Origin of the sequence: Pseudokineococcus sp. 1T1Z-3 (assembly GCF_037482365.1) — a bacterium.
Taxonomy (GTDB): Bacteria; Actinomycetota; Actinomycetes; order Actinomycetales; family Quadrisphaeraceae; genus Pseudokineococcus.
Genome location: NZ_JBBHZF010000012.1, coordinates 100,805 through 157,437, shown reverse-complemented (window position 1 = coordinate 157,437; position 56,633 = coordinate 100,805). Strand labels below are relative to the sequence as shown.

The window sequence follows — 56,633 nt, the reverse complement described above, 5'->3', positions numbered from 1 at the left end:
GGCCGCGCCGTCCTGGACGAGCTCGCGCAGCAGGTCGACGAGCGCCGCCCAGGTCACGGCGTCCTGGCCGAAGGTCGGCTCGTCCAGGACGACGACGCGAGGACCCGTCGCGAGCGCCGTCGCCACGGACAGGCGCCGCTTCTCGCCCCCGGAGAGCGTGTAGGGGTGGGCGCGTGCGAGCGCGGCCAGGCCGAGACGCTCCAGCAGCTCCTCGACGCGAGCACGTACCGCAGGCTCGGGCAGGCCGAGCCGGCGCGGGCCGTGGGCCAGCTCGTCGGCGACCGAGGAGGTGAGCAGCTGGTGCTCGGGGTCCTGGAACACCGTGCCGACCCGGCGCAGCAGCTCGCGCGAGCGCCACCGCCACGGGGCGGGGCCGAGGCCTGCGGCCAGCGCCGGCGCGGCCACCACGCCACCGCCGACCGGCTCGAGCAGCCCGGCGACGGTCAGGGCGAGGGTCGTCTTCCCGGCGCCGTTCGCGCCGGTCAGGGCGGTCGTCGAGGCGGCGGGCAGGTCGAGGTCTGCCGAGCGCACGGCGACGGGACCGCCGGGCCGCGCGCACGCCAGCGCCCGCGCGGACAGCAGCGGCGTACCCGCGGCGGGGGGCTGCCACGGCCTCGCCGCCGGTGCGCGGCGGTACCGCTGCGGCACCCAGATCCCGCGCGCGGACAGGGCCTCCCCGGAGGCCGCGAGCACCACCTCCGGCGGCCCGTCGGCGACCACGGCGGTCCCGTCGGCGGGCCGGCCCAGCACGACGACCCGGTCCACCACGTCCGCCCACACCGCCACGCGGTGCTCGACGACGACGAGCGTCGCCCCCGTGCGCGTGACCGCGGCCGTGACGGCGTCGCGCACCTCCAGCACCCCGTCCGGGTCGAGGTTGGCCGTCGGCTCGTCGAGCAGCAGCATCCCCGGCGCCATCGCGAGGGCCCCCGCGAGGGCGAGCCGCTGCTTCTGCCCGCCCGAGAGCGCCGCGGTGGGGTGTCGCAGCGGCAGGTCGAGGCCCACGACGTCGAGCGCCTCGCGGACCCGGCGCCAGATCTCCTCCGGTGGCACGGCGAGGTTCTCGCACCCGAAGGCCACGTCGTCGCCCACGCGGGAGAGGACCACCTGGCTCTCCGGGTCCTGCAGGACGAGGCCGGCCCGGGCCGCCCGTTCGGACGCCGGCCGGCCCGCGACGAGCAGCTCCCCCTCCTCCTCGCCGTCGGCGTCCGCGCCCGTCAGCAGCCCCGCGAGCGCCGCCAGGACCGTCGACTTGCCCGAGCCCGAGGCGCCGAGCAGCAGGACCCGCTCACCGGCCGCCACGTCGAGGTCGAGGCCGCGGACGACGTGCGCCCGGCGCCCGCCGTGCCGCCACCCCCAGCCGCGGGCCCGGACGGCCGCCGCGGGCGGCGCGCTCAGACCCTCGTCCCGGACCGGCCCGCGGCGACGCCCGAGAGGGCACCGGTGCGCGCGAGCGCGCGGACCACGACGTGGCCCAGCGCCCCGGCGAGCAGGGCCCCGGAGACGACGGACAGGACGAGGTAGACCACCTTCCAGCCGGCCTCCCAGCCGGGGTAGTAGAAGGTCGTGTCCATGAGGCCCGGGGAGACGCCGGCCACGGCCCCGGCGAGCACCGCCGCCCCGAGCCCCCAGCGGCGGTAGCGCAGCGCCGCGAGGCCGAGCTCGGCCGCGACGCCCTGCGCGAGCCCCCAGAGGAGGACGGGGGCGCCCCACTGCGTCCCGATGAGCATCGAGACGAGCGCGGCGAGGACCTCGGCGAACAGCGCCGCCCCCGGCTTGCGGATGATGAGCGCCCCGAGCAGCGCGGGCAGCAGGTAGCCGCCGTTGAGCAGCGCCGACAGCGGCGGGAAGAGACTCAACGGCGCGCCGAGCGTGCTCGACGAGGCGCCCCAGGCCCACAGGGCCACGCCGGCGGCGACGCCGACGACGGAGCAGACGACGATGTCGACCACGCGCCAGCTGCTGGTGCGGGGCGCGCCGCTCGTGGTGGTGCGTGCGGTGGTGCTCATGGTGGTGCTCCTCCCGTGCGGTGCACGAGGGGTCCGCCGCCCGACCACCCCGGCCCACGCCAGGCGTGGTCGAGGGTGGGCAGGCGGCGGCGAGTCCCGACTCCCTCCGCCGGTGCTAACCGGTTCAGGTTCGAGGGTCTGCGGCGTCCGCCGCACTCTCAGCGCCGGTCGGCGCTCCCCTGTCGTCCGCGCGGGACTGTAGCGCGCCGCCGGCCCTGGCCCTAGCGCTGCGCCGTCGCGACCGCCGTCGCGAGCACCTCGACGTGCACGACGCCGAGGGCGCGCCCGTGGGCCGCCGTGACGACGAGCGGGGCGAAGCGGTCCGCGGCGGGGCGGGCCATGGCGCGGGCCAGGGCCCGCCGGGGGTCGGTGTCGGGAGACAGGGTGGTCACCGGGTGCCACCACGGGGTGCTGTCCGGCTGGAGGGCGCGCACCGCGACGGGCCGGTCGTGCCCGTCGAGCTCCAGCCCGCCCGGCTCGGCGTCCACGACGAGCGGGCCGAGCCCGCGGCGACGCAGCGGGGACGCGAGCTCGCGGACCACCCCCAGGTCCGGCGTCGGCCACGCCGGGGCCGGGCGGCCGAGCAGGAAGCCCTGCACCAGCGGGACGCAGAGGCGGCGGGCCGCTCGCAGCTGCTCGGAGGTCTCCACCCCCTCCAGGCACACCCACGCGTCGAGGGTGCCGGCGAGCTCGCCGACCGCCCGCACGGTCGCCTCGGCGGCCGGGTCGGTGCCGAGGCGGGCCACCAGCCCCCGGTCGACCTTGACCACCGACGGGCGCACCTCGAGCATCCGCGAGAGACCCGACCACCCCGCGCCGACGTCGTCGAGCGCGACGGTGCCGCCGGCGTCCCGCACGGCGGCGAGCCCCTCGAAGACCGCCCTGGAGTCCTCCGGCCATGCCCCCTCGAGCACCTCGACGACGACCCCGCCGAGGTCCCCCCAGCTCTCCAGCTCCTCGAGGACCTCCGGGTCCGCCAGCGCCCTGGGGTCCACGTTGACGGACAGGAACGTGTCGGGGGGCAGGTCGGGTCGCAGCCGGCGGGCGCCGCGCAGGGCGAGCACGTGGAGGGCGCCCAGGGCGTCCGGGTCGGTCGCCGCGGCGAAGAGCTCGTGCGGGCCGGTGGCCAGCCGCTCGTGCGGGCGGGCGAGGACCTCGTAGCCGGCCACGACGGCCTTCTCCAGGTCGACGAGGGGCTGGACGGCGCAGCCGAGGAGGTCGGGGTCGGCGAGCACGGAGGTCACGGCGGCAGCCGCGGGAACCCCTCGCCACGGCGTCGGCGCCTCGTGCGGGAGGGCCTCCGCCGGCAGCGAGACGGCGGCTGTCACCGCTCCCGCACCTGCGCCCGCACCTGCTCCGAGGCGGCCTCGTCGAGCTGCAGGCCGTGGTCGCGCAGGGCGTGCTGCTCGACCACGGCCAGGATCTCAGCCTCCGTGGCGCCGTCGACCTCGACCGAGCACCCGGGCACCACGTCGCCGCAGCGGAAGACCTTCACGCTCTCGCCTCTCCTGCCGCCCACCCGCGGTGGACGACGAACACCGGGGCCCCTCGGGGAGCCGAGGGACAGCAGACCAGCTCGTACGCGCACCTCGCACCGTGTGCACGATCGTGACGCTTCGTGGACCATTTGACCACTCACCGTCCGTCCGGTGGACCCTGCGTGAGAGAAGTCACCACGTCGAGAGCCGGAGCCCCGCCGCCCGGCACTGCTCCGGCCCGGCTCGCCGGCGGTGGCCCCGACCCGGGCTTGCCGCTCGCCCGAGGCGGCGGGAGGCTGGCGGCCATGGGGAACACGCTCTACAAGCTGCTCGGGACCGGCGGCGCCGTCGCGGCCGGCGTCCTCGCCAACAAGCTCCTCGCCGTCGCCTGGCGCAAGGCTCGGGGGGACGTCCCGACCAACCCCGAGTCGGACGAGACGTCGTGGGCCGAGGCGATCACCTGGGCCCTGGTGTCGGGTGCCACCATCGGCGTGGCGCGCCTCGCCTGGCGCAAGAACGCGGCCGACTACTACCGCAAGAGCACGGGCCACCTGCCAGCCGCGGCCCAGGGCTCCTGACCGCATGGTCCTGCGCTCCCTGCGCGGCACCGACGGCGGACCGGCACCTGCCGTGAAGGTCGTCGCGGTGCTGCTCGTGCTCCTGCTCGTCGGCGCCCTCTCCCCGACGCTCGTGCCCCTCCTGCGCTCGGTGCTCGACGCCATCACCTGAGGTCGGAGCCCTGCGCGCCGGGCTCCGGCGTCCCGGCCACGGTGCACCCGTCGGGCAGCCCGCCCTCCGGGGGTGTGCGCCCCTCGAGCTGGCTCAGCTCGTCGACGAGCAGGAGGTCCTGGCGCACCTTGCCGGTGCGGTAGGCCGCCCGGCCGATCATGTGCGCCGCCACCGGCGCCGTGACGAGCTGCAGGACGACGACGAGTACGACGACCCCGACCACGACGGGCGTGCGCAGGGCGAGGGCGACGCCGACGGCGACCAGCACGATGCCGAGGGCCTGCGGCTTGGCCGCCGCGTGCAGGCGCGTGAGCACGTCGGGCAGCCGCAGCACGCCCAGGGCGGCGACCAGGGCCAGCGCCACGCCGAGCCCGAGGCAGACCACCGCGAGGACGTCGGCGACGCGCGCGGCCACCTCGGCGGCGCTCACCGGGAGTCCTTGGCCGCGAAGCGCGCCACGGACACCGACCCGACGAAGCCCACGAGCGCCAGGACGACGAGGATGGGCAGCGTCGAGGCGTCGCGGGCGGCGACGGCGTGCACGCCGAACGCCGCCACCAGGACGATCACGAGCGCGTCGAGGGCGACGACGCGGTCGAGCACCGTCGGTCCCACGATCGCGCGGAAGAGCACGCACACCGAGGCGAGCAGCAGCGCCCCGCCCGCCAGCAGCGCCAGGACGGCGCCTGCCCCGCCCAGCTCCAGACCCGTCACAGGCTGCTCCTCTCCTCGTCCCCGCGGGCGGTCCGGCCGGCCCGCCGTCCCCTCGTGACGACCCGTCGGCGCACGGGCGGGCGCGGGTGCCGGCCGTGGCCGCTCGCGTCACCCGCCTCGACGTCGGCGATCTCGGCCTCGACGCCGAAGGCCCGGACCACGCGCTCCTCGACCGCGAGGACGGCGCCCCGCTCGCGCTCGACCGCGGCGAGGTCGGGCGTGTCGATGCAGTGCACGAACAGGCTGTGCGTGCCGGGGCGGACCTCGACGACCACGCTGCCGGGCACCAGCGACACCAGCTCGGCGGTCGCCGTCAGGTGGGTGAGGCTCGCGGTCCGCAGGTGCACCTCGACGACCGAGCTGACCGGGGTCCGGCGCGAGAGCACGAGCCCGGCGACCTGCAGCGAGGCACCCACGATGTCGACCACGAAGGTCCCCACCAGCCGCGCCACCGCGCGCGGACGCACGGCGCCCGGGAAGCGCAGCGCCGGCTGGGGGAAGACGAGGACGACGAGCAGGCCGAGGCCGGCCCCCGCGAGGACGTTCGCGACGGAGAGGTCGCCCCACAGGAGCACCCAGACCAGCGCCGTCCACACCAGCACCGGCCACTGGACGACGGCGTGGTGCGCGCGGCTCACGGCGGCGCCTCCGACGTCCCGGCCTCCCCCGCCGGCCCCGGGGTCACCGCCTGCGCGGCCTCCCCGCCGAGGACGCTGACGACGTACGGGCGGCGCTCGAGCAGCTCGGCCGCCGCGCCGTCGGCCACGGCCAGCAGCGGCCCGGCCAGGAAGGTCAGCGACACCCCGAGGGCGACGAGCGCGGCGGTCGGCGCGACCATCCCGGCGGGCAGGTGGCGCACGTCGACGGAGACGTGCTCGGGCTCCACGGGCGAGCCGGTGATCGCGCCGGCGACCATGCCGTCCTCCTCCTCCTGCACCTCCCCGGCGCTGCGCTCGCGCGGGCCCGCGGTGCCCCGGGCCCGCTCGGCGGCGGCCGCGCGCACGCTGACCGCGCCGACGGCCGTCACCGCCGTGGACTCGGCCGGCACCTCCTCCTCGCGGGCGCGGGCGTCGACCTCCCGGCCGACGGTCGCCGGGCGGCTCCAGAACGCCCGGTTCCACGCCTTCGCGACGGCGTAGAGCGTGAGCAGGCTCGTCAGGACGCTCGCGCCGACGAGCACGAGCGGCAGCCAGCCGCCGTCCTGGACCCCCGCCTGCACGAGCCCGACCTTGCCGAGGAAGCCCGACAGCGGAGGGATGCCGGCCAGGTTCATCGCCGGCACGAAGAAGAGCACGCCCAGCAGCGGCGAGAGCGCGGCCATGCCGCCGAGGCGGTCCATCGACGTGGTCCCCCCGCGTCGCTCGACGAGGCCCGTGACGAGGAACAGCGTCGTCTGCACGGTGATGTGGTGGACGACGTAGAAGATCGCCGCGCCGAGCCCCAGCGGGGTGGCCAGAGCGACGCCCAGGAGCATGAAGCCGATGTGGCTGACGAGGGTGAAGGACAGCAGCCGCTTGATGTCGCTCTGCGCCACGGCGCCCAAGATGCCGACGAGCATCGTCGCGAGCGCCACGACCATGAGCAGGTCGTCGAGCCGGCCGCCGGGGAACAGCAGCGTCTGGGTGCGGATGATGGCGTAGACGCCGACCTTCGTCAGCAGGCCCGCGAAGACGGCGGTGACGGGCGCGGGCGCCGTCGGGTAGGAGTCCGGCAGCCACGCCGAGAGGGGGAAGACGGCGGCCTTGATGCCGAAGGCGACGAGCAGGGCCAGCTGCAGCGCCAGGCGCACGTCGTCAGGCAGCGCGTCCAGGCGCTCCGGCAGCTGGGCCATGTTGGCCGTGCCGGTGGCGGCGTAGACGAGCCCGATGGCGACGAGGAAGACCACCGAGCTGGCGATGCTCACGACGACGTACGTCGAGCCGGCGCGGATGCGCTCGCTCGTGCCGCCGAGGGTGATGAGGACGAAGCTCGCCGTCAGCAGCATCTCGAAGCCGACGTAGAGGTTGAACAGGTCCCCGGACAGGAAGGCGTTGGAGACGCCGGCGGACAGCACGAGGTAGGTGGGGTGGAAGATCGCGACCGGGGCGGCGTCGTCCCCGTCCGCGGCCCCCTGGGCCACCGAGTAGACGAGCACCGCCAGGGTGACGGCGCTGGAGATGCTCAGCATGAGCGTCGCGAGCTGGTCGGCGACCAGGGAGATCCCGGCCGTCGAGGGCCAGCCGCCGACCGTGACGACGAGCGTGCCGACGTCCTGGACGGCCACGAGCATCGCCACCGCCGCGGCGAGCACGAGCGTCAGCGCCGTGACGCTGACGACGGCCTGCGCCCGGCGGTGCCGGGCCAGGGCCAGCGCGAGGCCGGCCGCGGCCAGCGGCACGAGGACGGGCAGCGGCACGAGGGTCGGCCACTCCAGCACCGTGCCCTGGGTCGCGCGCAGACCCGGGCCGACGTCGCCGTCGAAGGCCAGGACCCCTGGGGCCAGGACGCCGGCGGCCAGCGCCGCCGGCGACAGCGCCACGACGCTCACCGCCACCCCCCCGTCTGCCGCTCGCGCCGGGCCCGGAGCCGGTCGGCACGGGTCTGCGGCTGCGCCCCCCGCGGCCGGCCGTCCGGCTCGCCGTCGGCGGGGCCCTGGGCGGCGTGGGCGCGGGCGTCCTCGGAGCGGTACTCCAGCGGGGAGTCGGTGTCCTCGGGGTCGTAGCTGCCGGAGGTCTGGTCCCGCGAGGCGCGGGCGACGATGAGGCGGTCCTCGACGTCGTCCTGCACCTCGTCGTGGCCGTGCAGCTGCCAGCTGCGGTAGGCCATGGCCAGCAGGAAGGCCGTGATGCCGAGCGTGATGACGAGGGCCGTGAGCACCATCGCCTGCGGCAGCGGGTCGCTCATCTGCGCCTGCGGCGTCACGCCGACGAGCGCCGGGCCGCCCGCGCGGCCGCTGGCCACGAGAAAGAGCACGTTGACGCCGTTGCTGACGAGGATGAAGCCGACGAGCACGCGCGTGAGGCTGCGCTCCAGCAGCAGGTAGACGCCCGTCGCGACCATGACGAACATCGCGCCGACGAGCGCCAGCGCGGGGCTCACCGGGCACCTCCGGCCGGGGCCGCGCCTGCCGGCTCGCCGGAGGTGTCCGGCTCCGGCGGGGAGGCGGCGGGCGGCGAGGTCGCGGCCTGCGGCCGGGCGCCGGAGAGGGAGAGCTCGGGGTCGACCCGCGGGTCCTGCGCGGCCTCCCGCTCGATCTGGGCGTCGATGCCGCCGCCGAGGCTGCGCAGGATGTCGAGGGTGAGCCCGATGACGAGCAGGTAGACGCCCAGGTCGAAGAAGAGCGCCGTCACGAGGTGCATGGTCCCGATGACGGGGATCGGGATGTCGAGGACGGCGCTCTGCAGGGGCGTGTAGCCGAGCAGCGCTGCGGCGAGGCCCACGCCGGCGGACAGGAAGAGGCCCGAGCCCAGTAGGACGCCCGCGGGCACGGGGGCCGCCCGGTCCAGCTCGCGGCGACCGCCCGAGAGATACCGGACCATGAGCGCGAGCCCGGCCACGAGGCCGCCGGCGAAGCCGCCCCCGGGCTGGTTGTGGCCGGCGAAGACCAGGTACAGCGAGAACAGCACGACGGTCGAGAACGTCAGCCGGGTGACGGTCTCGAAGATGACCGAGCGGCGCTCGGCGGGCACGTCGACGACGGGGCGCCCCGACGCCGTGGCCCGTGCCGCCGCGGACCCTGCCGTCGTGGGCCCTGCCGTCGTCGACCGGGACGCCGCGGCGGCGTCGCCCGAGGCGGCCGCGGCCTCCTCCTGCCCGGCGGCGAAGGAGCTCGCGGACAGGGTGCGGCGCTCGGCCCGCGCGTCCTGCAGCGCGGCGCCGACGGCGTCCTCGGGGTCGTCGGGGTCGACCTCCTCCTCGTGCGGGTCGAGGTGGCCGAAGCGGCGGCCGAGGAAGACGAGGCTGGCCACGCCCGTCGCGGCCACCAGCATGACCGAGAGCTCGCCGACGGTGTCCCAGGCCCGGATGTCGACGAGGATGACGTTGACGACGTTCGAGCCCCCGCCCTCCTCGTAGGCCAGGCCCGGGTAGGGCGCCGACACGGGCGTCGCCGTCCGGGCCGCGGCGGCGACGAGCGCGGCCGCCGACATCGTGCCGGCCACGCCCACGCCGAGCGCGATGCGCAGGTAGCGGCTGCGGCGCAGGGGCCGGTCGGAGAAGTACGGCGGCAGCCGCCGCAGCACGAGGACGAAGACGACGAGGCTCACGGTCTCGACGAGCACCTGCGTCAGGGCCAGGTCGGGGGCGCCGTGCAGGGCGAACAGCAGCGCCGTGCCGTAGCCGGTGACGCCCAGGAGCACCGCGGCGCGCAGCCGCCGCCGGCTGCGCGCCGTCTCGACCGCGGCGAGCGCCAGCACGACGGCGATCGCCGCCTGCCCCGGGGAGTCCCACCAGCGGACTCGCACGTCCCACGGCGCCGCGAGCACCGCGAGCAGGCCGGGACCGACGACGAAGGCGACGAGGATGGTCGCGAGGTAGGCCGGCAGGGAACCGCGCTGGGTGGCGCCGGTCGTCTCCACGGCGAGACGCTCGACGCCGCGGACGAGACGGCCGTACCCCCGCTCGCTGCTGACGAGGGTCGGGGCGGCCCGCTGCAGCCGGACGACCGGCTCGCGGAGGGCGAAGAGCACGGCGCCGACGACGAGGGTGAGCACGCTGAGGCCGAACGCCGGCGTCAGCCCGTACCAGGGGCGCAGGTAGACCTCGGGCTCGGCGCCCAGGGAGCGCGCGTAGGGCTCCAGCAGCGCCTGCCACGGGCCGGTGAGCGCGAGCCCGACGACCAGCCCGCCGAGCCCCAGCGCGGCCGGGACGGCGGAGAGCAGGACGCCGGGGGTGTGGACGGGCGTGGCCTCCAGCCCCTTGCCGGCGAAGGCGCCCCAGCAGAAGCGGATCGTGTAGCCGGCCGTGAGGCAGGACCCGGCGACGACGGCGACGAGCGGTGCCACCTGCCCGCCCTCGAGCATCGCGTCGAAGGCGGACTCCTTGGCGGCGAAGCCGGCCATCGGCGTCACCCCGGCCATGGAGAGCGCCGCGAGCAGCGCCGCGGCCGTGACGACCGGCATCGACCGGGGCAGCCCGGAGAGCTGGCGCAGGTCCCGGGTCCCGGTGGCGTGGTCGATGGCGCCGACGGAGAGGAAGAGCGTCGACTTGAACAGCGCGTGGGCGCACACGAGCGCGAGGCCGGCCAGGGCGCCGTCGGGCCCGCCGAGGCCGACGACGACGGTCATGAAGCCGAGCTGGCTCACGGTGCCGTGCGCGAGCAGCAGCTTGAGGTCGTGCTGGCGCAGCGCCCGCCAGCCGCCGACGAGCATCGTCACGCCGCCGAGCCCGAGCACGAGCGGCGCCCAGGCCGGGGAGTCGGCGAAGCCCGGCGCCAGGCGGGCGACGAGGTAGACGCCGGCCTTGACCATCGCGGCGGCGTGCAGGAAGGCGCTGACCGGCGTCGGTGCGGCCATGGCGCTCGGCAGCCACAGGGAGAAGGGCCAGATGGCCGACTTGGACAGGGCGCCGACGAGCACGAGGACGAGGCCCGTCGTCACGGCTGCGCCCGAGGAGCCCGTGGTCGCGAAGGCCTCGACGAGGCCGGAGAGCCGGTAGGTGCCCGCCGCCTCGGCGAGGACGACGAGCCCGACGAGCATCGCCAGCCCGCCGAACGTCGTCACGACGAGCGCGCGCATGGCCGCGAGGCGGCTGCTGCGCTGCTCGGTGAGGTGGCCGACCAGCAGGTAGGAGAAGACGGTCGTCAGCTCCCACATGACGTAGAGCACGAGGACGTCGTCGGCCAGGACGAGCCCGAGCATCGCCCCCGCGAAGGCGACGAGGACGCCGGCGAAACGGCCGAGACCCGGCTCGTCGTCGGGGAAGTAGGCGGCGCAGTAGAGCAGGACGAGTGCGCCGACGCCCGTGACGAGCAGCGCGAGGACGAGGGAGAGGCCGTCGAGGCGGAAGGCCAGCTCCAGGTCCAGCACCGGCACCCAGGGCAGCGACGTCAGCAGCTCACCGCCCCCGCCGGGGCCCACCACCACGCCGGCCTGGAGTGCGAGCCAGCCGAGCGAGGCCGCGGGCACGAGGGCCAGCAGGGGGAAGGCGCGGCGTCCGAGCAGGCGGACGAGGGTCGGGGCGAGGAGGGCCGCGAGGAGGTGGGCGCCGAGCAGGAGCGTCATCCGGGCACCCGGCCTCTCGCGGTCGGTGGGGAGCGCGGCCTCGGGCCGCGCGCCCTAGCGGTGCTGCGGGCGGGGGTCCGCCCGCCGGCCGGGACCTCGGGGCGCCGTCTGGCAGACGCTGCCCCGACCCGTCGGCCGACGCCGTCGAGTCTAAGCGGGGGGTCTGACGGCGGGGTGCGCTCAGCCGGCGAAGGGCGGCACGGCGAGCCCCCGCACGCCGGGGCGGACGTGGAAGAGCGCGCCGGCGAGCGGCTCCTCGTCCTCGTCGAGGTCCTCCCCCGACGTCGTGATGAAGAGGTCGGCGAGCTCGGGCCCGCCGAACGCGCACGCCGTCACCTGCCCGACGCCGACCTCGACGACGGCGAGCAGCTCGCCGTCGGGAGAGATCCGCTGGACGGCCGAGCCGCCGAACAGGGCCGCCCAGACGCACCCCTCCTCGTCGACGGCCAGCCCGTCGGGGCCGCCCCTCTCATCCGGCGTCTCGCGGACGGCCGTCCGCTCGACGACCTCCCCGTCGTCGTCGACGACGAGCCGCCACAGCACCTGCGTGGGCGTGTCGTGGTAGTAGGCGAAGGCGCCACCGGGTTCCCACCCGAGCCCGTTGGAGATGGTCAGGTCGGTGAGAACGACGGAGACGGAGTGGTCCTCGTCGAGGCGGTAGAGCGAGGCGGCGCCCTCGCGCTGGTCGTAGGCCATCGAGCCGGCGTAGAAGCGGCCGCGGGGGTCGCAGGCGCCCTCGTTGAAGCGGACGGTCGGGTCGTCCCAGACGTCGGGCAGCCGCCGCGGGGGCGTGCGGCCGAGCTCGCCGTCCTCCAGCAGCGCGAAGCAGCGCTCGAGGGCCATGACGAGGCCACCGCCGGCGCGGGGCCGCACGCAGGCCAGGACGTCGCCGAGGTGGTGGCGCTCGACGGCTCCCTCGGCCGCGGGCTCGCCGTCCCAGCCCGTGGGGAGGGTCCAGGACAGCAGGTCGCCGTGGAGCATGTCGACCCACCGGACGGCGCCGGCGGCCTGGTCCCAGACCGGGCCCTCGCCGTGGTAGCACAGCGGCGCCGTCACCTGCTCGGCCTGCAGCCGCAGCCCGACCGCCGGCTGGGCCGGGTCTGGTGACCCGGCCTCGACGGTCTGCGGCGCGGGTCCGGGGCGGGGGCCGGCCTGCGGGGTCTCGGGGCGGCGGCTGGTGTCCATGGGGAGGGAGTCTGGCCCCGGGGGACGTCCACGTCACGGGTCGGCGGGCGCCTCTGGGGCAGCGGCGGGAAAGGGGGTGCCAGGGGTGCGGAGCCGGGACAGGCCTTGCTGCGACCTCTGCTGGGCGTGGGTGCGGACGGTCTCGTCGGGGTCGTCAGCCAGCGTCTCGACGACCCAGCGCGGGACGTCGCCGTGGTTGAGGGCGGTCCAGCGGACGTCGGCACTGCGGTCCTGGGCCTCACGCAGCCACTGCTCGCGGCTCTTCCTCCACCCCCGTAGGCCCGAGCTCCACGACACCCACGCCCGGACCTCTCCGTTGCGGTCCGCCCGCAAGACCTCCAGGTCGGTCTCCTCGAGCCGTCGGTTGAGGGCGCACGCCTTTCGAGCTCGGAGGTGGGCGTCCGCCATGAGGCGGGTGAGGAGGTCTCGGTGCTGGGTGTGCTCGGCGATGCACACGCGGACCTGCCAGCGCGGGTCCTCGGTGAGGAGTGCTTGTACGTCACGCGGAAGCGTCGACGCCTCCGTCTTCTCGGCCTCACCACCGGCCACGACCTCGCGCACCCGCCAGTCCGGGGACGCGGCGAGAGCTCGGACCGTGCCGTGCGCCCTGCTCCTGCCTGTGGCGGCCGCGGCCAGACGGACTACCGGCGCAGCGTCGCCGGCGAGGGCGAGCAAGGTCTGGTCGTCCGCGTGCGGGTTGCCGGCCACCTCCACCCGCACCCGTGCACTTCTGTGCTGCGCCAGCTCGGAGAGTCCTGCACTCGATGTACCTCCTCGCGCCTCAGAGATGTCATCGGTGACAGACATGACCCTCTTCGAGGTGTTCGGCTCACGGGCATAGCCAGCACGGGGCGAGCGAGCCTCTAAGCCCGCCTAAGTGGCGCCGGAGGGCAGCGCCGGCGCGAGAAGCCTCCAAGCCACGTTCATCTCGAATGAATAGAGTGAGATACTCTTTGCGCCAAGCAGCACGCCACTAGAAGATGTCAAACTGATCACGCGCGCAAACGACTACACCGGCACGTAGGGCCGTCCGCACCACCGGCCCCCTCAGTTCGACTATCGGGCCGTCCCCCTCGCCCTCGACAGCACCAGAATCGTCGGCGGAGACGATGATCAGTCGCACCCCACCCACAGGAGAAAAACCCTGCAGGTCGAATGCCCACTCGCCTCGCTCGGCCAGGGCTGCGGCCATCCGCTGAGCAGTATCGTAGGCATCCTTCTCACGGAAGGGGGCATTCCCCTGCGTCCTCGGCGCCACTTCCTCGAAGGTCCAACGCGCAAGGACGGTGACCAGCCCCTCGCCAGCAGTATCCTCATCTAAAGAGTCGTCGTCGTCGCACTCGTCAACATCGCCCTCGTGGTCCATGATGTCGACACCACTATGCTGGGACGCGAGTCCTTTCCACCGCTCCAAGGCGTGAAACATCTCACCAGACGCGTCAAAGGCCCTAGCCACGTCAGTCACTGACTCGGTGAGACCGAGAAGGGTGTCTGTAAAAGCAGCGATGTGCTCCAGCAAGTGAGCACTTCCCGCTCTCAGAGCTGCGCCGCTCTCGACAGAAAGCGTCGGCAAGTACTCCTCAGACTCCACTTCGCGGTCGGCATCGCCGCGCTGCTCACCCATCGGGAACACTCCTACCCACCTCACTCAACGTCAGAGACCAGGCCGGATCCGCTAGACGCATCTCCGCTCACCGGCCGCCACTCATTGCCGTCTCCCATGGGCTCGTCGAGGTAGCACCACAGGAAGGCGGCGTCAGGGTGCCGTTGGAATACCGCCATCATCTCCTTATCGTTGTCGCGGTACGCGGTGGCCCGACTCAAAGGCGGCGCGCCAGCTCCGCGCAATTTGCGTCGCGCTTCTTGCCGACTCACCGCCCGCACTGCGAGGCGCACGAGCAACCCCCTCGGCGAATGCTCGACATTGAATATGCAGTAGTAGTCACTGGCGACGGGCACCGCAACTCCTCTCGCGTGATGAATTGCCTTGCTTCACTCTCGTTGGTTCTCCCCCACTTGGCTCGCACCGTGACCGCAATATGAGCTCGATCGCCATACTTGCCAGTTCTTACGTCTGACAGACCCTCCCTCCATCCCTGGCACCTCATCGTGCGAGCATGACGTTGCGCCTGTCCGCGGATGTCCGAAAGATAGTCACCGCAAGTCCTGGTCGGGACGCCTTGATTGCTGATGCATCTTCCGTTGCCGCCGTGGCCCTGGCCGAGCCGCGGCCACCCCGTGCGTAAGTAGTTGCCCGCGAGCCTCTCGGCATGCCGATACCTCCGGATCTCATCGGGCCCGAGCCACCCATGTCGAAGCGCATCCGCGACATGGCGCACCCGTCGAGGTCAAATACGTTGACGGGGTCATTAGGGTGGTTGCAAGAACACTCATCTCCCCGGCGACCGGATCGGTCGAGGTGAAGCGTCTGGTGGTGGGGTTGCAGAGGCGGGCGCCCATGAGGGTGAGGCCGGTGGTGGTGACGGCGCGCTGCTTGGCGCCGAGCCAGCTGTAGTTCGGGGCGGTGACGGGGGCGCCGGTGGTGCGGGTGCCGTACTCGGTGCACGTCGACCAGTCGGTGATGCCGGGGGCTGGGCTGTGCAGGTCGGGCAGGGGGGCGGTGGTGGCGATGTCGCCGTGGAGGTTGGCCAGGGTGAGGGAGTCCTGGGGGCCGTCGGGGGTGGTGGTGGGTGGCGGACAGGTCGCCGCCGAGGGATTTTAGGTAGCGGGTGGTGGTCGTGGTGGTCCCGCCGCCGGGCTTCGAGGCGGTGTCGAGGGTCCAGGTGGGGTTGTCGTCCGGGGAGCCGAAGTGCCGGGCGATCGTCGCCGTCTCGGTGGTGCCACCGGTGGTCGTGGTGGTGGTGTCGGTGGCACGGCGTCCGGCGGCGTCGTCACCGAAGGCGGTGGATGCCGAGGCCTGGGTGATGGTGGTGATGACGTCGGTGCGGTCATGGCCCAGGGTGATGGGCCCGACGCAGGGGTCGCCCTTGCGGCCACCATTCTTGTATAATGCTTTCCTGACCCAGACCGCAGATACGAAGAAGCGATGTGACATTTCGGGTTGCCTAGGTTTCGCCGCCTAGCGCCAGAAGAGATTAACAAAGGCTAGACTTAGGTATGCCCCCCATAGCAGGAAGAGGGTGACCTCGTACCACTCTGGTCGCCGCCACGTCACGGAGACAGCACTTTTCGCCCCTCCGTCTCCACTGGAATGCGCCGCCTCGTCGAGGTTTGCGTCGAGTCGACGAGCAAGGCGGCCTTGCGTCTTCTGGTTGAAGCGTTCGCAGCCCCAAGCCCTCCAGGAGCGTCCATCCGTTGCCCTGATCCGCAAGTACGTCCCGGACTCGAAGTCTAGGTCCTCCACCGACCCTAACGGAAGTTTTATATCCCGCAACGGATTCCTAATTATCACTTCTTCTGGCCATACTTCAACGCAAGGCCGCACACCGACTGCTAAGACGAGCTGCGAGAAGGCGACGAACCACAGCACTTGTGGGACCATGTCGAGATACGAGACGCCAGTATATGCGACTCCTTCGGGGGGGAAAACTGAGCCAGTCCAAGCCGACAACCAAGGCGAATGCGCCGGTGCTACCGAAGACACTCAGTGCCGCATTGATGTGGTTTCGGGTTGTACGGGGACGCCCCTCGTCTGAAGCGCCGGAGCCTTGGCGATACGCATCGCAGCCGCCAGGGATGTCATCACTTCTCCCATCTCCTTCCACGAAGACTTATCCCCCTCCAGTCAACAGCACCCGTAGGCAACATCTGCTTTGTAGCAGGTCCAACGGCACGACGTACTAGTTCTCTGTCCCCGCCAGCCATGCCCGCGCATGCCGTGGCAGATCTCGGACAAGCGTCGCCTCGGCGTAAAGGAACGCGACTTGAGGCCAGCTGGTGCTGGCCGTGGCGGTGGCGCCAGGGGCCGGGCATGCGTCTCCGGTCCACCGCACGGACGAAAAGCCCCCTGGAAGTCGGGGTCCGCAGCGGCTCACACATGAAGGGTCAGCCAAGATTTGCGTACAGCAAGCCATGGTGAGGACAACAGAAGCCCGACACTAGGCCCCGACGGTGCCGATGCTCAGCGCCAGAACGTAGTAGACACCGAGTGATACGTAGATCACTACTTTATACCATGCAGGCCGCCGCAGTCTTTTCTCTACGGGAGTCGGCCCTTCCGCGTCCGTGTCGAGGAAGAAGGACGGCAGCAACTCACACTCCCGCGGCGCCCCCTCGAAAGTCCATTGCTCTAGTCCGAAGGCATAGAGGGAGCGGTCTGTCGTCACAACTTTCACGTACCCCAGAAGTCCATCCTTGACACCGACGTACGCCGCACGGGGCACCGTGTGGTCGAAGATCAAGTTTCGCAAGATGAGCCTGTCCTCGAAGACGTCGACTCTCGGCCGCGCACCCAAGGTGACAAAGATGAGAGGCAGGATCCCAATAGGACCAGCATAGTCACGGAAGGCCATCCAGGGAGTCTCATTAGGAAAGTCCGGATCGATCGACCACAGATGGGCGATGTCAGATCCGATGAGCATCGCGGTCAGCCCGAATCCTCCGACTAGTCCGCCCCACCGATTGAGGGGACGCGTCAAGACTACTGGTCTTCGAGATCCACGGATCCCGTGTGCTTCGTCAGTCACTGCTGGTCACCGCCTTCGTCGCAGCCGCTCGTGCTCCATGAAGAGCCGAGCAATCCTTGGAGACGCCCGGGTGCTTTCATCGATCACCGCCGCCTGTTCTTGCGCCAATCAAAATGGCCGTTGGCGGCGTAGTGCCCCGTAGAGCACAGGCTGTACGTCCTGTCGACACTCTCGTAGCGGCGGACGTACCTTCTCTCAAAAGACGCGCTCCTAGGATGCAGCTCGCTTCCGCAGTTGTGCTTTCCCATGCCCGGGACGCCCCTTGGCGCCCTCTCCACTCGCCAGTTCCTCAGCGCCTTGCTGCCGTACCTCAGAAGCTTGCCACCCCCACAGAAGGCACCCCAGCCATGTCCAGGTAGCCACTCCTGTCACCGTGGCGGACCTTATAGATTCCGCGCACCCAGTGATGTAGCCGCCTCCACTCCGTCCGCAGCAGCGCAAATGACTAGCCGAAGAACTTCCTCCGCAACTCGAGCAGCAAAGTGTCCTTTGGAGCGTCATAGGCATGATTACTCACCCCATAACGGCCTAAAGCGTCCAGAATCATTTGCCGGAAGGTCGCGCCTTCGGTAGTACGACTCAATTCTAGTTGCCCAGAGGTGTACGAGGCGGCGAAGGAGTCCCCTCCCGCGTCGTAGATGCCGAGGATGTCTGACGTATCGCCTTCAAGGAGAGAATCGAGCTCGCTTGCCGACCGACAGAAGTAGGCGCAGTGTGCGTCGTCGAAGAGCACGACTGGCCACCGCACTGTCACCAGATTATTTCTTGCCGGGGGCCGGTGCCGCCTCCTTCCAATCACCTCGCCGCCACCCCCTTCTGGTAATTTGGTGCTGACGGTGATCAAAACGTCGGCGGGGCTGGTTGTGGGTTCGATGGCCGTGAATGCCGAAAGGGTGCTTTGTCACGCCCGCCGAGATCACCATCGCGGCCGTCCGCCCGACCAACCCTTGCCAGGCCACCCGCCGCGCGCCACCGATCGACCCGATCGCCCACAGACCACATGGCGCACAACGACTCTCACGTAGCCGGCACTCAGGTGACCGGACAGCGCGAAGCATGATCGTCGCGCCCTCCGCCCGTCCGCGGAGTTGCCACTCCGTGACTGATCTGTGACCTGACGCTCAGGATCCAGATCCGGACGGCACCGACGACGCCTCGGCGGACTCGCGCCGCCGGAGGCGTTGCTCCGCCGACAGGGGCATGCCGGCCAGGCTCAGGGATGGTCAGCGCCGCCCGGAGCGTTGCCTCAGGCATGCGCGACCCTGCTGAGCTCCTGGAGGTCCTGGAGACCTCCGACCTGACCCCCGGCGACGCCCCCGTCCTTGTCCACGCCCTGCGCGGCTTCGTCGACGCCGGCTCGGCCGGCTCCCTCGTCGTCCGCACGCTGCTGGGCGAGCTGGAGCACGAGCCCGTCGCGCGCTTCGACGCCGACCAGCTCGTCGACTACCGGGACCGGCGCCCGCGCATGACCTTCCGCACCGACCGCTTCGACGCCGTCGCGATGCCCGAGATCGTCGTCCACGCCGTCCGCGACCGGCAGGGCAAGGCCTTCCTCGTGCTCTCCGGGCCCGAGCCCGACCTGCAGTGGGAGCGCTTCACGGCCGCCGTCAAGCTGCTCGCCGAGCGCTTCGGCGTCCGCATGGCCGTCGGTCTGCACGGCGTGCCGTGGGCGGCGCCGCACACCCGTCCCGTCGGGCTGACGCCGCACGCCAGCGACCGCTCGCTCATCGCCGGGCGCCCGCGCTGGATCGGCGAGGTGGAGGTGCCAGGGCACGTCGGGGCCCTGCTGGAGCAGCGCCTCGGCCAGGCGGGCCTGCCGACCGTCGGCTTCACCGCGCACGTGCCGCACTACCTCTCCCAGGCCGACTTCCCGCCCGCCGCGGTGGTGCTGCTGGAAGCCCTCGGCGAGACGGCGGGGCTGGACCTGCCCTCGGGCTCGCTGCCCGAGGCCGGGCGGACCGTGCTCGCCGAGGTCGACCGCCAGGTCGCCGGCGACGAGGAGACGCGCAGCGCCGTCGTCGCCATGGAGCACGCCTACGACGCGACCCTCGCCGGGCGCGCCCTGGAGGGCCCGCAGCTGCCCTCGCCGTCACTGCCCGAGGACGAGATGCCCGACGGCGACGAGCTCGCCGCCGACCTCGAGGCCTACCTACGCGGGCTCGACGCCTCCGGCGACGAGCGGGACCGCCCGTGGGGGCCCGTGCGCGAGACCGGGCCAACGACGGTCGTGGACGGCTCCGCCGACGAGGCCGAGGGGTCGAGCTCTGCGACCGAGCAGCCGGAGGGCGGGCCGGACGACGACGAGACGCCGCCGCAACCGGCCTGACGTCGTCGGCCCCTCGTCCGGGGACACTCAGCCGTGCTCCCGCGCTCGCGCGCGCGGCCGAGCGATCCCCCCGGTGACCGGGCACTCGGGTCGATGACGTGCCCGGCGCGGGGTAGGAAGCAGCGGTGAGCCACCCCTCGTCGTCCAGCAGCCCGGCCGGGTCGTCGTCGGCGCCGGGAGCTGGGCCCGTGGACCGCGTGCCCGCGCCGCTGCTCATGGCCGTCTCCATCGGCAGCGTGCAGTTCGGCAGCGCCTTCGCGAGCACGCTCTTCCCCTCGCTCGGCGCCCCTGGCGTGGTGCTGCTGCGGCTGCTGCTGGCCGGCGCCCTGCTCGCGGTGCTGCTGCGCCCGCGGGTGCACACGTGGTCGGCGGCGGCCCTCGGCGGCTGCGCGCTGCTCGGCGTCGCGATGGCCGGCATGAACGGGCTGTTCTACCTCTCCCTCGACCGGCTGCCGCTCGGCGTCGCCGTCTCGGTCGAGCTGCTCGGGCCGCTCGTGCTCTCGCTCGTGCAGGCGCGGCGGGCGCAGGACCTGCTGTGGTCCGGCCTCGCGCTGGCCGGCGTCGTGCTGCTGGGCGTGCGGGCGCTGGGTGACGGCGCCGACCTCGACCCGGTGGGGCTCGTGCTCGCCGCCTCGGCGGGGGCCTGCTGGGCCGGCTACATCCTCGCGAGCGCCCGGGTGGGCCGGCAGGTCCCCGGCACCGGCGGTCTCGCCGTGTCGCTGCTGGTCGGCGCGGTGCTCGTGGCGCCGTTCGGGCTGGGCGGCGCGCTCGTCGTGGTCGAGCGGCCGGGCCTCCTGCTCGTGGCGCTGGCCGTCGCCGTCCTGTCCTCGGTGGTGCCCTACGGCGCCGACATCGCGGCCCTGCGGCGCCTGCCGACCCGTGTCTTCGGGGTGCTCATGAGCCTGCAGCCGCTCGCGGCGGCCTTCGCGGGCCTCGTCGTGCTGCGGCAGGGGCTGGCCCCTGTCGAGCTCGTGGCGCTCGGGCTCGTCAGCGCCGCGAGCGCCGGCGTCGCGCTGAGCCGGCGCCGGGGCGACGTCACGCCCGCCCGTCCGGAGGACGTGTCGCGCACCACCTCCCGCAGAGGGCGCGGACGACGTCGCGCTCGTCTACGCTGACCAGGTAGTCAAGCGTTCACACATCTCGGCGCCCGGTGCGGGCGTCGCCCAGCACGCAGGAGGACCCATGGCCGAGACCAAGGTCGCGATCGTCTACTACTCGATGACGGGCACCGTCGACACGATGGCCCGCCGCCTCGCGGCGACCGCCGAAGGCCTGGGCGCCGAGGTGCGCCTGCGCGCCGTCGGCCGCGAGGACGCCGCCGGGGCTCCTGGCTCCGACGAGCGCCCGCAGGAGCCGACGGCCGACGACGTCGTCTGGGCCGACGTCGTCCTGCTCGGGACGCCGACGCGCTTCGGCAACGTGTCCGGCCGGCTCAAGACCTTCCTCGACACCCTCGGCGGCCCGTGGTCGCAGGGCCAGCTGGCGGACAAGGTCTACGCGGGCTTCACCTCCTCCCAGACGCTGCACGGCGGCCAGGAGGCGACGCTGCTCAACCTCTACACGACCATCCACCACTTCGGCGGCATCGTCGTGAGCCCCGGCTACACCGACGGCAGCAAGTTCGTCGACGGCAACCCCTACGGCGTCGGCCACGTCACCGGCGGCGGCAACGACGCACCCGTCGAGGACGTCACGAACACCGCCCTCGACCACCTGGTCACCCGGGCCGTCACGGTGAGCCGGCGCCTGACGAGCTGCGCACCACTGACGTCCCGCTCCGCTGATTCCGGGACGAGCCAGGAGCCGGCGGGGCACAGTGACCCCATGACCACCACGGCGCCCCCCACCCCCCGCGCGTCCGACCGCACGGAGACCAGCCTCCTGGGCGTCGTGGCGACCACCGCGGTCGCCCTCGTGGCGGGCCTGCTGTACGGGAGCGGGCTCTTCACCAGCGACATGTCCTTCCAGGACGGAGGAGGCTGGGCCGGCCTTGGGGTGCTGCTCGCAGTAGCGATGCTCCAGCTCGTGCCCATCGGAGGGATGGGCGCCGTCGTCATGCTCGTCCGACGGCGGCTCACGCTCGGGACGCCGGTGCTGGCCGTCGGCGTCGTCGTGCTGCTCGTGCTGGTGCTCACGATGCTCGCCGGCTTCGTCACGAGCGAGTCCTCGACGGCGGCGCTGCTCTTCGTGTTCCTGCCGTTCTACCTCGCGGCCGTCGTGCTGCTCACGCTCGGGCTCGCCGCCGGGTTGCACGCGCTCCGGCGACGCCGCCTGGGCGCCGCGTCCTGACCTGGCGCCGACCGGGGACGTGCAGCAGGGTGCTCAGCGCCTGATCACCCTGCTGCGCGTCCCCGGTCGGCGGGTCAGATCCAGATGGCCGGGTCGACGTCGTCCTCGGCCGCCGCGGCGGGGGCACGCTCGACGACGCGACCCGGGACGCCGACGACGACAGCACCCGCCGGCACGTCCTTGACGACGACGGCGTTGGCCCCCACCTGAGCACCCGCGCCCACGGTGATGGCGCCGAGGATCCGGGCGCCCGCCCCGACGGTCACGCCGTCGCCGAGCGTGGGGTGGCGCTTGCCCCGCTCGAGGCTGCGACCGCCGAGATTCACGCCGTTGTACATCATCACGTCGTCGCCGACCTCGGCCGTCTCGCCGATGACGACACCCATGCCGTGGTCGATGAAGAAGCGGCGGCCGATCTGCGCGCCGGGGTGGATCTCGACCCCCGTGACGGCCCGCGAGAGGTGAGAGAGGACGCGCGCCGCGAGCTTGCCGCCGGGCCGGCGCCACAGGCCGTGGCTGAGCCGGTGCACCCAGACGGCGTGCAGCCCCGGATAGGCGAGGAGCACCTCGGCCCGCCCCCGCGAGGCGGGGTCACGTCGCGCCGCCGTCTCCAGGTCCTCCCGCAGCCGGGTGCGCCAGCCGAGCGCCGCGCCGCTGGCGAGCGGGACGGACGCCGGGTCGGGCGCGACCCCCGCCGCGGTGGCCCTGCGGTGCTCGGCCGTCGTGCTCACGCTCGTCGTCACTCCATGAGGTCGCTGTAGAGGATCGTGGAGAGGTAGCGCTCGCCGAAGGACGGCACGATGACCACCACCGTCTTCCCCTCCATCTCGGGCCGCTGCGCGACCTGCACCGCGGCGAACAACGCCGAGCCCGAGGAGATGCCCGCGAGGATGCCCTCCTCGGCGGCGGCCCGACGGGCCCAGGTGACGGAGGTGTCGGCGTCGACGTCGACCACCTCGTCGTAGACGTCGGTGTCGAGGATCTCCGGCACGAAGTTGGCCCCGATCCCCTGGATCTTGTGGGGGCCGGGCTGGCCGCCGTTGAGGATCGGCGACTCGGCCGGCTCGACGCCGACGACCCGCAGGTCGGGGTTGTACTTCTTCAGCACCTGGCCGATCCCCGTGATGGTGCCGCCCGTGCCGATGCCGGCGACGACGGCGTCCACCTGGCCGTCCGTGTCCTCCCAGATCTCCTCGGCCGTCGTCGTCCGGTGGATCTCGGGGTTCGCCGCGTTGGCGAACTGGCGCGCCAGCACCGACCCCTCGGCGGAGGCCAGCTCCTCGGCCTTGGCGACCGCCCCGCGCATGCCCTCGCTGCCGGGGGTGAGCACCAGCTCGGCGCCGTAGGCGCGCAGCAGGGCGCGGCGCTCCCTGGACATCGTCTCGGGCATGGCGAGGGTGACCTGGTAGCCGCGGGCCGCGCCCGTCATCGCCAGGGCGATACCGGTGTTGCCGCTCGTCGCCTCGACGATGCGCCCGCCGGGCTTGAGCTCACCGGACTGCTCGGCGGCGTCGACCATGGCGACGCCGATGCGGTCCTTGACGCTGCTGGAGGGGTTGTAGAACTCCAGCTTGGCGACGACGCTCCCGCCCGCCCCGTCGGTGATCCGGTTGAGCCGCACGAGCGGGGTGCGCCCCACGAGCTTCGTCACGTCGTCGTAGATGGGCACGGGTCCTGCTCCTCAGGTCTTCGGCTGCACCGTGCCCTCGCGGGCGCGGTCTTCGGCTGCTGCCCGGCCCTCAATCGCGCCGAGGTGCCGGCCGACGAGCGTGCCAGACAATCCCGACCGGGACACTCGCCGTCGCCTCGGCACAACCCTGACCCGAGGCCCCGTGCTCCCCCACGGGCCGGCCGTCTCACGAGCTGGGACGCCGCCGGTGGCGGGGCGCAGGGGAACAGACCGGCGCGGCGGGCTGCTGTCCCGGACGAGCTGGTCACGCCGAGGTCACGACCTCGGTCACCGACCGGCGCACCACTGCAGCAGAGGCGAAGGAGAAGCACGGTGGCTGTTCCCACGATCACGCTGAACAACGGTGTCGCGATCCCCCAGCTCGGGTTCGGGGTGTTCCAGATCGAGCCGGAGAACACCGAGAAGGCCGTGCTGGAGGCGTTATCCGCCGGCTACCGCCACATCGACACGGCGCAGATGTACGGCAACGAGAAGCAGGTGGGCGAGGCGCTGGCCTCCAGCGACCTGCAGCGCTCGGACGTCTTCGTCACGAGCAAGCTGAACAACGGCTTCCACCGCCCCGACGACGCCCGCCGCGCGATGGACCAGACGCTGGCCGACCTCGGCACCGACCACGTGGACCTCTTCCTCGTCCACTGGCCGCTGCCCACGCGCTACGACGGCGACTACGTCTCGACGTGGAAGGTCATGGAGGAGTTCGCCGCCGACGGGCGGGCCCGCAGCGTCGGCGTCTCCAACTTCCAGGTCGACCACCTCGAGCGCCTCGCGAAGGAGTGCGACGTGGTGCCGGCGGTCAACCAGGTCGAGGTGCACCCGTACTTCACCAACGAGGCCGTCCGCGCCTACGGCAGCGAGCACGGCATCGCGACCGAGGCCTGGTCCCCCATCGCCCAGGGGGGCGTGCTGAAGGACGAGGTCATCACCGAGATCGCCGACCGCGTCGGCAAGTCCACCGCGCAGGTGACCCTGGCGTGGCACATCGCCCGCGGCGACATCATCTTCCCCAAGTCGGTGACGCCCGAGCGGGTGCGGGCCAACTTCGACATCTTCGACGTCGGCCTCACGGCCGAGGACGTCGAGCGCATCACCGCGCTGGACAAGGGCGAGGACGGGCGCACCGGCCCCCACCCCGACACCTTCGACATGATCCCCGGCTGACCAGCTCCGTGCAGGACCCGCTCGACCGGGTGGGCCCGTGCTGACCGGCGGGGACGGCGACGCGCTCGGCGTCGTCGTCCCCGCCGGTGGCGGCTCCAGGCGCCTGCGGCGCGACAAGCTGGCCGAGGACCTCGGCGGTCGCGACGTGCTCAGCCGCACCCTCGACGGCGTGCGGCAGGTGGCGCCCCGCTCGCCCGTCGTCGTCGTCGGACCGCCCGGCCGGGCCGCCCAGCTGGCCGCCGCCGGGCACGCCGACGTGACGGTGGTGCGCGAGGAGCCTGCCGGCGCGGGGCCGGCTGCCGCCGTGCTCGCGGGCGTCCGCGCCCTCGTCGGCGCGCCTGGGCTCGTCGGCGTCGTCCCCGGCGACGCCCCCTGGGCGGCGGCCGCCCTGCCGTCGCTGCGCACCGCCGTCCGGGACGGCGTCGTCGCCGCCGTGGCGCTGGCGCCGGACGGCCGCCGGCAGCACCTGGTGCTCGCCGCGCGGGCGCAGCACCTGGTACGGCTCGACCCGGCCGACCTCGTCGACGCGCCGGCGCGCGCGCTGCTCCAGTCGCTGGCGGCCCACCAGGTGGTGGAGGTCCCGGTCGCGGCGAGCGCGCTCCTCGACGTCGACGACGACGCCGGGCTGGCCGCCGCGCGGCGCCTCCTCGACGGCGTCAGCGCCACCACCGACGAGCCGACCGGTGCCTGACCCCTGCCATCCGACCTCTGACCGGGACACAATCCGGACATGCCCCCGCCCGTGGCGCAACGCAGCCCTCCGAGGCCCACCCCGGCGCCGTCCCCGAGCCGCAGCACGAGCCGGGGCACACCGCTCGTCATGGCCCCCCGCCGGGTGCTCCTGCTCGCCGGCGCCGCCCTGCTGCTGGTGCTCACCGCAGGCGCCGTCGCGGTGTCGGCCCCGCCCTGGCTCGCCCTCGCGGCGACGGCCGCCCCCACCACCGTGGCGCTCCTCTCCGTCGCCGTCCTCGTGCGGCGGGCCCGCCGTCCCCCCGAGCGCCCGCTGTGGGGGGTGGCGGCCGGCGCCGTCGCGGCGCTGACCCTCGTGTGCCTGCCCGGCCTCTCGCCGTCCCTGACGTCCGGGCGGGCGGCGACCACGACGACGGGGCTGGTGCTCGGGCTCGCCGCCCTCGTCGTCGCGCAGAAGCTGCTGCTGGCCGTGCGCCTGCGACCGACCGGGCTCTACGGGCACGCGGACCTCCTGGGCGGTGGCCTGTCCGGGCTCGCCCTCGTCTGGATGCTCTTCCTCGAGCCCGTGCGCACCGCCCTCGGCTGGTCCGCCCCGGCGACGGCCCTGCTGCTGCTGCCGCTGGCGATGGCGATGCTGTCCGCGTCCTTCGTGGTCGTCAGCACGAGCGTCAGCGGGGGCTGGCGCGACGCCCGCGTCCAGGTGGTCGTCGCCTCATCCCTCGTCATGCTGGTCTCGACGAGCGTGGTGGCCGCCACCATGGTCGCCGGGCTCGCGCTGGTCGACCTGCGGGTCCTGCTCAGCACGAGCGCCGCCGTCGTGGCCGTGCTGCTCGCCCTGGCCTCGGCCCTGCCGCGGCCGACGGCCGTGGTCCGGCGCGAGGAGGGCCAGCGCGTCGCCGTCATCGCACCGGTCGCCGTGACCCTCACCGGCACCGGCATCCTCCTTCTCGCGCAGGTGATCGACGTGCCGCTCGCCGCGTCGGTGGCCGCCGCCGCGGGCGTCGTCGTGACGCTGGGCAAGGTGGTGCTGCTGCTGAGCACCATCACCGCCTACCGGGACGCACGCCAGGACGCCGTCACCGACGAGCTCACCCAGCTGGGCAACCGCCGGGTGCTGGGCGACCACCTCGACCGCTCGCTCGTGGAGCCGACGTCCGTCCTCCTCGTCGACCTCGACCGCTTCAAGGCCCTCAACGACACCCGCGGGCACGCGCTCGGCGACGCGGTGCTGCGCAAGGTCGCCGGCCGCCTCGTCGCGGTCACCGGCTCCGGCAGCGGCCTCGTGCGCATCGGCGGCGACGAGTTCGCCGTCTGGCTCGCGGGGGACTCCGAGGTCGAGGCGCTGGAATCCGCCCGCCTCGTGCACCACGCCCTGGTCCTGCCCTACGAGGTCGACGGCACCGTCGTGGAGCTCGGCGCGAGCATCGGCGTCAGCACGAGCCCGGCGCAGGGGCCCGGCGGGCACCCGCTGCTGCACCGCGCCGACGCCGCCATGTACGTCGCCAAGCGCGACGGCGGTGGCGTGGCCCTGCACCGGGACGACCACGCTCCCCCGCGGGACGACCGACTCCCCAAGGACCACGGGCCTCTCCTGTAGGCCACCGGGCGAGGGCTGCCTCTCGCCCGCCGTGACCTCCGGCGGTACCACCGTCGGTGCTGCGTGCCATCGTGGCCGCGTGCGAGCGGTCGTGGTCACGCAGCCCGGAGGGGTCGACGCCCTGCGCGTCGCCGACGTGCCCGAGCCCGTGCCCGGCCCCGGCGAGGTGCTCCTCGACGTCGCCGCCGCCGGGGTCAACCGGGCCGACCTCCTGCAGCGGCAGGGGCACTACCCGCCGCCGCCCGGGGAGAGCCAGACGCTCGGGCTGGAGTGCTCGGGCGTCGTCACGGCGCTCGGTGACGGCGTCACGGGCTGGGCCGTCGGGGAGGAGGTCTGCGCCCTGCTCGCGGGCGGCGGGTACGCCGAGCGGGTCGTCGTCCCCGCCGGCCAGCTGCTGCCGGTGCCGCGCGGGGTGGGTCTCGTCGACGCCGCGGCACTGCCCGAGGTGGCGTGCACGGTCTGGTCCACCGTCTTCGAGGCCGCCGGGCTGCGCGCCGGCGAGCTGCTGCTCGTGCACGGCGGCAGCAGCGGTGTCGGCACCTTCGCCGTCCAGCTGGCCCGGGCGCGGGGCGCGCGCGTCGCCGTCACGGCCCGATCGGCGCGCAAGCTCGCGGCCTGCCGCGACCTCGGCGCGGAGATCCTCGTCGACCACACGAGGCAGGACTTCGTGGCGGCGGTGAAGGAGGCCACCGACGGGCGCGGGGCGGACGTCGTCCTCGACGTCGTGGGCGCGAAGTACCTGCGGCGCAACGTGTCCGTCCTGGCCACGGGTGGTCGTCTGGCCATCATCGGGATGCTGGGCGGCCGCACGGGCGAGCTGGACGTCGGCGCGCTGCTCGCCGCACGGGGAACCGTCCTCGCCACGTCGCTGCGGGCGCGGCCCCGGGCCGAGAAGGCAGCGGTCGTGGCGGCGGTCCGCCAGCACGTGTGGCCCCTCGTCGAGCAGGGGCGCGTGCGCCCCGTCGTCCACGCCCGGCTGCCGATGGACGACGTCGTCCGGGCGCACGAGACGCTCGAGGAGTCCTCGCACATCGGCAAGGTGCTGCTGCAGCCCGGGGGCGCGGGGCCCAGCCGCCGGTCGCCAGGCGTCGGCAGCACCGTCGAGGACCAGCGGACAGGAGAGGGTGCATGAGCGAGGCAGCGGACAGGGGCGAGCAGCGGCGCCAGGTCGTCGTCGTGACGCCGCAGGGCATGGGCGCGGCGGCGGCCGACGACGGGCCGCCGGCTCCCACCGAGCAGGTCGAGCGGCCCGACAAGGTGATGCGGATCGGCAGCATGGTCCGCCAGCTGCTGGAGGAGGTCCGCGGCGCACCGCTGGACGAGCAGGGCCGGGCGCGGCTGGCCGAGGTGCACCGGCGCTCGCTGGTCGAGCTGGAGGACGGTCTCGCCCCCGACCTCGTCCAGGAGCTGCGCCGCATCTCCTTGCCCTTCTCCGACGAGGCGCCGAGCGAGGCCGAGCTGCGCGTCGCCCAGGCCCAGCTGGTCGGCTGGCTGGAGGGTCTCTTCCACGGCATCCAGACCGCCGTGCTCGCCCAGCAGATGGCCGCCCGCGCCCAGCTCGACCAGATGCGTCGGGCGCTGCCCGGTGGCCCGGGGGCCGGGGGCCACGGCGGTCCGCACGGGTCGGCGCAGGCAGGTCAGCAGCCGGGGCAGGCGCACCCGGGGGCCGTGCCGCCCGGCTCCGCCGGCACCGGTCAATACCTGTAGGCGTGGCCGCCGCCGACCGTACGCCGCGACGCCCGCTGCTCGAGCGGCTCGTCCCCGGCCTGGCCCGGCGGCGGGACGAGCGCCGCCTGGAGCAAGCCCTGGGGGACGGGGTCTGGCGCCGGGCGCACGACCGTGTCCGGCGGTCCGTGGACCGCTACCACCAGGTGCTCGAGGGCATCGCCGCCGACGCGGCCCCGGGCGGCGACGACGTCGTCTTGGCGTTGGAGCGCACGGCCGGTGAGCTCGTCGCCGTGCTGGACCGGGTGGCCGCGCTGTGCGTCGCGGCGCAGCGGGTGGCGCCCAGCGCGGGTCTCGACGTCGTCCGCGTCCCGGCGTCGGCGGGCCTGCCGGACGAGCTGCACCGGCGGCTCTCGCGCGTCGGCACGTCGGTCGCCACCGCGGCGGAGGCCGCGACGATGACGCGGGTGAGCCTGCGCGGCGGGGAGGTCGCCGTCGCGGCCGACCGTGCTGCCGCCGCCGGTCGTGCGGCCGACCTGGCACGGCGCCACCTCGGCGACGGCTGAGCCGGACGCCGGGACCGGTCGGCGACGGCTCGGCCCTCCACCGCCCTCACCAGGGCGGGACGGCGACGAGCCGCCCGGCCGGCCTCAGCGCGGCGGGTCGTCGTCGCGGGTCACGTACTCCCGGCCGGGCTCGCCGTGGCGGCGGTAGCCGTCGCCGACGTCCTCGTTCGGCATCCCCGTCTTGCGGCGCACGTCGTCAGGGAGGTTGCGGTGGTCGGCGGGGCCGTAGAAGAAGGTGAACAAGCCGAGGACCCGGTCGCGCAGCCGCGTCGAGGTGGCCGGCTTGGGGGGCCCCTGCCCGTCGTCCTTGCGCCGCGAGCCGTCGGGCCTCTGCGCTGCACCGTCTGCTGCCATGGCTGCCCTCCCTCGAGCACGTGCGTACCGCGCCGTCGTCGGCGCAGCCGGCGGGGGCAGGGCCGACCGGACAAGTGCACCACCGCACGGCCTCTGGCGCGACGCGGCGAGGCCGCCGGTCACCCGGCGAGCAGCCCCTCGACGACGCGCGCGACGCCGTCGTCCGCGCACGCCGGCGCGACGTCGGTCGCCGCGGCGAGGGCCTCCGGGTGGCCACCGGCCATCGCGTAGCCACGCCCGGCCCACCGCAGCATCTCCACGTCGTTGGGCATGTCGCCGAAGGCGACGACGTCCTCGCGCGCCACCCCGAGCGACGCCGCGAGCGCAGCCAGCGTCGCCGCCTTGCTCACCCCGCGGGCGCTGACCTCGACCATCGGGCTCTCCGGGCCGGAGTGGGTGGGGTGCACGAGGCCGTCCAGCTCGGCGCGGGCGACGTCGAGCAGCTCCTGCGGCGTCCCCCGCTCACGGCGCACGAGCAGCTTCAGGACGACCGGGTCGGGGTCGAGCAGCTCGTCCAGCTCCCCGACGACGACCTCGCGCCCGCCGTCGTGACGGACGAGGTACCCCGGCTCGCGACGGAAGCCCGCCGACGTCTCGACCGCGACGGCGAGCCCGTCGAGGCGGCGACGCAGCCGCGCGACGGCCTCGAGGACGTCCGCCGCCGCGATGCCCTGCGCGGAGATCACCACTCGCCGTCCGGCGTCGTAGAGGACGGCACCGTTGGCGCAGATCGCCGTCCCCGTGTGCCCCGTCTGCTCCACGACCGGGTCGACCCACGCCACGGGGCGGCCGGTGACGAAGACCAGCCCCACCCCGGCGGCCCGGCAGGCCGCGATCGTCGCCAGCGTCCGCGGGGAGGCCACACCGCCCGGCGCGAGCAGGGTGCCGTCGAGGTCGCTCGCGACGAGCCGGACCCGGCCAGAGGGCGTCGGGGCGGGCGCACGCCCACCGGGCACCTCGGAGGTGCCCGCCGCCGTCGCCATGCCGCTCATCCTGCCGTGCCCCGCGCCGGCCCCGTCCTGGTGCCCGCACCCGTCCCTGGCCCCGTCCCCCCTCTGGCTCCCGGATGCGTCCGACCGACCCGCGCCGCAGGCTGCAGGGTGTGACCAAGACCACCCAGAACACCTTCCGCAACCCCGTCGACGCCTACGCGCAGCCGTCCTTCCCCGAGCAGGACCAGAGCGCGCCCGGCCTCGCCCAGGACATGTCCCCGACGCCGGACCACGGCGAGGACACCTACGTCGGCTCCGGCCGCCTCGCCGACCTCGTCGCCGTCGTCACGGGCGCCGACTCCGGCATCGGCCGCGCCGCCGCCATCGCCTACGCCCGCGAGGGCGCCGACGTCGTCCTGTCCTACCTGCCCTCGGAGGAGGAGGACGCCCAGCAGGTCGTCGCGCTCGTCGAGGCCGCCGGCCGCAAGGCCCTGGCGGTGCCCGGCGACCTCTCCCAGGAGGCCGCCAACCTCGAGCTCGTCGACAAGGCCGTCGAGGCCTTCGGGCGCATCGACGTCCTCGCCGTCGTCGCCGGCAAGCAGACGGCGGTCGAGGACATCGCCGACCTCACGACCGAGCAGTTCGACGAGACCTTCCGCACCAACGTCCACGGGCTCTTCTGGGTCGTGAAGGCCGCGCTGCCGCACATGCGCCCGGGCGCCAGCATCATCACGACGTCGTCCGTGCAGGCCTACCAGCCCTCGCCGTCGCTGCTGGACTACGCCCCGACGAAGTCGGCCATCAACACCTTCAGCAAGGCGCTCGCCCAGCAGCTCGCGCCGAAGGGCATCCGCGTCAACGTCGTGGCCCCGGGGCCCTTCTGGACGGCGCTGCAGGTCTCCGGCGGCCAGCCGCCGCAGGCGCGCCCGGAGTTCGGCGGGCAGGCCCCGCTCGCCCGTCCCGGCCAGCCGGCGGAGCTCGCCGCCACCTACGTGCACCTGGCGGCGCCCGAGTCCAGCTACACGACCGGCGCGACCATCTCGGTCACAGGCGGCATGCCCACCCCCTGAGCCTGGCCCACCCGCGAGGCCCCGACGTCCGCGGACGTCGGGCCTCGCGGGTCTGCAGGGCCAGCGGCAGGGCTCAGCCGGCGACGGCGCCGGCCTGGCCCGCGGCGAGGTCGCGGCCGTAGACGTCGAGCAGCCCGTTGGTGTCACCGGTCACCAGGGGCAGCACCGTGCCGACGAGCACCCGGTGGGCGTCCAGCACGAGGACGGCGCCGTACTCCGCCGGCGAGACGGCGCCGGCCCGGGCGGGTGCCACCGCGCCGTCCGCCCGGGAGGTCACGAGCCGGAGCTCCCCGGTGCCCAGGTCTCGGCGGTAGTGGTCGGTGTGCTTGTTGGTGTCGGCTGGGAGCAGGGCGGCCGCCGTCGAGACGAAGCCGTACCGGCCGGTCGGGTCCAGCCCCAGCTGGTGCTCCCACGCCGCGACCTGCCCGGTGCCGAGCGGTGCGAGCGCCCCGGTGAGCAGGTCCTTTCGGTAGGCCAGCCCCGTCGACCCGCTGGTCCTCGGCGCCGCCGGCCGGGCCGCGCTGCTGAAGGCGACGTACCGGCCGTCGTCGCTGACGGCCACGTCACCGGTGTCCCGGAACACCGAAACCTCGACCGGCGTGGTCGCACCCGGTGGCGTCATCGTCGAGGCGACGACCAGGCCGCCACCCCGCAGGTCCTTGCGCAGCAGCACCAGCGGCCGTCCCGACGCCTGGGCGGGGAAGAGCGCCCAGCGCCCGTCCGGGGTGATCTCCAGCGCGGGGCCCGTCGCCCTCCACGGCGTCTCGGCGCCGCCCTCGGCGACCGACACCCGGGTCACCGCGCCCGTGCCCATGTCCTTGGCGAAGACGTCGGCCGCCCCGTTGCGGTCCCCGGGCACGAGGTCTGCGCGCTCGGAGAGAAAGAGGACGGTCCGGCCGTCGGCGCTCAGCGCGAGACCGGGGCTGCGGGCGTAGACCGAGGAACCGGTCGGCAGGGACACGCCGGCGACGGTCCGGGAGACCGCGCCCGAGGCCGGGACGCTGACGAGCTCCCACGCCCCCGTCGTCAGGTCGAGCCGGTAGGCGTCCAGCAGGGAGTTCGTGTCGGCCGGCACGAGCCGCGCCGTCGTGGACAGGACGAGGTGGCGCCCGTCCGCGCTGATCTCCACCGCGCTGGCGTTCGTCGAGTCGGTCGAGGTCGAGCGCCACGACGCGGGCAGAGGGGCGACCCGGCGGCTGGTCCCGGCGACCCTGTCGACCAGGTACAGCTCGGCGGCGGCGTTGGTGTCCTCGGGGTCGAGCCGCGCGGGCGTGCTGACGACGACCCAGCGTCCGTCCCGGGTCGCCGCGAGCCCGGCACCCGTCGCCGTGCCGGAGCCGGTGGCGGGGGGCGCCGTCGGCGCGAAGGGCGGCGGGCCGAGCGGGCCGGGCGTGACCCGCACCGAGACCCCGGCCGACACCTGGCCCACCGCGTCGACGGCGACGACGACCAGCTCGACCTCCGCGCCTGGCTCCAGCCCGCTGACGAGGACGCGGTTGGCGTCGGCGCCCCCGGCGGGCGCCACGGCGACGACCTGGCCGTCGCGCACCACGCGGTGCTCGACGACGTCGTCCTCCGGCGCGCTCGCCCAGGTGACCTCCGCGGCCCCTGGGCGGGCGGAGGCGGCGACGCTGGTGGGGGCCCAGGGGACGTCGTCGCGCGGGACGCCGCCGACGGCGGCGTGGGGGGCGGAGACGTTGCCCGCCGCGTCCACGGCCAGGACGGTGACGTCGTAGCGGCGTCCCCCGGTCAGGCCCGTCAGCCGCAGCGACGTCGACCCGGCGCCGACGTCGCCGGCCGGGGCGCCGTCGAGCAGCACCCGGTAGCGGGCGGCGTCGTCGACGCCCTCCCACGTGACCTGCAGCCCCCGGTCCAGCGCGGTGACGGCCGTGCCCGTCACGACGGCGGGCGGCGTCCGGTCGACCGGGACCACGTCGACGGGCGCAGAGGCCGGTGAGGCGTTGCCGTGCCCGTCGACGGCCACGAGGGCGTAGGTGTAGGTGCGTCCCACCTGCAGACCTGTCGCCGTCCACGCGGTCGTGCCCGCCGGCAGCGAGGCGACGAGCTGGCCGTCCTGCAGGACGCGGACGACGGCGAGGTCGGCATCGGGACCCGGGTCCCACGTGAGAGTGGCGCTCTCGTCACCGGGCGTGGCGACCAGGCCGGTGGGCACCGCGGGCGCCGTCAGGTCCGTCGGGGTGGCCGAGACCGCCGGCGAGGGCTGCGAGGCGTTGCCGCGTGCGTCGACCGCGACGAGGGCGTAGGCGTAGGCCTGGTCGTTGACGAGGCCGGTGTCGGTGAAGCTCGTGCGCTCGGGCGGCAGGGACGTGACCTGCCGGCCGTCGCGCAGCACGCGGGTGGAGACCCGGTCGGTGTCGGCGGTCGCGTCCCACGTCAGGGCGACCCTCGCGTCGCCGCGAGCGGCGGCGAGCCCGGTCGGCACCGGCGGTGGGGTGAGGTCGCGCGGCGTGCCCTGGACGCCCGAGGAGCGTGCGGACTCGTTGCCGTTCCGGTCCCGTGCGCTCACCTGGACCGTGTAGCTGCGGTCGTTGACGAGCCCCTCCAGCCGGGCGGAGGTCGTCCCGGCGGCGACGGTCCTGACCAGCGCGCCGTCCAGGTGCACGCGGTAGTCCCGCAGGTCGTTGTCCCGCACGGCGCCCCAGCGCACGTCGAGGGCACCGTCGGCCGTGGTCACCGTCACGTCGGCCGGGACAGCCGGGGGGGTGCGGTCGAAGATCCCGCCGAGGACCAGCTCGACCTGCAGCGGCGCGGGCGCCACCGCGGTGCCCGTCCCCGCTGCGCCGCCGGCGGGCACCGACGCGAACGCCGCCGTCACGACGGCGACGACCGCCGCGGCGACGAGCGAGCCGCGGCCGGTGGGTCGAGCTGGGGCGCTCACGCCTCCCTCGTCGGTCGGCGAGCCGGCGACGGCACCCTCGCCGGGACCGGATCACCCGGTCGGCGCACGGGCTCCCGCGCCGTCCCGCCCCCGGGAACGGCTCGAAGACGCCCCCGAGAGGCACCCCGAGACGACTCAGGACCGGCTCGGCGGGGCCACGTCGCCGGCTCAGCGGGGCAGCGACTCCAGCACGGTGACGACGCCGTCCTCGAGCACCGTGCCGGTCACCTCGTCGGCCGCCTGCTGGACCTCGGCGGGCGCCTGGCCCATCGCCACGCCGCGGGCGGCCCAGGCGAGCATCTCCAGGTCGTTGCGCCCGTCCCCGACGGCCAGCGTGTGCGCGGCGTCGACGCCGAGCCGCTGCCGGACCACCTCCAGCGCGCTGGCCTTGCTGACGCCGTCGGGAGCCAGGTCGAGCCACGCCGACCAGCCGACCGAGTAGTTGACGCCCTTCATGCCCACCCGGGCGGTGATCTCCAGGAAGTCCTCGGGCGTGTGGTCGGGGCTGCGGACGACGACGCGGCAGGCCGGCGCGGACAGCAGCTCCTCGAAGCTCACGTGCTCGATGCGGCCGGTCAGCTCGCCCTCGGGGAAGGGTCCGGCGACCCTGAAGCCGACGCCGACGTCCTCGACGGCGAAGGCCGCCGTCGGCAGGTCGCGCACCAGCAGACGCAGCACCGGCCCGGGGTCAAAGCGGACGACGTCGGTCACCTCGTGCCCGCCGGGCAGCTGCGGGTCCACCTGCACCGTGACGGCACCGTTGCTGCAGACCATGGGGGCGACGTAGGGCTTGACGCTCGCGTCTTCGGGCCCGTCGGGGGCGGTGAGGCCGAGCCACCCGAGGACGGGCGCGGCGCTGTCGAGAGAGCGCCCCGTCGCGATGACGACGTGGTGGCCGGCCGCGACGACGGCGTGCACGGCGTCACGGACGGCAGGGGTCAACACCTCGTCGTGGTCGACGAGCGTGCCGTCGACGTCGAGAGCCACGAGCCAACGCATGCCCGTGACAGTACGGGGACGCCCGACACGGCGCGGGTGCCGACCGGGTGACGGGCGCGGGGCGAGCGGTCAGCCGTCCGGTGGCGCGCGGGCGACAGCCGAGCGGCCGTCGAGCCGCCGCTCGGCATCCACCTGATCGACACCGGCCCGACCGCGGGCGTCCACCGGGGGCCGATGGGGTCTGGCCATGCCTCCTCTCCGGTCCGTCGCCGCCCTCGCCACCGCCCTGGGGACGACCGCCATGGCCGCGCCGCTGGGCGTCGCCGCGCTCGCGCCGTCGGCTGCCGGCACCACGGCGAGCCCCGCGACCGCCGGTGCCGCCGCCGGCCAGCTCGGCCCGGTCGCCGCGGACGTGGTCGCGGACGACGCCGCGCTCCGGCTGTCGGTGCTGGGGCGCTACTCCAGCGGCAGCTTCGGGCAGTCGGCCGCCGAGATCGTCACGCACGACCCGGGCTCGCAGCGGGTCTTCGTCGTCAACGCGCTGAACAACCGCCTCGACGTCCTCGATGCGTCCGACCCCAGCGCACCGGTGCTGGCCACGACGGTGGCCTTCGACGAGGGCGAGGTGCCGAACTCGGTGGACGTGCGCGCCGACGGGCTGCTCGCCGTCGCCGTCGAGGCGCCCGTCAAGACCGACCGCGGCCGGCTCGTGCTGCTCGACGGGCGCGCCGAGCAGCCCGAGGAGCTGCGGTCGGTGCGCGTCGGCGCGCTGCCCGACATGGTCACGTGGACCCCGGACGGGCGGAAGGCGCTGGTCGCCAACGAGGGCGAGCCGGCCGCGCCCGGTGACGACGGCGTCGAGGACGCCCCCGAGGTGCCCGGGTACGCGGCCGACCCGGTGGGCTCGGTGAGCGTCGTCACGGTCGTCGCCCGCGGTGGCGACCTCGACCGGCTGCGGGTGCGCAGCCGCACCGCCGGCTTCGAGCGCTTCGAGCCTCGCCGGGAGGCGCTGGTCGCCGCAGGCCTGCGGCTGACCGGGCCCGACGAGCGCTCCCGCACGCTGGCCCGCAACCTGGAGCCGGAGTACGTCACCGTCGCCGAGGACGGCCGGACGGCGTGGGTCTCGTTGCAGGAGAACAACGCCCTGGCCGAGGTGGACCTCGTGCGCGACCAGGTCCGGGCGATCCTGCCGCTCGACCGGGTCGACCACTCGGTCCCCGGGCAGGGCATCGACCCCTCCGACCGGGACGGCGTCGCGGACGTCCGCACCGTGCCGGTGACGGGGATCGAGATGCCCGACTCGATCGCCTCGTACACGGCCGCGGACGGCGAGACCTACGTCGTCACGGCCAACGAGGGCGACGCCCGCGCCTGGGGCGACGAGGACACCTGGCGCGAGACCGGCGGGTTCTTCGACGAGGTCCGCGGCAACGACCTGGGCGAGGACGGTTTCCCGCCGGTGTGCGCGAGCTCCCCCGCCGCCGACCTCATGGGCAACCGGGACCTGGGCCGCCTCGTCGTCAGCTGGCCCGACGGGCTGTCCGCCGACGGCTCGTGCGTGCAGGACGTGCACGCCTTCGGCGCCCGCTCGATATCGGTCGTGGACACGACGGGAGCGACGGTGTGGAGCTCGGGGTCCAGCTTCGAGGACCTCACCGCAGCGGCGCTGCCCGATGTCTTCAACAGCAACCACGAGGAGGTGGCCTTCGACAACCGCAGCGACAACAAGGGCCCCGAGCCCGAGGGCGTCACGGTCGAGCAGGTGACGACGGCGTCCGGGGAGGAGCGCACGTACTCCTTCACCGGCTTCGAGCGGGTCGGCGGGGTGGTCGTGCACGACGTGACGGACCCCCGCGACGTCCGCTTCGTGCAGTACCTCAACCCGCGGGACTTCTCCGTGGACACCGCGGTGGACGACGACGGCAATCCGCCCGAGGGCTGGGAGGCCGCCGGCGACCTCGGCCCCGAGGGCCTCGCCTTCGTCGCCGCGCAGGACAGCCCGCTGCCCGGGGTGCCGCTGCTCGTCGTCGGCAACGAGGTCAGCGGCACGACGACCTTCTTCCGGGTCGACACGCTGGGCTGAGACCTCGTCGGCTCGTCGCGGGGCTCCCGACGGGCCGCGACGCCCGACACGGTGCTTGCCTCGTGCGACCCGGTGCTGCGGAAGGCGGCCCTGGGCGTCTGCGGTGGCCGGCTCAGCCCCGGCGCGCGTTGTAGACGGTGGCGCCGCTCGCGTCGACGGCGACGCGGTAGGCCCGGAAGGTGTCGAGGGCCTCCTCGCGGAGGACGTCCTGGACGACGTCGACGCCCCGCGCGCGGAGCTGCTCGGCCCAGTCCTCGCGCATCGGGCCCTCGTCGAAGGTCGTCAGCTCCTCCAGCTCGGGTCCGTCCCCGGCGACGACGAGGGCCCGGACGCCCGACCACAGCGTGGCGCCGTAGCACTGCACGCAGGGACGCCAGTTGACGACGAGCTCGTGGGCGGGCATCGCCGGCGCCCCCAGGTCCCAGGTGCCCACCGCCTGCTGCGCGGTGCCCAGCGCGACGACCTCGGCGTGGGCGGAGGAGACGCCGGACGCGAGCACCACGTTGACGCCCACCGAGACCACGCGCCCCGTCCCCGTCTCCGCGACCAGCGCGGCGAAGGGACCACCGTGTCCCTCGCGCCAGTTCCGGTCGGCGAGCCGGTGCACCAGCGCCATCCGCTCCTCCCGCGTCGGGAGGACGTCCGGGACCTCGCGCACCTCCGCCTCCACCCAGGCCGGCAGCGAGATGCTGTACCCGCGGCTGGCGAGCCTCATGCCGGTCCTCCTGACGCTGCGGCAGACGGGGGTGGGGTCGACGTCATCCGGTGTCGGCCTCCCGCTCGTGCTCCAGGGCGTCGGCGACGACGTGCGCCACGTGCTCGTCGACGACCTCGTAGGTGACGCTGCGCCCGTCGCGCCGACCGCGGACGAGCCGGGCCTGCCGCAGCACGCGCAGGTGCTGGGAGACCAGCGGCTGGGGCACACCGAGGTCCTCGGCGAGGTCCCCGACCGAGGCGGGCGCCTGCGCCAGCCGCTGCACCAGGGCCAGGCGACGGGGCGAGGCGAGCGTGGCGAACAGCTCCGCCGTCCGCTCGTAGACCCCCTCGCTGACGACGTCCTCGGAGGTCACCTCGCGACCGTACGTGCGCACGTCCGCACGCGTCCATCGCCGGGGCCGGCGACGACCTTTCGGGCGTCGCACGACGACCCCGCACCCGGCGCGACGACTCGGGGCGGGGTCGGGGCACGTACCGGTCCGGCTCAGTGCCGTTGGGTCTCAGTGCTCGTCGTAGTGCCCGTCGTGGGCGGCGTGACGGTGGGCGCCGTGGACGTAGTCCACGTGGTCGCCGTGCTCGACGGTCTCGTGGCCGCAGCCCTCGCCGTGCTCGTGGTCGTGGGCGCCGTCGACGACGTGGGCCTCGACCGGGTGCTCGTCGTAGTGGCCGTCGTGGCCGGAGTGCGCGTGGCCGTCGTGCAGGTAGTCCACGTGGTCGCCGTGCGGGACGACGGCGTGGCCGCAGTCGGGGGCGTGCACGTGGTCGTGGTCGACGTGGGTGTCGTGCTCGTGGGTGAGGGCGCTCATGGGTGCTCCTGGGGTCTCGTCGTGCGGTCACCGCCGGTCGGTGACCAGCTCCGTCACGAACGCCACCATAGGTGCGCACGTGCGCATGTGTCGACCCTGGCGAGAGGGCGACGCCGTGACCAGCGCCTCGGCGGCGCCGTCGCACCCTGCATGCGCAGCGCAGCTGCAGCTGCTGCGCCGCAGGTCGGCGACCGGCGAGCTGGCGCCCTCACGGGCCGACCTGGCGGTCACCGACCTCCCCGGTGCAGCCCTGCTCACACCAACCCCTCACCGGCCGGGTGTGGCAGCTGCGGCACGACCTGTCGGCGCACGACGCGGTCTACGTCGCCCTCGCCGAGGCACTGGACGCCCCGCTCCCCACGACCGACGAGCGGCTCTCGCGCGCACCGGGCCACGACGCCGTCGTCGAGCTCGCGCGCTGACGTGGAGACGTCTACCGGCTGGTGCGCGACCGACAGCCGTCAGGCGAAGGTGAACCGCGTCGGCTCGGCGCCGTCGTCGGTCGGCAGCACCAGCACGGTCTCCGGCGTGAGCGCCCACGCCTGGAAGGGCGGCCCGCCCGAGGTCGGGGCGGCGTAGGGGGCGTCGAGCTCGTCCCCCGCGACCTCCGTCGGCCAGTCGAAGACCTCCCGCAGGGCCCGCGAGGCCCGCTCGAGGTCAGCCCTCGACGTCCACCGCCGCGCCGGGCCCTCCGCGACGAGGTGGGCGTCGCCGAGGTCGACGGCGAGCGAGCCCCGCCCGGCGGCGGCGAGCAGCCGGGTCTTGAGCGCAGACGCCTTGCTGGCGAAGACGAAGGCCTCGCCCGACCAGGCGGCGAACAGCGGGCGGCAGTGGACGGCGCCGCCGCTCGCCACGCTGAGCCACGAGGCGCTCTCCCCCGCGCGCAGCCGTACCTCGACGTCGGCCCAGCCGAAGGCGCCGTCGTTCACGACGTCGGTCTCGGTGCCGCGGCCGCGGCGCCGGAGGACCTGTGCGTGCGGGGTCGTCATGCCGGGCAGACGTCCGCCGCCGCGTGGACTCATCGGGCGGCGCCCTCACCCGACCATCAGCCGCACCGCGAGCGCGACGGCGACCGCCAGGTAGGCGACGGCGAAGCCCTTGCCGGCGACGCCGAGCAGGTGCGGTCGGCCGAGCAGCACCGGGCGCAACGACGCCGCACCGAGGCCGTAGCCGGCGAAGACGACCAGCGTGAGCAGCATGAAGACCGCCCCGAGGGCAGCCATGCCCGCGACGCCGGCACCGGTCGGGGCGAACTGCGGGAGGAAGGCGACGAAGAACAGCGTCAGCTTGGGGTTGAAGAGGTTGAGCACGACGCCGTCACGCAGCACGCGACGGGCGCGGACGGCGACCACCTCCTGGCGCGCCCGGTCCGCAGGCAGGCCGTGACCCGCACCGCGCCAGGTCATGACCGCGAAGACGAGCAGGACGACCACACCCGCCCACGTGAGGGCCGCGTAGGCGATCGGGCTGGCCGCGAGCAGGGCGGCCAGGCCCATGGCCGATGCCAGCAGGTGCGGGACGATCCCCAGCGTGCACGCGACGGCGGCGAGCAGCGCGCCGCGGTGACCGCGCCCGAGGCCGGCATCGACCGTGTACACGGTCCCCGTCCCCGGCGTCGCGACGACGACGAGGCTGGTGACGACGAAGGCGAGGCTCACGCGCCAGAGCCCGACGTCACCGGCCGCTCCCGCGGGGGCAGCCGCAGCGCGGGCTGCTCCGCCGTCAGGAGCGTCGGTGCGACGGTGACGCCGGCGGCAGCGACCGCCGCCTCGAGGGCGGCGGCGAGGGCGTCGAGGTCTGCCTGCCCGCCCTCGTGCACGGCCTCGGCGACGACGAGCGCCGTCCGCGTCGAGGGCCGGACGGTCGAGCGGGCCGACTGGCGCCAGCACCAGCGCCGCGAGTGCGCGTGGCTGGCTCCGTCGGCGTAGACCATCTCGCCCGGGGCGGGATGCTCGACGTCGCCCCCGAAGGTGTCGTGGACCTCGTCACCGATCGCGCGCCGGACGAGCAGGGAGCCCTCGACCCGGTCGAGGTCGACGACGGCGACCGGGACGGCCCAGCGCACCGACAGGGCGTTGCCCAGGTCGACGAGCGGGTGGACGCGCGGCAGGTCACCACGGGTCCGCAGGCGCCGGAGCAGCGACTCGGCGGCGCAGCGGTACTGCGTCGGTCGCACCCCGAGGTCGGCGAAGACCCGCCGCCAGGCCATGACCGAGCGGACGGACGACTCCGGACCTCGGTCACCGCCCGTCTCGATCGCCCGGAGGTGCGCCTCGGCGGCAGCTCCCAGGCGCTGCTGCTCCTCGGGCGCCACCGGGACGGGGAGGACGGCGGCCACCGCCCGCAGCGACGGGACGGCGTCCCACACCTCGGGCGCGTGGGCGAAGACCCGCGCCTCGTGGCCGTCCGGGCTCGAGCGGGTGCTCCTGCTCTCGGTCATCCCGGCATGCTGGTCGCCGCATGGTCGGCCCAGAAGGACCAAAGGCTGGTGTGATCGGTGGACCAACAGGCGCGCGGTGCGGACTTCCTGCAGCTGGACCCGGCCTCGGCGCCCGGCGGCGGCCGCGCGGGCTGGTTAGCGGACCGGCTGCGGGAGGCCGTCGCGGACGGGCGCCTGCCGCTCGGCGCCCGGCTGCCGCCGAGCCGCCATCTGGCCGCGGAGCTGGGCTGGTCGCGCGGCGTCGTCGTCGAGGCCTACCAGCGGCTGGCCGAGCAGGGCCTGCTGACGGCACGCTCCCGGGACGGCACCCGGGTCGCCCTCGTCCCGCCTCGGCCGGCGCCGGCGTCTGGCGCCTCGGGCCCGGCGGCCGGCTCGGCGCCCGGGTCGCCCCCGAGGACTTCTGCGGCGCACCTGCCCGCCGACGTCGTCGACCTGACACCCGGCGTCCCTGACCTCGACCTCTTCCCCCGCACCGCCTGGCTGCGCGCCGAGCGCGAGGCGCTGCTCGGGCTCGGGGCGGGTGGCCTGCGCTACGGGGAGCCCGCGGGCGAGCCGGCGCTGCGGCAGGCCCTGGCGGGATGGCTCGGCCGCCAGCGCGGGCTGAGGACCACGCCGGAGGCGGTCGTCGTCGTCACCGGTGTCGCGCAGGCCCTCGCGCTGACCGCCACGGTCCTGCGGCGCGCCGGCCACGCCCAGGTGGCGGTCGAGGACCCGGGCTCGCGCGGCGCCCGCGACGAGCTGGCCTACTGGGGCCTGGCCCCGGTGCCGGTGCCCGTGGACGAGGAGGGGCTCGACGTCGAGGCTCTGGAGCAGGGCACGGTGGGCGTCGTCGTCACGACGCCCGCGCACCAGTACCCGACCGGCGTGGCGCTCTCGTCGGCCCGGCGGACGCGGCTGCTGCGGTGGGCCACCGGGAGCGACGGGCTCGTCGTCGAGGACGACTACGACGCCGAGCAGCGCTACGACCGTGCGCCCGCCCCGGCGCTGCACCCGGCGGCGCCGGAGCGGGTGCTGCACACCGGCAGCGTCTCCAAGGCGCTGGCGCCGGCTTTGCGCCTGGGGTGGCTCGTCGTCCCTGAGCACCTGCGCGCGGCGGTCGTCGAGGCCAAGCACATGAGCGACATCGCCACGCCGACCCTCCCCCAGCTCACGCTGGCCCGGCTGCTGACCTCCGGCACCTACGACCAGCACCTGCGACGGGCGCGGCGGCACCAGCGGACTCGGCGCGATGCCCTCGCCGACGCCCTGGAGACCCACCTCCGCGACGTGCCCGGCGCCCGCGTGCGCGGCGTCGCCGCCGGGCTGCACCTGCTGCTGGAGCTGCCGGGGCACGACGACGTCGCCCTGGCGGCTGCTCTGGCCGCGGACGGCGTCGTCGTCGACCCCCTCGCCCGCCACCGGGTGGAGCCCGGTCCGGGAGGGCTCGTGCTCGGCTACGCCGCCTCCCCTCCGCACCGGCTCGCGGCCGCGGCGGCCGCCGTTGCCCGGGCCGTGCGCAGCGGGCCCTGAGACCGTCTGCGCCTCAGCAGCTGACGGCGGGCCGGACGGGCTCGCGACGGCTGCGAGCGCCCCCCGCCCGAGCGGGAAGGACGCCCGCCGCGACGAGGACGAGCGCGGCGCTGAGAAGGAAGGCGCCGACGGGGCCGAGGGCGCCGACGAGAGAACCGGTCACGGCCGAGCCGACCGCCTGCCCCGCGGTGAGGGCGACGAAGAGGGTCGCCGTCGTCGCCCCGGCCGTCGCCGGCCGCAGCACGCCCGCCCAGGCGATGAGGACGCCGGTCAGCGCCGTGTACGCGCCGCCGAAGACGACCGCCGCTGCCCCGGCGGCGACGGCCGAGGAGGGTGCGAGCGCGAGCACGGCGGTCCCTGCGGCCGAGAGGCCTGCCGTCAGCGCCCAGGCCCGCCGCAGGCCCAGGACCCGGACGGCGTCGCCGCTGAGCGCCCCCAGGACGGCGGTCGCCCCGAGCAGCACCCACAGCGCCGCCGTCGTCCGGTCGGGCAGGCCGCCGGTGCTCGTGAGCAGGTCGCGACCGAAGGTCCAGACGGCGGCGCTGCCCAGCCCGGCGAGGGTCGCCGCGACGACCGGACGCACCAGGGAGGCGTCGTCGTCGGACGACGTCTCGCCCCCCTCCTGGTCCGAGCGCGCCGACGGCTGCCGGTCCCAGCGCGCGCACCGGTCGACCACCGCCGCCGCGAGCAGCACCACGACCGCGGCGAGCGCCCACACCGGCCGCCACACCGAGGGCACCAGGAGCACGCCGACGCCCGTCACCGCGACACCCAGACCCGTCCCCCCGTTGACGACCGCCTGCGCCCGCGGCGCCGAGCGCTCCGGCACCGTCGCGGCGACGGCCGCCACGAGCGCGGGGGAGGCCGCCCCCGCCGCGCTGCCGGCGACGAGCACGCCGAGGGCCAGCACGGCCGCCGACGGCGCCGCGGCGACGACGAGCGCCCCGGACGCGGCCAGGCCCGCCGCGCCCCACAGCACGGGCCGGCCACCACCGCGGGTGACCAGCGGCCGCGCCAGCAGCGCCGCGACGCAGTACGCCGCGAAGCTGCCCGAGGCGATGACACCCGCCAGCTGCGGCCCGAGGGCGAACTCCGCGGAGAGCTGCGGCAGGTGCAGGCCGTAGCCGAAGCGCACGACCCCGTAGGTGACGGCGATGACCCCGGCGCCGGCCGCGAGGAGCCCGGTCGAGCGCACTGCCACTGGCTGTAACGTTCGTTTCATCATAGTGGTCGTTACAGTACGAGCATGAGCCCCCGTCCCGCGACCCCCAGCGCCGAGCCCGCGAAGGCGCCGGCCCGCACCCGCCTGCTGGACGCCGCCGACGACCTCTTCTCCGCGCACGGCATCGCGGCCACCGGCGTCGACGCCGTCCTGCGGCGCGCGCAGGTCGCCCCCGCGACGCTCTACGCCCACTTCCCGGGCAAGGACCACCTCGTCGCGGCCTACCTGCAGCGCCGCCACGAGCGGTGGGTCGCCGTCTGGGACGAGGTGCTGGCAGGCTGCGGCGACGACGCCGACGCCCGGGCGCTCTCGGTCTTCGACGCCCTCGAGGCGCTCTGGGCACGCCCCGACGCCGCCGGCACGGCCCGCGGGTGCGCCTTCCTCGCCGCCGCGGTCGAGGTGGTCGACGCGCAGCACCCGGCGCACCGCTGGCTCGTCGCCGACACCAAGCTGCTCGTCGAGCGGCTCGCCGAGCAGGCGAGCGCCACCGGCGTCGCCGACCCCGGCGCCCTGGCGGCCGAGCTGCTCGCGCTCTACGACGGGGCCCTCGCCGCCCGCGCCCGACGCGCCGCCACGGGGGACGCGCCCGTCCCGCCGCCCGTCCGCCACCTCGCAGCCGCCGCGCTCATCCGTCACCGGGACGCCGCGCGCCCGTGAACGAGGGCGTCACCCGAGGCTCTCGTCGACGGGAGCGCACTTCTCTGCCCCGCGCAGCTGCCGGTGCGCCTGGCGCGAACCCCACCCGCGCCGGGCACGACGTGCTGCACACCAGCGACCTGCCCGCGTCGCACGGCATCCTGGCGAGCGGACCGCGCTGCCCGGGACGTGGCCTCCGCTGGGTCGTCGCTCGACGCCGACTCCTACCCATGGCGCCCGTTGGACACCTACGAACCCCACGGTGTCGCCATCGACGTCCCGAGAGCCCCGGATCGCGCCGCCACCGCCCGCGGCAGCCCGGGAGGCCATCTCGGCCAGCCTTTACGCGGGGACCCATCGCTACCGGCAGTCCAGGCGCGGGTGCTTCCAGTGCATCGCTCGCCGGGTCCCTTCGGGAGTCCGGTACCTGACCGCCCACCTCGACGAGGACCTGGCCACCAGCGATCTCGACCAGCCGTCGGTCACGAGCGGAGCGGCGCCGGGACTCGACCTGCCCGCCTGGGCAGGATGGCCGTCGAGCCCGGTGACCGTGGTCAGCAGGTGCGGCAGCCGCCGTCTCGTCGAGCACCGGCCGTCGTGCAGGCCTCCCGACGGGCCGTCCCGCGACGACGATGACCGCATGAGCACCGACCGCGCGCCCTTGGTCCGTCGCGTCGACGTGGACGGGGAGGACGGCGTCGCGGTCGACGACCTCCTCGCGGCCGCCGAGCGCGAGGAGGTGGCGCAGGAGGACGAGCACCTGGGCCCGAGGGAGAGCAGCACCGTCACGGCGAGCGACCGCCCGCGCTCGACCGCCGCCTTCCCCTCGACGCTCCACGGCGACGCCGCCGTGCACCTCGCCACGGTGGACGACGAGGCCGCGGGGGTGGCGATCGCCAGCCCCAACGCCGAGGTGCTACGTCTCTGGGTGGTCCCCATCTCTCGACGTCTCGGCATCGGGTCCGCCCTCCTGGACGCCGTCGTCGCCGGCGCGCCACCGGGCCCGGTGCGCCTGCACGCGTGGGAGTGGGACGCCTCGACGCTCGCGCTGGCCCGCTCCCGCGGCTTCGTGCCCACGCCGTCCTGGCACCGGCACCCCCGGCGCACCTGCGTGCAGCTGCCGTCGGACGCCGCCCCCTGCGCCCCGGCCCCGGACTGGTCCTCCCCCTCCTGGATGGTCGACCTGCACCCGGTGGCCGTCGAGGCCTACGAGGTGCGTGACCCGGCCTCCCCCGCCCTGCGGGTGCTGGGAGCCGCGGCGACCGTGCAGGGGCTGGGGCTGCTCGACGGGATCGTCGGCACCGTCGAGAACCTCTTCCACGAGGGGCGGCTGGTCGTCCTCGACGACGCGAGCACCGCCTTCGGCCTCCTCGGCCTGCACGACGCCGCCGCGCTCTGCGTGCGCGCCCGCGCCGAGTACCTCCGGATGCGTCCGACGGGGTACGAGGACATCTCCGAGGACGACGAGCGGCTCTGGGGCGAGCTGGAGGAGGCCTTCGGCACCGCCGCCGACGACGACACCTTCGAGACTGCCGTGCGCGCCTGGATCGAGACCTGAGCACCTGACGTGGGGGCTCAGGGGCGCTCAGGGGCGCCGGTCCGTCACGGCCGACGCAGCGGCCATGGCCGACGCGGCCGCCGTCGCACGGTCACGGACGCGAGGGACTTATCTGGCGAGCCCCGCGTCAGAGGACCTGGGTGAGCACCCCACCATCGGCGCGCAGAGCCGCGCCGTTCGTGGCGGAGGACAGGGGGCTGGCCAGGTAGGTGACGAGCGAGGCCAGCTCGGCCGGCTCCAGGAAGCGCTGGACGAGCGACGTCGTCCGCCGCTGGCCGATCGCCGTCCTGAGGTCCTCCTCCGGCATGCCCTGCTGCAGCGCGACCGACCGCACCGCGGCGGCGACGCCGTCGGAGTAGGTGGGGCCGCCCAGGACGCTGTTGACCGTGACCTCGGTGCCGCGGGTCAGCTTCGCCAGGCCGTTGGCGAACGCAAGGAGGGCCGCCTTGCTGACGCCGTAAGGGAGCATGTCGGCGGGGACGTCGACCCCCGACTCGCTGCTGACGCAGATCACCCGCCCCCACCCCCGCGAGAGCATCCCGGGCAGGAGCCGGCGCGAGAGCCGCACCGCCCCGAGGACGTTGACCTCGTGGACGAGCCGCCAGTCCTCGTCCGTCAGGAGGTCGAACTCCTTGACCTCGAAGAGGCCGGCGTTGTTGACCAGCACGTCGACACCTCCGGGCCCCACCTGGTCCAGCAGCTGCTCGACCTCCGAAGGGACGGCCAGGTCGCCGGCGACCCCCGTGACGTCAGCCTCGGGCCAGCGGTCGCGCAGCCGGGCGACGGCCTCCTCCACGCGCGGCCGGCTGCGTCCGTGCAGCACCACGGCGGCGCCCTCGGCGGCGAGGGCCGACGCCACGGCGTACCCGATGCCCTGCGTCGACCCGCTGACCAGGGCGCGCTTCCCGACGAGCTCCAGATCCATGCCCAACCTCCATCGATGACTTGACTGAGCAAGCGACGCTACGCGGCGTTGACTTGACTGGTCAAGTGACTAACCTGGTCGGGTGCCGTCCCCACCGCCCGTCCCGCCGCACGAGGGCGGCGCGCCCGCCACCGACCGAGCGCCCGCCGACCTCGAGAGTGACGGCGTGGAGGGCGACGACCTCCAGGGCGACGACCTGACGACGTGGTCGGGGCTGGCGACCCTGCTGGAGTGGCTGCCGGCTCGGCTCGACGAGCAACTGCAGCGGGACTCGGGCATGTCGCACTTCGAGTTCGGGGTCCTCTACGCGCTGGGGCGCGCACCAGAGCGGACGTTGCGCATGAGCGTCCTCGCCGGGTACGCCAACAGCAGCCTCACCCGGCTCTCACGCGCCGTCGCCCGCCTGGAGCGGCGCTCCTGGGTCCGGCGCCGACCCGATCCCGCCGACGGCCGCTACACCTTGGCCGTGCTCACCGACGAGGGGGCCGAGGAGGTCGAGCGGGCGACGCCCGGCCACGCCGCGGCCGTCCGGCGCCTCGTGCTCGCCCCCTTGACGACGACGCAGCAACGCCAGCTGCGAGTGATCACCCAGCGGCTGCTCGAGGCGGCCGGGCCGGGGCAGGCCTGGGCACTACCCGGCGGCTGACCCACGAGGTGCCGGCCCGCGGCGCGGCCGTGAACGCGATCATGAGTCCTGTCGGGGCTGGGCTGCGTCGTCCCTTCGGCAAGGTCACGAGCCCGTCGACGTCGCCCGCTCTGCCAGGATCACCGGCGACCCGACGCCGGCCGCGACGCGCGCCCGGCCCGCACCCGCCACCGGAGCCGCCCGTGTCCACCGCCGCCCTGCCCGCACCACGCCATGCCGGCGCCGTCCTCGCCGACCTCCTGCCCGGGACGGCGGTACGCGACGTCGCGCTCGTCGCCGCCGGCGTCCTCGGCATGGTCGCCGCGGCCCAGCTCTCGCTGCCCGTGCCGGGCTCGCCCGTGCCGGTGACGATGCAGACCCTCGGGCTGGTCATCGTCGCCGCCGCCCTAGGACCTGTGCGCTCCGTCACCGTCATGGCCGTCTACATGGCCGGCGCCCTCGTGGGCCTGCCCTTCTACTCCGAGGCCAGCGGCGGCTACGAGGTCGTCCTCGGCGCGACCGGCGGGTACGTCGTCGGGTTCGTCCCGGCCGCGTACCTCATCGGGCTCGCCGCGCGCCACGGCGCCGACCGGCACCTGCTCAAGGCCCTGCCGCTCTTCGTGGCCGGCCAGCTCGTCGTCTTCGCCGTCGGCGTGCCGTGGCTCGCGCTGACGACGGGCATGAGCGCCGAGCAGGCGATCGCCACGGGCGTCCTGCCGTTCGTCGTCGGCGGCCTCGTCAAAGCGGCCGTGGCCTCGGCCGTCCTCCCGACGATGTGGGCGCTCGTGCGCCGCGGCGGTCGCCGTCGCTGACGACGCCGCGGACCCGACGCGAGAGCCCCCACCCGCTGCGGGTGGGGGCTCTCGCGTCTCCGGCGACGTCGAGGCTGGGTCTCCCGACGTGCCAGGACGGTGTCGGGCCCGTCCCGACGCCGTCGGCGAGGCGGGCCCGGCACCTCTGGTGTACTCCCGCCACCCGCCGCGGAGAAGATCTCGCAGGTCTCGATCCGGTCGCAGCCCCAGACGGACGACGCCCCCCTCACCCGGGCGGGTGAGGGGGGCGTCGAGGACTCGTCGGGTCAGGCGTCCAGGTCGGTGCGGACGAGCTCGGCGATCTCGGTGACGTGCGCCTCGTCGTCACCCTCGACCGTGACCTCGGTGCCCTGCTCGGCGCCGAGCGTCATGATCATGAGGGCCGAGCCGGCGTCGACCGGCTCCTCGCCCTCGACGGCGAGGGTGATGTCGCTGCCGAGCTCGGCGGCGCGGGCGGCGATGACGGCGGCCGGACGGGCGTGCAGCCCGACCGAGGAGCCGACGGGAACGGTGGTGCTGGGCACGAGGCCCTCCTTCGCAGGTCGTGGCAGGTGCCGGGCGGGTGCACCGGCACAGGCAGGTGGTCCTCGCGTCCCGTCCCGGCAGAGGCCCGGCCGGACGCGAGGGGAGCCGCTCAGGCGGCGACGAGGTCGGCCTTCGAGCGACCGAGGCTCTTGGCGGCGACGACGGCCGCCGCCGAGACGAGGACGCCAGCGAGCAGCGCCACGAGGAACAACCAGGCCGGGTTGATGGCGAGGATGACGAAGATGCCGCCGTGCGGGGCGATCAGCTGGACGCCGGACGCCATGATGATCCCGCCGGTGACGGCCGAGCCCAGCATGATCGAGGGGATGACGCGCAGCGGGTCGGCCGCGGCGAAGGGGATGGCGCCCTCGGTGATAAAGGCGAGGCCCAGCGGCACGGCCGCCTTGCCGTTCTCCCGCTCCGGCGCCGTGAAGAGGCCCTTGCGGACGAAGGTCGCCAGCGCCAGGGCGAGCGGCGGCACCATGCCCGCACCCATCACCGCCGCCATGATCACGTAGGGCGCCGGGTTGTCGACCGAGCCGGCGGACAGGCCCGCGGCGGCGAAGGAGTAGGCCGTCTTGTTGAGCGGCCCGCCCATGTCGAAGGCCATCATCAGGCCGAGGATGACGCCGAGCAGGACCGCGGAGCCGCCCGAGAGGCCGTTGAGGAAGTTACCGAGCCCCACCGTCACGGCCGCCAGCGGCTGGGCGAGCACGGCGAACATGAGGAAACCGGTGATGAGCGTCGCGAAGAGCGGGATGACGACGACCGGCATGAGGCCGCGGAACCACTGCGGCGTCGGGATCCGGCTGATCCACAGGGCCACCGCGCCGGCGAGCAGACCGCCGACGAGACCACCGATGAAGCCCGCACCCGTGGCGCCCGCGACGAGGCCGGCGACAAAACCGGGCGCGATGCCGGGCCGGTCGGCCATCGCGTAGGCGATGTACCCGGCCAGGGCGGGGACAAGCAGCCCGAAGGCGAGCTGGCCGAGCGAGGCGAAGACGGCGCCGAGGTACTGCAGGAGACCGCCGTCGGGCAGGTTCGTCAGGCTGTTGGTGGACAGGATGATGGCGTTGAGCGCCGGCCCGTCCGGGTCGCTCGGCAGCGGCGAGACGATGTCCGGGCTGCCGAGGGCGAAGCCCAGCGCGATGAGCAGACCGCCCGCCGCGACGAAGGGGATCATGTAGCTGACTCCGGTGAGCAGCCAGCGGCGCAGCTCGCTGCCGAAGCTGGCCCCGCCGGAGCCGGCACCGGCCGTGGCCGCCGCGGCGCCGGCCCCGCCGTCGCCGGCGACCCGCTTGGCCGCCGGGTCCTCGACGGCGCGCAGCGCCTCGGCGACCATCGCGTCAGGCTCGTTGATGGCGCGCTTGACGCCCGAGCTGATGAGCGGCTTGCCGGCGAAGCGGCCCTGCTCGCGCACGCCGACGTCGACGGCGAAGATCACCGCGCTGGCCCCGGCGATGACCTGCGGGTCCAGCGGCGTCGAGCCCGAGGAGCCCTGGGTCTCGACGACGACCTCGACGCCGGCCCGCTCGCCGGCGGCCACGAGGGAGTCAGCCGCCATGTAGGTGTGCGCGATGCCCGTCGGGCACGCGGTGACGGCCACGATCCGTCGGGCGCCCGTGGCGCTGGCCGCGGGGGTCTCCTGCAGCACGGTGGCCTGCGCGTCGGCAGCCACGGCGCCGGAGGCGGACGCCGGCGCGTCGGCGCCCTGGCCGGCGACGGTGCCGGCCGCGGCCGAGGTGCTCGCGGCGGCCGTCGCCGTGTCCTTGGCCGGTGCGGGGGCGAGCACCTCGTCGACCAGGGCGACGACGTCCTCGGGGGTGGAGGCCTCGCGCAGCGACGCCGTGAAGGCCGGCCGGACGAGCGCCCGCGCCAGCTTGCTCAGCAGCTTGAGGTGCGCGCTGCCGGCGCCCTCGGGCGCGGCGATGAGAAAGACGAGGTCGGCCGGCCCGTCCGGAGCACCGAAGTCGACCTTCCGCCCGAGCCGCGCGAAGGCCAGCGACGCCGTCGTCACGCCGGCGGTGCGGGCGTGCGGGATCGCGATGCCGTTGGGCAGGCCCGTCGGGGAGCTGGCCTCGCGGGCGAGGGCGGCGTCGGCGAGCGCCTCGGTGCCGTCCTTGCCGGCCGTGCGGCCGGCGTCGCCGACGAGGGCGGCGAGGCGGCGGACGACGTCCTCGCTCGTGCCGCCGAGGTCGGCGTCGAGCGCGACGAGGTGGGTGGTCAGGAGGTCCTCACCCCCCGACGTGCTGGTGGAGCTCGGAGCGGTGCTGTGGCTCATCGTGGCCTCTCGGTACGTCGTCGGTGACGGATCACGGTGGGTGGCGGGCTGGCGGGACTGCTGCGGTGCGGTGGTGCGGTGCCGTCGGAGGTCGGGCGTCCTCGTCGGCTCAGGACGAGGAGGAGAGCTCGGCGTCGAGCGTCAGGACCCCGACCTCGACGAGGTCGGGGCGCACGAGGTCTGGCCCCGGCAGGGCCGAGCCGGGCAGGGAGGCGGCGGCGGAGCCGTGGGCGACGGCCCACCGCAGCCGCTCGGCGGGCTCGAGCCCGGCGAGGTCGGCCAGGACGTACCCGGCGAGCGCGGAGTCCCCGGCGCCGACCGTGCTGCGCGGGACCACCGGCGGCGGCAGCGCGGACCAGGCGCCGTCGGCGGTGACGAGCACGGCCCCGCGGGAGCCGAGGGTCACGAGGACGGCGCGGACGCCGCGCTCGACGAGGGCCCGCGCGGCCCGGGCGGCCGCGAGCGGGTCGGCCTCCAGCGCGTCGCCGTCCTGCCCGGTCAGCTCACCGAGCTCCTCGCCATTGGGCTTGACGACGTCGGGGGCGTGCGCCGGCTCGGCCCCGGGCCCGAGCAGGGCGTCGAGGGCCGGCCCGGAGGTGTCCACGGCGACCTTGCAGCCCAGCGCGCGCAGCGGGCCCACCAGGTCGGCGTAGAGCGAGGGCGGGGCGCCCGGGGGCAGCGAGCCGGACATCACGGCCCAGCCGGCACCGGCGGCGGCCTCCAGCAGCACGCCGCGCAGGGCGGCGTGCCCCTCGGGGGTCAGCACGGGCCCAGGCTCGTTGACCTTCGTCGTCGTCCCGTCGGGCTCGGTGATCGCCGTGTTGGTGCGGACCCGGCCGCCCACGGGCACGGCCACGGTCGGCAGCCGGACCCCCGCCAGCGCGGAGAGCAGCGGGTCGCCGTCGTCGGCGGGCACGACGGCGAGCACGCCCCGCCCGGCGGCCGAGACGACGCGGGCGACGTTGACGCCCTTGCCGCCCGGCTCGACGACCGAGCCGCTGGCGCGCTGGACGGCGCCGCGGCGCAGCGGCGCCGCGAGGTCCACGGTGCGGTCGAGGCTGGGTGCGGCGGTAAGGGTCACGACGGGCGGGGCGCCGGCGGCAGCGGCCAGGGCGGCGTTCACGCCTGCACCACCTCGACGTCGGCGGCGGCCAGGGCGGCGCGCTCGGGCGCCGTCACCGGGTCGTCGGGGGCGGCGTCGGTCACGAGCACGTCGACCTCCTCGAGGCGGGCGAAGCGGTGGGTGTCGGTGCGGCCGGCCTTGCTGGCGTCGGCCAGGACGACGACGCGGCGGGCGCAGCGCACGAGCGCGCGCTTGACCGCCGCCTCCTCGGCGTCCGGGGTCGTGAGTCCGGCGTCCGCCGAGAACCCGTTGGTGCCGAGCACCGCGACGTCGACGCGGACGTCCTCCAGGGCCCGGACGGTCTCCGCGCCCACGGCGGCCTGCGTCGTCGCCCGCACCCGGCCGCCCACCAGCTGCAGCTCGACGCCCGGCACCGTCGCGAGCCGGGCGGCCAGGTGGACGGCGTGGGTGACGACGAGCAGCGGGCCTGCCCCGGCGACGAGCGCCCCGGGCGAGGTGGCCAGCAGCCCGGCGAGCCGGCCGGTGGTGCTGCCGGCGTCCAGCGCGACGCTCGCCGTGCCGGGGGGCAGCTGCGCGAGCGCGGCCTCGGCGATGCGGTCCTTGGCCTCCGCGGCGACGCGGTCGCGCTCCTCGACCCGGGTCTCCGGCAGGGCGAGGACCGAGGCGGAGACGGCACCGCCGTGCACACGGCGCAGCAGGCCGGCGCGCTCGAGGACGGCGAGGTCCCGGCGCACCGTCTCGGTGGTGACGGAGTGCTCGAGCGCGAGGTCGCTCACGGCGACCCGGGCCTCGCGGCCGACCCGGGCGGCGATGGCCGCCTGGCGTTCTGGTGCGTACACGGCTCACTCCCTCGTGAGTGCGGGACCCGTCGGTCTCGTGGTCGGCCCCAGCGGCTCTCGTGCTGGTGCGCTCGGGCGGCTCCTGCGCCGCCCGCCACGCGGGTCCCGCCGTCGTGCTGGTCCAGCGTGTGGCTTCGTGTGGCTGGGATGTTGCGTTGGTTGGTTCTACGCCCGATTGCCTTGACATGTCAAGGGGTGGTTCCTAGGCTCCTGAGCACCGCAGCTCGGCCCGGCAGGACCGGGTCGAGGTGGCGGGACCTCCAGCGGCGCGGGTGCATGGCCCGCACCGTCGACGACGACGGGAGCCATCGATGACTGCCACCTCTCACGGGACGCCGACAGGCACCCAGGTCTCACCGTCCCCGGCGCAGCAGACGCCGCCCGAGCCGCCGGCCGCCGACCCTGCGCCGCAGGTCCTGCGCGGGACCCCCGTCGTCCCCGGCGTCGCCGTCGGGCCGGTCGTGCGCCCCGCCCCGCGCCCCCGCCTGCCCGAGGTCCCCGAGGACGGTGGCGCCGGCGTCGTGCCCGAGGAGGACCGGGACGCCGAGATCGACCACGCGCGGGCCGCGGCGGCCTCCGTGGCCGAGCGGCTCACGGCGCGCGCCGAGCGGGTCGAGGGCGACGCCGCCGCGGTGCTGCGGGCGACGGCGCAGCTGGCCACCGACCGGGGCCTGCTCGGTGAGGTCCGCCGGCGGACGCGGGCCGGGGCCAGCGCCGACGTCGCGGTCACCGGCGCGGCGGAGAAGTTCGCGCAGATGTTCGCGACCATGGGTGGGCTCATGGCCGAGCGGGGCACCGACCTGTACGACGTGCGCGACCGGGTGGTCGCCGTCCTCACCGGCCAGGCCGAGCCCGGGGTCCCGCGGCCCGAGGTCGCCAGCGTGCTGGTGGCCGAGGACCTCGCCCCCGCCGACACCGCCGGCCTCGACCCGGCGCAGGTGCGGGCGCTCGTCACCCGCGGCGGCGGCCCCACGGGGCACACGGCGATCATCGCCCGGCAGCTGGGCATCCCCTGCGTCGTCGCGGTCGACGGCGCGCAGGACCTGCTCGTCGGCGAGATGGTCCTCGTGGACGGGACGTCCGGCACCGTCGAGGCCGACCCCGACCTCGAGGTCGCCGCCGGTCGCCTCGAGGCCGACCGGGCCGCGCGCGCCGCGGCCGCCGCCTGGTCCGGCCCCGGGCGCCTCGGCGACGGCACCCGCTTCCCCCTGCTCGCCAACGTGCAGGACGGCGCCGCCGCGCGGGTCGCCGCCGACGGGCCGGCCGAGGGCGTCGGCCTCTTCCGCACCGAGCTCTGCTTCCTCGGCACCACCGTGGAGCCCGACGTCGAGGCCCAGGCCGCGGTCTACGCCGAGGTGCTGCAGCCCTTCGCCGACCGCGCCCGCGCCGCGGGCGGGCCGGGAGACGGCACCGACGTCAAGGTGGTGCTGCGCACGCTGGACGCCGGCTCGGACAAGCCCATCGCCTACGCCACGCCGGAGCACGAGGAGAACCCCTCGCTCGGCGTCCGCGGGCTGAGGGTGGTGCGCCGGGACCCGGGCCTGCTGGAGCGCCAGCTCGACGCCGTCGCCCTCGCCGCCGAGCGGACGGGCCTGCGCCCGTGGGTGATGGCGCCGATGGTCGCCACCGAGGCCGAGGCGCAGGGCTTCGCCGCCGCGGTGCGCGCCCGCGGGCTCGTGCCGGGCGTCATGGTCGAGGTGCCCTCGGTCGCGCTGCTGGCCGCGCGGATGCTGCGCCACGTGGACTTCCTGTCCCTCGGGACGAACGACCTCACCCAGTACGCGATGGCCGCCGACCGCCTCTCCCCCGACCTCGCCGACCTCAACGACCCCTGGCAGCCCGCCGTCCTCGCGCTCGTGGCGATGACGGCGCTGGCCGGCCAGCGCGCCGGCAAGCCCGTCGGCGTGTGCGGAGAGGCGGCGGCCGACCCGTTGCTCGCCTGCGTGCTCGTCGGGCTCGGGGTGACGTCGCTGTCGGCGGCGGCCGCCGCGGTGCCGGCGGTGGGTGCCCGGCTCGCGACGGCCACGCCGGAGCAGTGCCGCGCCGCGGCAGCCGCCGCGCTGGAGGCCACCGACCCGTCGGCCGCCCGAGCCGCGGCACTGGCGGCGCTGGGCTGAGCGGCGCCGGGAGCTCGCCGGGGGCTGCCGGCCGTCAGCGCCAGGACGTCAGCGCCGGGCGAGCCCGACGACGACGGCGCGGTGGTCGGTGGTCCCGACGCGCACGACGTCGGCCGTGAGCGGCCGCCAGGCCCGGGCGTCGACGAGCACGTGGTCGATGGGGCTGCCCAGCAGGGGCGGCAGGACGGCGGGCCAGGTGCCGAGGCCGCCGACGCCCACGGCCTGCGCGACGCTGACGCACGGGCCGAGGTCGCGCAGCTGCGCGTGGTCGAGGGTCGCGTTGAGGTCTCCGGCGACGACGGCACCCGGCGTCGCCGAGCAGGCCGCGACGGCGGTCGCGCCCTGCTGCACCCACGCGTCCATGGGGAAGCGGCCGGGGATGGGCGGGGGCGGGTGGACCGCGACGAGGACGGGGCCGTCCCCGTCGACCGGGCGCGCGGCGACCGCGGCGAGGTCGAGGCGCGGCGCCGCGACGCGTTCCAGCGCCCCGAGCCGGTCGGAGACGAGCAGGCTGGTCACGGCGATGGGGCGCTCGTCGGCAGCCTCGGAGTAGACGGTGAAGGTGGCGCCCGTGGCCGCTCCGGCGGCGTCCGCCATCTGCTCGGCGAGCGCGGGGTCCGTCTCGGGCAGGGCGAGCACGTCGGCGCCGGTCAGGACGACGAGGTCGGCCAGCTGCTGCGGGGTGACGCCGTCGACCTCGGCGTTGAGCGCCACGACGACGAGGTCCGCGTCGGGGCCGGGGAGGCGCCCGTCGACGCCGCGGCTGGCCAGGACGGCGACGTGGACGACGGCACAGGCAAGCAGGACAGCGGAGAGAGCGCCGGCGAGCACCGCGGAGGGGCGCCGACGCCGCACCACCACGACGACGCCGAGGGCCGCCGCGAGCACCAGGAGCGCCAGCGCGCCAGCGCCGCGCAGCGCCACCGCCTGGGCGACGCCCGTCGTCGTCGAGAGACCGACGAGCGCAGGCGCCGTCGTCAGGACCGCCGCGGCGGCGACGAGAGCGGCGAGGACGCCGGCGACGACGAGGCCTGGCCTGGTGCGCGCCGCGGACCGGCGCCGCGGCGTCATGGGGCTCACCTTGGCACGCATCGAGCGGGGGCCAGCGAGCGCGATCACCGAGACCCGACCCTCCGGCCACCCCACGGTCGGCTGGTCCGCTGAGCTCCGAGGGTCGGTCGAGTCCGACGTCCGGCAGGTTCTCTGGCCGATGGAGCTGCGGGATGTCGGACTCGACAGTCTCCTGGGTGAGCTGCGGCCCCGTCGCTGTCCGCGCGGGCGCCTCGTGCGGGGCAGGACCCCGTCCACAGGGCCT

The 56,633-nt window shown here is 75.0% G+C and carries 53 protein-coding genes, 1 pseudogene and 1 riboswitch (1 of these 55 cut by a window edge); of the genes and pseudogenes, 20 read left to right on the top strand and 34 right to left on the bottom strand.

All coding sequences use genetic code 11. The features are described 5' to 3' along the window. The 4 genes from WDV86_RS04125 to WDV86_RS04110 all read right to left on the bottom strand — a co-directional run. Positions 1–1,302, bottom strand: partial view of an ABC transporter ATP-binding protein gene (locus WDV86_RS04125; RefSeq protein WP_445262927.1) — the 5' portion only. Its footprint begins 153 nt before the window's first position; only the first 1,302 of its 1,455 coding nucleotides appear in the window; it begins with the start codon at positions 1,300–1,302; its stop codon lies beyond the left edge, outside the window. A gap of 92 nt (positions 1,303–1,394) precedes the next feature. Next, the gene (locus WDV86_RS04120) at positions 1,395–2,009 is read right to left on the bottom strand and encodes an ECF transporter S component (RefSeq protein WP_339566331.1); all 615 of its coding nucleotides are present in this window, start codon (positions 2,007–2,009) and stop codon (positions 1,395–1,397) included. A 97-nt stretch (positions 2,010–2,106) separates the two neighbouring features. Beyond that, positions 2,107–2,194, bottom strand: a riboswitch (TPP riboswitch). Positions 2,195–2,230: 36 nt separating this feature from the next. After that, complete coding sequence (locus WDV86_RS04115) at positions 2,231–3,337, bottom strand: EAL domain-containing protein (RefSeq protein ID WP_339566330.1); 1,107 nt, start codon at positions 3,335–3,337, stop codon at positions 2,231–2,233. Continuing rightward, positions 3,334–3,504, bottom strand: a complete 171-nt coding sequence (locus tag WDV86_RS04110) for a DUF1059 domain-containing protein (RefSeq protein ID WP_339566329.1) — start codon at positions 3,502–3,504, stop codon at positions 3,334–3,336. Before WDV86_RS04110 ends, WDV86_RS04115 begins: the two co-directional genes overlap by 4 nt. A gap of 288 nt (positions 3,505–3,792) precedes the next feature. Between WDV86_RS04110 and WDV86_RS04105 the strand changes: the two genes are divergently transcribed. Together WDV86_RS04105 and WDV86_RS04100 are read left to right on the top strand one after the other, a co-directional pair. Then, positions 3,793–4,065, top strand: coding sequence for a DUF4235 domain-containing protein (locus WDV86_RS04105; RefSeq protein ID WP_339566328.1), 273 nt, complete (start codon positions 3,793–3,795; stop codon positions 4,063–4,065). A gap of 4 nt (positions 4,066–4,069) precedes the next feature. Continuing rightward, positions 4,070–4,216, top strand: coding sequence for a hypothetical protein (locus WDV86_RS04100; RefSeq protein ID WP_339566327.1), 147 nt, complete (start codon positions 4,070–4,072; stop codon positions 4,214–4,216). Here the strand turns inward: WDV86_RS04100 and mnhG are convergent. The 11 genes from mnhG to WDV86_RS04045 form a co-directional block, all read right to left on the bottom strand. Continuing rightward, positions 4,209–4,646 carry a monovalent cation/H(+) antiporter subunit G gene (gene mnhG, locus WDV86_RS04095; RefSeq protein WP_339566326.1) on the bottom strand — a complete coding sequence of 146 codons (438 nt, stop codon included), beginning with the start codon at positions 4,644–4,646 and terminating at the stop codon, positions 4,209–4,211. The two genes, WDV86_RS04100 and mnhG, sit on opposite strands and share 8 nt — an antisense overlap. Beyond that, on the bottom strand, positions 4,643–4,930 hold the full coding sequence (locus WDV86_RS04090; protein WP_339566325.1) for a monovalent cation/H+ antiporter complex subunit F: 288 nt from the start codon (positions 4,928–4,930) through the stop codon (positions 4,643–4,645). The genes mnhG and WDV86_RS04090 overlap by 4 nt, the downstream gene beginning before the upstream one ends. Next, on the bottom strand, positions 4,927–5,568 hold the full coding sequence (locus tag WDV86_RS04085; RefSeq protein ID WP_339566324.1) for a Na+/H+ antiporter subunit E: 642 nt from the start codon (positions 5,566–5,568) through the stop codon (positions 4,927–4,929). The genes WDV86_RS04090 and WDV86_RS04085 overlap by 4 nt, the downstream gene beginning before the upstream one ends. Further along, positions 5,565–7,343 (bottom strand): Na+/H+ antiporter subunit D, encoded by a 1,779-nt coding sequence (locus WDV86_RS04080; protein WP_445262935.1) that lies wholly within the window; start codon positions 7,341–7,343, stop codon positions 5,565–5,567. Before WDV86_RS04080 ends, WDV86_RS04085 begins: the two co-directional genes overlap by 4 nt. Positions 7,344–7,453: 110 nt before the next feature. Then, complete coding sequence (locus WDV86_RS04075) at positions 7,454–8,008, bottom strand: Na(+)/H(+) antiporter subunit C (protein WP_339566322.1); 555 nt, start codon at positions 8,006–8,008, stop codon at positions 7,454–7,456. Beyond that, a complete protein-coding gene (locus WDV86_RS04070; protein ID WP_339566321.1) occupies positions 8,005–11,130 on the bottom strand; it encodes a Na+/H+ antiporter subunit A in 3,126 nt (1,041 codons plus the stop codon). Before WDV86_RS04070 ends, WDV86_RS04075 begins: the two co-directional genes overlap by 4 nt. Before the next feature lie 180 nt (positions 11,131–11,310). Beyond that, positions 11,311–12,315: an SMP-30/gluconolactonase/LRE family protein gene (locus WDV86_RS04065; protein WP_339566320.1), complete on the bottom strand. Its 1,005-nt coding sequence runs from the start codon at positions 12,313–12,315 to the stop codon at positions 11,311–11,313. A 33-nt stretch (positions 12,316–12,348) separates the two neighbouring features. After that, positions 12,349–13,122: a hypothetical protein gene (locus WDV86_RS04060; RefSeq protein WP_339566319.1), complete on the bottom strand. Its 774-nt coding sequence runs from the start codon at positions 13,120–13,122 to the stop codon at positions 12,349–12,351. 166 nt (positions 13,123–13,288) lie between these two features. Further along, positions 13,289–13,939: a hypothetical protein gene (locus WDV86_RS04055; RefSeq protein ID WP_339566318.1), complete on the bottom strand. Its 651-nt coding sequence runs from the start codon at positions 13,937–13,939 to the stop codon at positions 13,289–13,291. A gap of 2,434 nt (positions 13,940–16,373) precedes the next feature. Continuing rightward, positions 16,374–16,856: a hypothetical protein gene (locus WDV86_RS04050; RefSeq protein WP_339566317.1), complete on the bottom strand. Its 483-nt coding sequence runs from the start codon at positions 16,854–16,856 to the stop codon at positions 16,374–16,376. Between the two features lie 550 nt (positions 16,857–17,406). Further along, on the bottom strand, positions 17,407–17,694 hold the full coding sequence (locus WDV86_RS04045) for a hypothetical protein (RefSeq protein ID WP_339566316.1): 288 nt from the start codon (positions 17,692–17,694) through the stop codon (positions 17,407–17,409). 519 nt (positions 17,695–18,213) lie between these two features. Between WDV86_RS04045 and WDV86_RS04040 the strand changes: the two genes are divergently transcribed. From WDV86_RS04040 to WDV86_RS16195, 3 genes and pseudogenes are all read left to right on the top strand, one after another. Continuing rightward, the gene (locus WDV86_RS04040; protein ID WP_339566315.1) at positions 18,214–19,287 is read left to right on the top strand and encodes a PAC2 family protein; all 1,074 of its coding nucleotides are present in this window, start codon (positions 18,214–18,216) and stop codon (positions 19,285–19,287) included. Positions 19,288–19,475: 188 nt separating this feature from the next. Then, positions 19,476–20,402: an EamA family transporter gene (locus WDV86_RS04035; RefSeq protein ID WP_339566314.1), complete on the top strand. Its 927-nt coding sequence runs from the start codon at positions 19,476–19,478 to the stop codon at positions 20,400–20,402. 67 nt (positions 20,403–20,469) lie between these two features. Next, positions 20,470–21,036: pseudogene (locus WDV86_RS16195) on the top strand (flavodoxin family protein); the annotation flags it as partial. Between the two features lie 614 nt (positions 21,037–21,650). Here the strand turns inward: WDV86_RS16195 and cysE are convergent. Beyond that, positions 21,651–22,202 (bottom strand): serine O-acetyltransferase, encoded by a 552-nt coding sequence (gene cysE / locus WDV86_RS04025; protein ID WP_445262934.1) that lies wholly within the window; start codon positions 22,200–22,202, stop codon positions 21,651–21,653. Positions 22,203–22,315: 113 nt separating this feature from the next. Next, positions 22,316–23,245 (bottom strand): cysteine synthase A, encoded by a 930-nt coding sequence (gene cysK / locus WDV86_RS04020; RefSeq protein ID WP_339566311.1) that lies wholly within the window; start codon positions 23,243–23,245, stop codon positions 22,316–22,318. A 333-nt stretch (positions 23,246–23,578) separates the two neighbouring features. Between cysK and WDV86_RS04015 the strand changes: the two genes are divergently transcribed. The 6 genes from WDV86_RS04015 to WDV86_RS03990 all read left to right on the top strand — a co-directional run bounded on the left by WDV86_RS04015 (position 23,579) and on the right by WDV86_RS03990 (position 28,942). Further along, positions 23,579–24,424, top strand: coding sequence for an aldo/keto reductase (locus tag WDV86_RS04015; RefSeq protein ID WP_339566310.1), 846 nt, complete (start codon positions 23,579–23,581; stop codon positions 24,422–24,424). Between the two features lie 37 nt (positions 24,425–24,461). Next, entirely contained in the window at positions 24,462–25,115 is a 654-nt protein-coding gene (locus WDV86_RS04010) for an NTP transferase domain-containing protein (RefSeq protein ID WP_339566309.1), read from the top strand. Positions 25,116–25,154: 39 nt separating this feature from the next. After that, positions 25,155–26,711: a GGDEF domain-containing protein gene (locus WDV86_RS04005; RefSeq protein ID WP_339566308.1), complete on the top strand. Its 1,557-nt coding sequence runs from the start codon at positions 25,155–25,157 to the stop codon at positions 26,709–26,711. A 79-nt stretch (positions 26,712–26,790) separates the two neighbouring features. Then, the gene (locus WDV86_RS04000; protein ID WP_339566307.1) at positions 26,791–27,843 is read left to right on the top strand and encodes an NAD(P)H-quinone oxidoreductase; all 1,053 of its coding nucleotides are present in this window, start codon (positions 26,791–26,793) and stop codon (positions 27,841–27,843) included. After that, the gene (locus WDV86_RS03995; protein WP_339566306.1) at positions 27,840–28,418 is read left to right on the top strand and encodes a bacterial proteasome activator family protein; all 579 of its coding nucleotides are present in this window, start codon (positions 27,840–27,842) and stop codon (positions 28,416–28,418) included. The genes WDV86_RS04000 and WDV86_RS03995 overlap by 4 nt, the downstream gene beginning before the upstream one ends. Positions 28,419–28,420: 2 nt before the next feature. Then, positions 28,421–28,942, top strand: coding sequence for a hypothetical protein (locus tag WDV86_RS03990; protein WP_339566305.1), 522 nt, complete (start codon positions 28,421–28,423; stop codon positions 28,940–28,942). A gap of 84 nt (positions 28,943–29,026) precedes the next feature. Here the strand turns inward: WDV86_RS03990 and WDV86_RS03985 are convergent, their stop codons facing one another. Beyond that, the gene (locus WDV86_RS03985) at positions 29,027–29,296 is read right to left on the bottom strand and encodes a hypothetical protein (RefSeq protein WP_339566304.1); all 270 of its coding nucleotides are present in this window, start codon (positions 29,294–29,296) and stop codon (positions 29,027–29,029) included. Positions 29,297–29,415: 119 nt separating this feature from the next. After that, on the bottom strand, positions 29,416–30,279 hold the full coding sequence (locus tag WDV86_RS03980; RefSeq protein WP_339566303.1) for an HAD family hydrolase: 864 nt from the start codon (positions 30,277–30,279) through the stop codon (positions 29,416–29,418). Positions 30,280–30,362: 83 nt separating this feature from the next. On the opposite strand from WDV86_RS03980, the gene WDV86_RS03975 reads away from it, so the two are divergent. Further along, positions 30,363–31,298, top strand: coding sequence for an SDR family oxidoreductase (locus tag WDV86_RS03975; RefSeq protein WP_445262926.1), 936 nt, complete (start codon positions 30,363–30,365; stop codon positions 31,296–31,298). Positions 31,299–31,371: 73 nt separating this feature from the next. Here WDV86_RS03975 and WDV86_RS03970 read toward each other — a convergent pair whose 3' ends face one another. After that, on the bottom strand, positions 31,372–34,197 hold the full coding sequence (locus tag WDV86_RS03970; RefSeq protein WP_339566301.1) for a fibronectin type III domain-containing protein: 2,826 nt from the start codon (positions 34,195–34,197) through the stop codon (positions 31,372–31,374). A 168-nt stretch (positions 34,198–34,365) separates the two neighbouring features. Beyond that, positions 34,366–35,196 carry an HAD family hydrolase gene (locus WDV86_RS03965; protein ID WP_339566300.1) on the bottom strand — a complete coding sequence of 277 codons (831 nt, stop codon included), beginning with the start codon at positions 35,194–35,196 and terminating at the stop codon, positions 34,366–34,368. 187 nt (positions 35,197–35,383) lie between these two features. Between WDV86_RS03965 and WDV86_RS03960 the strand changes: the two genes are divergently transcribed. After that, positions 35,384–37,219 (top strand): choice-of-anchor I family protein, encoded by a 1,836-nt coding sequence (locus WDV86_RS03960; RefSeq protein WP_339566299.1) that lies wholly within the window; start codon positions 35,384–35,386, stop codon positions 37,217–37,219. A gap of 112 nt (positions 37,220–37,331) precedes the next feature. Here WDV86_RS03960 and WDV86_RS03955 read toward each other — a convergent pair whose 3' ends face one another. The 3 genes from WDV86_RS03955 to WDV86_RS03945 form a co-directional block, all read right to left on the bottom strand. Further along, a complete protein-coding gene (locus WDV86_RS03955; protein ID WP_339566298.1) occupies positions 37,332–37,934 on the bottom strand; it encodes a nucleoside deaminase in 603 nt (200 codons plus the stop codon). Positions 37,935–37,977: 43 nt separating this feature from the next. Further along, a complete protein-coding gene (locus WDV86_RS03950) occupies positions 37,978–38,289 on the bottom strand; it encodes an ArsR/SmtB family transcription factor (protein ID WP_339566297.1) in 312 nt (103 codons plus the stop codon). Positions 38,290–38,436: 147 nt separating this feature from the next. Further along, entirely contained in the window at positions 38,437–38,742 is a 306-nt protein-coding gene (locus WDV86_RS03945; RefSeq protein ID WP_339566296.1) for a hypothetical protein, read from the bottom strand. Between the two features lie 278 nt (positions 38,743–39,020). Between WDV86_RS03945 and WDV86_RS03940 the strand changes: the two genes are divergently transcribed. Next, the gene (locus tag WDV86_RS03940) at positions 39,021–39,164 is read left to right on the top strand and encodes a hypothetical protein (protein ID WP_339566295.1); all 144 of its coding nucleotides are present in this window, start codon (positions 39,021–39,023) and stop codon (positions 39,162–39,164) included. Between the two features lie 39 nt (positions 39,165–39,203). Here the strand turns inward: WDV86_RS03940 and WDV86_RS03935 are convergent, their stop codons facing one another. Genes WDV86_RS03935 through WDV86_RS03925 form a run of 3 tightly spaced genes read right to left on the bottom strand, consistent with a single transcriptional unit; the run spans position 39,204 to position 41,182 of the window. After that, complete coding sequence (locus WDV86_RS03935; protein ID WP_339566294.1) at positions 39,204–39,731, bottom strand: hypothetical protein; 528 nt, start codon at positions 39,729–39,731, stop codon at positions 39,204–39,206. 45 nt (positions 39,732–39,776) lie between these two features. Next, positions 39,777–40,400 carry a LysE family translocator gene (locus WDV86_RS03930; RefSeq protein ID WP_339566293.1) on the bottom strand — a complete coding sequence of 208 codons (624 nt, stop codon included), beginning with the start codon at positions 40,398–40,400 and terminating at the stop codon, positions 39,777–39,779. Next, complete coding sequence (locus WDV86_RS03925; protein ID WP_339566292.1) at positions 40,397–41,182, bottom strand: B3/B4 domain-containing protein; 786 nt, start codon at positions 41,180–41,182, stop codon at positions 40,397–40,399. Before WDV86_RS03925 ends, WDV86_RS03930 begins: the two co-directional genes overlap by 4 nt. Positions 41,183–41,239: 57 nt before the next feature. On the opposite strand from WDV86_RS03925, the gene pdxR reads away from it, so the two are divergent. Continuing rightward, on the top strand, positions 41,240–42,691 hold the full coding sequence (gene pdxR, locus WDV86_RS03920) for a MocR-like pyridoxine biosynthesis transcription factor PdxR (RefSeq protein WP_339566291.1): 1,452 nt from the start codon (positions 41,240–41,242) through the stop codon (positions 42,689–42,691). 13 nt (positions 42,692–42,704) lie between these two features. Here pdxR and WDV86_RS03915 read toward each other — a convergent pair whose 3' ends face one another. Further along, entirely contained in the window at positions 42,705–43,892 is a 1,188-nt protein-coding gene (locus WDV86_RS03915; RefSeq protein WP_339566290.1) for an MFS transporter, read from the bottom strand. 45 nt (positions 43,893–43,937) lie between these two features. Here WDV86_RS03915 and WDV86_RS03910 point away from each other — a divergent pair, with 45 nt between their 5' ends. Continuing rightward, positions 43,938–44,570: a TetR/AcrR family transcriptional regulator gene (locus tag WDV86_RS03910; RefSeq protein ID WP_339566289.1), complete on the top strand. Its 633-nt coding sequence runs from the start codon at positions 43,938–43,940 to the stop codon at positions 44,568–44,570. Positions 44,571–45,189: 619 nt separating this feature from the next. Next, positions 45,190–46,107 carry a GNAT family N-acetyltransferase gene (locus WDV86_RS03905; RefSeq protein WP_339566288.1) on the top strand — a complete coding sequence of 306 codons (918 nt, stop codon included), beginning with the start codon at positions 45,190–45,192 and terminating at the stop codon, positions 46,105–46,107. Between the two features lie 127 nt (positions 46,108–46,234). On the opposite strand, the gene WDV86_RS03900 is transcribed toward WDV86_RS03905, so the two are convergent. Continuing rightward, positions 46,235–47,032 carry an SDR family NAD(P)-dependent oxidoreductase gene (locus WDV86_RS03900; protein ID WP_339566287.1) on the bottom strand — a complete coding sequence of 266 codons (798 nt, stop codon included), beginning with the start codon at positions 47,030–47,032 and terminating at the stop codon, positions 46,235–46,237. A gap of 166 nt (positions 47,033–47,198) precedes the next feature. On the opposite strand from WDV86_RS03900, the gene WDV86_RS03895 reads away from it, so the two are divergent. Together WDV86_RS03895 and WDV86_RS03890 are read left to right on the top strand one after the other, a co-directional pair. Continuing rightward, positions 47,199–47,678 (top strand): MarR family winged helix-turn-helix transcriptional regulator, encoded by a 480-nt coding sequence (locus tag WDV86_RS03895; RefSeq protein ID WP_445262933.1) that lies wholly within the window; start codon positions 47,199–47,201, stop codon positions 47,676–47,678. Positions 47,679–47,860: 182 nt separating this feature from the next. Next, positions 47,861–48,469: a biotin transporter BioY gene (locus WDV86_RS03890; protein WP_339566285.1), complete on the top strand. Its 609-nt coding sequence runs from the start codon at positions 47,861–47,863 to the stop codon at positions 48,467–48,469. Positions 48,470–48,735: 266 nt separating this feature from the next. Here WDV86_RS03890 and WDV86_RS03885 read toward each other — a convergent pair whose 3' ends face one another. The 4 genes from WDV86_RS03885 to WDV86_RS03870 form a co-directional block, all read right to left on the bottom strand. Then, on the bottom strand, positions 48,736–48,993 hold the full coding sequence (locus WDV86_RS03885; RefSeq protein ID WP_339566284.1) for an HPr family phosphocarrier protein: 258 nt from the start codon (positions 48,991–48,993) through the stop codon (positions 48,736–48,738). 110 nt (positions 48,994–49,103) lie between these two features. After that, positions 49,104–51,278, bottom strand: a complete 2,175-nt coding sequence (locus WDV86_RS03880; RefSeq protein WP_339566283.1) for a PTS fructose transporter subunit IIABC — start codon at positions 51,276–51,278, stop codon at positions 49,104–49,106. A 109-nt stretch (positions 51,279–51,387) separates the two neighbouring features. After that, a complete protein-coding gene (locus WDV86_RS03875) occupies positions 51,388–52,401 on the bottom strand; it encodes a 1-phosphofructokinase family hexose kinase (protein WP_339566282.1) in 1,014 nt (337 codons plus the stop codon). Continuing rightward, positions 52,398–53,201, bottom strand: coding sequence for a DeoR/GlpR family DNA-binding transcription regulator (locus WDV86_RS03870; protein WP_339566281.1), 804 nt, complete (start codon positions 53,199–53,201; stop codon positions 52,398–52,400). Before WDV86_RS03870 ends, WDV86_RS03875 begins: the two co-directional genes overlap by 4 nt. A 311-nt stretch (positions 53,202–53,512) precedes the next feature. Between WDV86_RS03870 and WDV86_RS03865 the strand changes: the two genes are divergently transcribed. Next, positions 53,513–55,318, top strand: coding sequence for a putative PEP-binding protein (locus tag WDV86_RS03865; RefSeq protein ID WP_339566280.1), 1,806 nt, complete (start codon positions 53,513–53,515; stop codon positions 55,316–55,318). Between the two features lie 48 nt (positions 55,319–55,366). Here the strand turns inward: WDV86_RS03865 and WDV86_RS03860 are convergent, their stop codons facing one another. After that, on the bottom strand, positions 55,367–56,389 hold the full coding sequence (locus tag WDV86_RS03860) for an endonuclease/exonuclease/phosphatase family protein (protein ID WP_339566279.1): 1,023 nt from the start codon (positions 56,387–56,389) through the stop codon (positions 55,367–55,369). Between the last annotated feature and the right edge of the window lie 244 nt (positions 56,390–56,633).

Bases quoted from the DNA above. Each gene is read 5' to 3' on its own strand.
- WDV86_RS03910 (WP_339566289.1), top strand. From the start codon at position 43,938: ATGAGCCCCCGTCCCGCGACCCCCAGCGCCGAGCCCGCGAAGGCGCCG.
- WDV86_RS04100 (WP_339566327.1), top strand. From the start codon at position 4,070: ATGGTCCTGCGCTCCCTGCGCGGCACCGACGGCGGACCGGCACCTGCC.
- WDV86_RS04040 (WP_339566315.1), top strand. From the start codon at position 18,214: ATGCGCGACCCTGCTGAGCTCCTGGAGGTCCTGGAGACCTCCGACCTG.
- WDV86_RS04050 (WP_339566317.1), bottom strand. From the start codon at position 16,856: ATGCTCATCGGATCTGACATCGCCCATCTGTGGTCGATCGATCCGGAC.
- WDV86_RS03860 (WP_339566279.1), bottom strand. From the start codon at position 56,389: ATGACGCCGCGGCGCCGGTCCGCGGCGCGCACCAGGCCAGGCCTCGTC.
- WDV86_RS04060 (WP_339566319.1), bottom strand. From the start codon at position 13,122: ATGTCTGTCACCGATGACATCTCTGAGGCGCGAGGAGGTACATCGAGT.
- WDV86_RS03925 (WP_339566292.1), bottom strand. From the start codon at position 41,182: ATGACCGAGAGCAGGAGCACCCGCTCGAGCCCGGACGGCCACGAGGCG.
- WDV86_RS04105 (WP_339566328.1), top strand. From the start codon at position 3,793: ATGGGGAACACGCTCTACAAGCTGCTCGGGACCGGCGGCGCCGTCGCG.
- WDV86_RS03900 (WP_339566287.1), bottom strand. From the start codon at position 47,032: ATGGATCTGGAGCTCGTCGGGAAGCGCGCCCTGGTCAGCGGGTCGACG.
- WDV86_RS03980 (WP_339566303.1), bottom strand. From the start codon at position 30,279: ATGGCGACGGCGGCGGGCACCTCCGAGGTGCCCGGTGGGCGTGCGCCC.
- WDV86_RS03995 (WP_339566306.1), top strand. From the start codon at position 27,840: ATGAGCGAGGCAGCGGACAGGGGCGAGCAGCGGCGCCAGGTCGTCGTC.
- WDV86_RS04065 (WP_339566320.1), bottom strand. From the start codon at position 12,315: ATGGACACCAGCCGCCGCCCCGAGACCCCGCAGGCCGGCCCCCGCCCC.
- WDV86_RS03955 (WP_339566298.1), bottom strand. From the start codon at position 37,934: ATGAGGCTCGCCAGCCGCGGGTACAGCATCTCGCTGCCGGCCTGGGTG.
- WDV86_RS04070 (WP_339566321.1), bottom strand. From the start codon at position 11,130: ATGACGCTCCTGCTCGGCGCCCACCTCCTCGCGGCCCTCCTCGCCCCG.
- WDV86_RS04120 (WP_339566331.1), bottom strand. From the start codon at position 2,009: ATGAGCACCACCGCACGCACCACCACGAGCGGCGCGCCCCGCACCAGC.
- WDV86_RS03865 (WP_339566280.1), top strand. From the start codon at position 53,513: ATGACTGCCACCTCTCACGGGACGCCGACAGGCACCCAGGTCTCACCG.
- WDV86_RS03935 (WP_339566294.1), bottom strand. From the start codon at position 39,731: ATGACGACCCCGCACGCACAGGTCCTCCGGCGCCGCGGCCGCGGCACC.
- WDV86_RS03960 (WP_339566299.1), top strand. From the start codon at position 35,384: ATGCCTCCTCTCCGGTCCGTCGCCGCCCTCGCCACCGCCCTGGGGACG.
- WDV86_RS03965 (WP_339566300.1), bottom strand. From the start codon at position 35,196: ATGCGTTGGCTCGTGGCTCTCGACGTCGACGGCACGCTCGTCGACCAC.
- WDV86_RS03945 (WP_339566296.1), bottom strand. From the start codon at position 38,742: ATGAGCGCCCTCACCCACGAGCACGACACCCACGTCGACCACGACCAC.
- WDV86_RS04005 (WP_339566308.1), top strand. From the start codon at position 25,155: ATGCCCCCGCCCGTGGCGCAACGCAGCCCTCCGAGGCCCACCCCGGCG.
- WDV86_RS03880 (WP_339566283.1), bottom strand. From the start codon at position 51,278: ATGAGCCACAGCACCGCTCCGAGCTCCACCAGCACGTCGGGGGGTGAG.
- WDV86_RS04055 (WP_339566318.1), bottom strand. From the start codon at position 13,939: ATGGGTGAGCAGCGCGGCGATGCCGACCGCGAAGTGGAGTCTGAGGAG.
- WDV86_RS03985 (WP_339566304.1), bottom strand. From the start codon at position 29,296: ATGGCAGCAGACGGTGCAGCGCAGAGGCCCGACGGCTCGCGGCGCAAG.
- WDV86_RS03975 (WP_445262926.1), top strand. From the start codon at position 30,363: ATGCGTCCGACCGACCCGCGCCGCAGGCTGCAGGGTGTGACCAAGACC.
- WDV86_RS03905 (WP_339566288.1), top strand. From the start codon at position 45,190: ATGAGCACCGACCGCGCGCCCTTGGTCCGTCGCGTCGACGTGGACGGG.